We start from the raw sequence: 53,642 nt of genomic DNA on the forward strand, positions 1-53,642 counted from the left end.
TGGTCTGCGATGAGATCTACGAATTCCTGCTGACCCCTGGCCAGCAGCACCACAGCTTCGGGGCGGTGGCGCCGGACTTGCTCGATCGGGTGTTCATCGTCAACGGTTTCGCCAAGGGCTGGGCCATGACGGGGTGGCGGATCGGTTACCTGGCAGGTCCCCAGGCGGTGGTGGCCGCCGCCAGCGCGTTGCAGAGCCAGAGCACCAGCAACGTCTGCAGCTTTGCCCAGTACGGCGCCCTGGCGGCGGTCAGCGGCCCCCGGGATTGCGTCTGGGCCATGGCCGAGCAGTTCAACCAGCGCCGCGCCCTGCTCACAGCCGGCCTGCAGTCGATGGCCGGGCTGACCCTCACCCCCCCCTCGGGCGCCTTCTACGCCTTCCCGGATGTGAGCTCCTACGGGCTCGATTCCATGGCCTTCAGCAATCGTTTGCTGGAGCAGGAGGGTCTGGCGGTGGTGCCAGGGGTGGTCTTTGGCGACGACCGTTGCATCCGCCTCTCCTGCGCCGCTTCCCCTGCCACGATCAGCGATGGCCTCGAGCGGCTCGAGCGTTTTCTGGCCAGCCTCTGACCTCACCCCCCCCCCTTCACCCCAGCCCCGATGCGCATTCGACAACCCCGGGCCCTGGCCTGCGCCAGCTTGAGCCTGGTGTTCACGGCGGCGGCCGCGACAACCGTTTGCGGCGGCCTGATCAGCCGGGCCCAGGCCCAGGTCAAGGCTGTCAATCCCACCCCCGCCACCAACCGGGTTCTGCGCATCGGTGCCATCCCTGACCAGAAGCCGGAGAAGCTGAATCGGCTCTATGGGCTTTTGTCCAATGAGCTAAGTCGCCAGTTGGGTTTCAAGGTCAGATACGTGCCCGTGACCGACTACGCCGCCGCCGTGACAGCGTTTCGCACGGGCGATCTGGACCTGGTCTGGTTCGGTGGCCTCACCGGCGTGCAGGCCCGCCTCCAGAAGCCCGGCGCCCGGGTGCTGGCCCAGCGGGACATCGACGTGCAGTTCCACAGCGTCTTCATCGCCAACGCCCGCAGCGGCCTCAAGCCGGTGCTCAATGTGAAGGGTCTCAGCCAATTGAAGGGCAAGCGCTTCACCTTCGGCTCCGAGAGCTCCACCTCCGGCCGGCTGATGCCCCAGGTGTTTCTGGCGAAGGCGGGTGTGAAGCTCACGGATTTCAGCGGCGGCGCCCCGGGCTTCAGCGGCAGCCATGACGCCACCATCGCCCTGGTGCAGAGCGGCGCCTACGACGCCGGCGCCGTCAATGAACAGGTCTGGAAGAGCAGCCTGCATGACCGCAAGGTCGATCGCAGCAAGGTGATCGCGATCTGGCGCACGCCCGGCTATCCCGACTACCACTGGATTGCCCAGGGTGATCTGGACACGCGTTTCGGGAAGGGGACCACCGATCGGATCACGGCGGCCCTGGTGTCCCTGCGGCGCACCAACCCCAGCCAGGCCCCGATCCTGGAGCTGTTCGGCGCCCAGCAGTTCGTGCCGGCCAAGGCCGATCAGTACGCCACGATCGAGAAGGTGGGCCGGGAGATCGGCAAGATCCGCTGAGCCCCCCCCTGCGATGAACCTGTCCCCTGTTCTGGAACTCACGGGGATCCAGGTGCCCGGCCGGCAGCAGCCCCGCCTCTGTGATGTTTCCCTGCGCCTCGAGGCCGGCGAGCGGGTCGCCCTGCTCGGAGCCAGCGGTGCCGGCAAGAGCACGCTGCTGGCGGTGGCCAATGGTCTCCTGGTGCCTGAGTTCGGCCGGGTGCTCTGGGAGGGCCAACCCCGCTCGCGCTCCCGTCGCCTGAGCCGGCGCCAGCAGGCGCGCATCGGCACCCTCTGGCAGGACCTGCGTCTAATCGAGGAGCTCAGCGTTCAGCAGAACCTCAACGCCGCCCGGCTGGCGGTGTGGGGCTGGCCCCGGGCCCTGCTCAATCTGCTGGTGCCGGTCGAGACGGCCGCCTGTGCCGCCGCCCTGGAGCGGGTTGAACTGGAGCCGGCGCTGCTGGGCCAGCCGGTGACGGCCCTCTCCGGCGGTCAGCGCCAGCGGGTGGCCCTGGCCCGGCTGCTCCGTCAGGAGCCGTTGCTGCTGCTGGCCGATGAACCCCTGGCCAGCCTTGACCCACGGCTGGCCACGGAGTTGCTGGAGTTGCTCCTGCGCCAGGCGGAGGCCCCCCGGGCCCTGCTGCTCAGCCTGCACCGCCCCGACCTGCTGGCCGGTTTCGACCGGGTGATCGGCCTGCGCCAGGGCCGCCTGCTCTTCGATGGTCCCGTCGCTGATCTCCAGGCCGACACCCTCGCCCAGCTCTACGCCGAGGGGCCGTGATCAGCCCCCTGCGGCCGGCCCCGCCGCTGCTGCTGTTGCTGCCGGCCATGGCCCTGGTGCCCGTGCTGGTGGCTCTGCCCTTCCTGGTGCACGGGGGCGGTTGGGACCTGATCGCTCAGTTCCTCCTGGCGGCGTTGCATCCCTCCCTGGATCCGTTGGTGCTGGGATCGGCCCTCTCGGGTCTGGGGGTCACCGTGGCGATCGCCCTGCTGGGTTGGGCCTTGAGCCTCGCCCTCGGGCTGGGGGCGGGCCTGCTCAGCTCCCGCACGCTCTGGGCCACCGCCTGGGGCCTCCGTTGGCCGGCGGAACTGATCCGCCGGCTGCTGGCGCTCCCCCGCTCGATCCATGAACTGCTCTGGGGTCTGCTGCTGCTGCAGCTGCTGGGGCTGCAGCCCGCCGTGGCGGTGCTGGCGATCGCCCTGCCCTTCGGCGCCCTGGTGGCGCGGGTGGTGGCCGACCAGCTCGATGCCCTGCCCGGTGCGCGCCTGGAGGCCCTGCGCGCGGCCGGGGCGCCAGCGGGTCCGGCCCTGCTCACGGCCCTGGGGCCCGCTCTGCTGCCGGGGGTGATCAGCTACGGGGGCTACCGGCTGGAATGCGCCCTACGCAGCGCCACCCTTCTGGGGGTGTTTGGTCTGGGGGGCCTGGGCACCGATCTACGCCTGACCCTGCAGTCGCTCCAGTTCAACGAGCTCTGGAGCGGTCTTTGGCTCCTGCTCGCGACCATGCTGGTGCTGGAGGGTCTGGTGCGCCTGCTGCGCCGCCGTTGGTGCCTCCCCAACCGCTTCGGCGCCGGAGCTTCGGGGGTGGGTCGGCGCGGCCGTGAGATCGCCTTTCTCATCCTGCTGCTGTTGCCCTTGCTGCTGCTGCAGGCCCGGGCCATCGGGGTCGATCCCATGGTTCTGCTGCACTGGAATCCCCTGCCGAATTGGGGCACCAGCCTGCGGCCGGCGGAGGTGCTGGCCCTGCCCTGGGCGAGCCTGGTGGGCCAGACCCTGGGGCTCACCCTGCTGGCCGCGGCCCTGGCGGTGGGCCTGGCGCCGCTGCTGCTGCTGCTGGTGGCCCCCTGGCCCTGGGGACGGGTGCTGCTGCAGCTGGTCTGGGCCCTGGGGCGTCTGTGGCCGCCACCACTCACGGCCCTTTTGTTGCTGTTTGCGCTCAAACCCGGTCTGGTGACGGCCGCCCTGGCCCTGGGCTTCCACAATCTCGGCATCCTGGGACGATTGCTGCTGGAGGCGGCCGAGGCGGCCCCGGAGGGCGCCGAACAGGCGCTCGCGGTGGCCGGCACCGGCCCCAGGCTGGCCTTGCTCCATGGCCGTTACAGCGCCCTGGCCCGCTCCTACCTGGCCTATGGCGCCTACCGCAGTGATGTGATCCTGCGCGAGACAGTGGTGGTCGGGCTGGTGGGAGCCGCCGGGCTGGGCACCGCCCTGTTGGAGGCCCTCAGTTCGTTCGCCTGGGACCAGTTGCTCGCCCTGATGGCGGTCTATGCCCTGCTCACCCTGGTGGGGGAAGATCTCAGCGACCGCGCCCGGAGGCGTCTGCTTCGATGTCCTTGAGCCCCATTCCCCGCAAGCTGGTGGTGCTGGGGGACAGCGGCGTCTACGGCTGGGGGGACCCTGAGGAGGGGGGCTGGTGCGAACGGCTGAGGCGCCACTGGATGGGTCTGCCGGCAGGGCCCGTGCTCTACAACCTGGGGGTGCGCGGCGATGGCCTCGAGCGCCTGGCGGCGAGGCTGGGGGAGGTGGGAAGACGCGGCGAGCTCAGGCGCCAGACCCCCCAGGGGGTGCTGCTCTCGATCGGTCTCAATGACACCGCCCGGGTCGGCCGCGCCGATGGTCGCCACCAACTGGCCCCCGACGCCTTCCTCTTCGGGATGCAGCAATTGCTTCGGGAGGCGACCGCTGGGGCACCGGTGCTGGTGCTCGGTCTCACCCCGGTGGATGGGGCGGTGATGCCCTTCGCCGACTGCCTCTGGTACGACCTGGAGACCGTGCGCCACTACGAGGGCCTGCTGGAGGAGGCCTGCCTGGAAGCGGACGTGCCCTTCCTGCCCCTGCTGGAGAGCTTCACAGGCGAGCGTCAGTGGCTGCAATGGCTCTGCAGCGATGGGGTGCACCTCAACGGCGAGGGCCATCGCCGCGTCTATGAGCGTGTGAAGGCCTGGCCCGCCCTGCTGCGCTGGGCCGATCTCGAACCCCTGCACCTGCGCACGCCGGCGGTCTGAGGGGTTTCCGTCGCTGGTGGCTGGCCGGCACCGTTGGGGCCATTGGCGCTGCCAAGGGTTGGGCGTGCAGCTCGGGCGGGCGTGTGAATCGATCCAGCCCACCCACCGCTCGATCTCCCTTGAACGCCTTGCGCCGCCCCGGGGAGTGGAGCGCTGGATGCCTGGCCTGGCGGTGCTGCGCAGCTACCGCGGCCCTTGGTTGCTCAGGGATGGGCTGGCTGGGCTGGTGCTGGCCGCGATCCTGCTGACGGCGGGCATGGGTTACGCCCAGGCGGCCGGGCTGCCAGCCATCAACGGCCTCTACGCCACCATCCCCGCGCTGGTGGCGTACGCCCTGTTCGGACCGAGCCGCATTCTGGTGCTGGGCCCCGATTCCGCTCTGGCGGCGCTGATCGCCGCCACGGTGTTGCCCCTGGCAGCGGGTGATCCGGCCCATGCCGTGGCCTTGGCTGGAATGCTCGCCTTGCTCTGCGGTGGGCTTTGTCTGATCGCCGGCCTGGCGCGGGTCGGTTTCATCACCGAGCTGATCTCCAAGCCGATCCGCTACGGCTACCTCAATGGCCTTGCCCTCACGGTGCTGGTGGGCCAACTCCCCCAGCTGCTGGGGTTTGCGGTCGGGGGCCACAGCCTGCTGACGGAACTCGTGGGGCTTGGTCGCGGGGGCCTGGAGAAACAGGTGAACACGCCAGCGGCGGCCATCGGGCTGGGCTCCCTGGTGCTGATCCTGGCGCTCAAGCGCTGGCGGCCGGCGGTTCCGGGGGCGTTGGTGGCTGTGGTGCTGGCCGAGGTGGTCCTGGCCCTTCTCCCTCTGGATGTGGGCCGGGGTGTGGCTGTGGTGGGACGGCTGCCCCAGGGGTTACCGCCGTTGGCGTTTCCGGCGGTGACGCTGGCGGAGCTGCGCGCCCTTGCCCCCGGTGCCCTGGCCATCGCCCTGGTGGCCTTCGCCGACACCAGCGTGCTCCCGCGCACCCTGGCCCAGCGCAGCGGTCAGTCGGTCGACAGCAACCAGGAGCTGATCGGCCTGGGGCTGGCCAATGCCGCCGCAGGCATGTTTCAGGGTTTTGCGGTCAGCAGCAGCACCTCCCGCACTCCCGTGGCCGAAGCGGCCGGGGCGCGGAGCCAGGTCACGGGCCTGGTGGGGGCGCCCAATCTGGTGGCCGGTGTGCCCACCGCCGCCCTGGGCGCGGTGGTGATCATCGCCTCCCTGGCCCTGGCGGAGGCGAGGGGCGTTAGGCGTCTTTACCAGCTGCGCAGCAGCGAGTTTCTGCTGTCGATGCTGTGCTTTTTCGGCGTGGCCCTGCTGGGGGTGATCCAGGGAATCTTCGCGGCGATCAGCGTGGCGCTGCTGGCCTTCATCTGGCGCGCCTGGCGCCCCTGCGAGGCGGTGCTGGGGCGGGTGGATGGGCTCAAGGGCTACCACGACGTCAGCCGCCATCCGGAGGGCCGGCGCATCCCGGGTCTGGTGCTTTACCGCTGGGATGCGCCTCTGTTCTTCGCCAATGCCGATCTCTTTCGCGAACGGGTGCTGCAGGCGGTGGCCGAGGCGCCGACGCCCACCCGTTGGGTCGTGGTGGCCGCTGAACCGATCACCGATGTGGACATCACCGCCGCCGACATGCTCTCCGCCCTCGACGGGCAGCTGCACGCGGCGGGGATGGACCTCTGCTTCGCGGAGATGAAGGGTCAGGTGAAGGATCGCCTCAAGCGCTACGGGCTCTTTCAGCGCTTCGGCAGCGAGAACTTCTTTCCCACCCTGGGTCAGGCCGTGGATCGTTATCTGGGGCGACACCGGGTGACCTGGTGCGACTGGGATAAAGGAGGATTTTGAACGTGAACCTTTGGATGCTGCAGATCAGCGCCAAGATCCCTGCGCCCGTCGCGGAAAGAGATCCACAGACTGCAGGGGCGAGGGGAGTGTGTCAGGCCGTTCCTGCGACACATCCATTCCATCGTGACGCGATGAATCTACTTGAGATCAAGGGTGATTGGCATGCCTTCAAGGGCAAGCTACGCCAACGTTTTGCTGAACTCACCGATGACGATGTGGCCTTCGAGGAGGGTCAGCAGGAGGAATGGCTGGGCCATCTGCAAAAGAAGCTCGCCCAGAGCCGATCAGAGCTCGACAAACTCATTTCCAGCTTCTAGGAGGTTCATCGTGCTCCACTATGCCGTCGTCTTTTTCATCATTGCCATCATTGCTGCCGTTCTCGGCTTCGGTGACATTGCGGGTTCGGCTGTGGGCATCGCCCAGCTGCTGTTTCTCGTGTTCCTTGTGCTGGCTTTCATCTCCCTGATCACCGGCCGGCGCGGTGTGATCTGAAGGGCCCTTTCGCACCGTTTGACATGATCAGTTGCTGCGATCAGTTGGATCGGGCGGCGTCAACACTCTCGTCTCGTTCGTGATTCTTTGCCATGGTCACCATGAATCAAAGCATTCGTTTTCTGCGTCAGCTCGCCGCCTTTGGTCTCGGCCTGGTCGTCAGCCTGCTGGCCCTGATCGCCACACCCCTGCTCAACGCTCCTGCCGAGGCTGCTGACAGCACGGGCTCCAGCGCCCCTCACCTTTCCTTTGCTGCTGGCACCGTCAGCTCCGGCCGCGTCAAGGCCGTCACGAAGGATGTCGAGGGCAAGATCCAGGAATCGATCGGCAAGGTCACCGGTGATCGGGGTGATCGCCTGGCTGGAACAGCCAAGCAAGCCGAAGCCCAGGTGCGCCATGCGCTCGAAGATGTCAAGGACACGACCGGCCTCCGTTGAGCTCTCCTGCGCCCCGCCCGGTCCTGATTCCATTGGCCGTCGCCCTTGTTCAGCGGCCATCGCGATGGGGTTGCGGTGGCGGGTGGTTCTCCATCAACGAGTCGGTTCGCCGCTCATGCCGCTGATCGATCCATGTCCTCTGGGGCCGCCAACGCCATGACGTCTGTTCAGCGTCAATCGGTGGCCAGGGCTCGCTCCGAACGAGTGACAGTGGCTGCGGCCCTCCTGTCTTCCCCCGGGTGGTCTTTCGATCCAGCGCGCTCAGCCGGGCAGTCAGGAACCGACCAATCCCATGGGCAACGTCCCTGGCCCGCTGTGGAATCCCCGTCCGCTGCAGATCCAGTCTCAGGGAGTGGACCATGCCCCCAGCGACAGGACCGTGCCCGCCACGCTGGCCCTGAACGGGAGACGATCGTGCGTCCCCTACGGGGCCTGCCAACTGGCCCTTTGTCTGACGTACGCGGCAGCTGACATCACAACACCTGCGTCTGGCGTTGCAGCGATCGCGACGATCCAGCGCCCTGGGGTTGATCAAGGCGCCACCGTGATGATGCACGGGGCAAACAATGAAGCCCATTCATGACAATTCCTGCGGGATGATGGTTGTCGCTTCACTCCTTGCGACCTGGAGCTTGCCCTGGCTTTTGAGCGTCGATGGTGTCGCACCCTGATTGTCCCTGGGACGCTCAATTCCGATCCTTTGGACTTCCCCTGGTCGTTACGACGGGCACTGGCCCAAGATGGCGGGCCCCCGGGTGATCCCAGCGACGGGAAGGGCACCCATGGGGGTTTGGGGTTCCGGGGGGAACCGTGACCATGGGGATCCTCGCGATCTCATCCCTTTGGGGGAGACGAACTCCCTCCCCTGGGTGAGTGCTGTGGAGGTGGGGTCCGACGACCGTGAAACCACGGAACGTCCGGTCCCCCACCGCCAACTCCATGGCCCGTTCACAAGCCCTCCATGAGCTCAACCACACCCTGCTGCTGGCCTACGTCCGCCAGGGAGATCCCGAGGCCCGCAATCGGCTCGTGGTGCTCAATCTGCCGCTGGTGCGCAAGGTGGCCCATCAGGAAAGCCAGCGCACCGATCTTCCTTTTGAGGATTTGGTGCAGCAGGGCTGCCTGGGCCTGATCCGCGCCGTGGAAGCCTTCGATCCCGCGCGCCAGACGGCCCTGAGCAGCTTTGCGGTTCCCTACATCCGCGGCTCCATCCGCCATTACCTGCGCGATCGCCATCCCGCCCTGCGCTGCCCCCGGCGGCTGCGGGACTTGCATGCCCGTGGTCAGGCCCTGCAACAGCAACGCCTGCACCGAGGCGACCCCCCCCTGGGGGAGGCGGAGCTGGCGGAGGCCCTCGGATGCAGCGCGGCGCTGTGGCGCGAGGCGGTGGCGGTGCACCGGGCCCTGCAGGTGCGCAGCCTTGATGCGCCGGTCGGCGGTGAGGGCAGCGGTGGCGGGGGTGGGGACCCAGGGCTCCTGACCCGTCTTGATCAGCTGGCCCAGCCCGGCGATGGCGAGGCTCAGCCGCTCGAGGACGACGACAATGGGCGGCCCTTGAGTCCCTCGCAGACGGCCATGCGCGAGCGTATGGCCAGCCTGGATCCGTTGCTGCGGCAGCTGCTTGAGGGACGCTTGCTCTACGAGGCCAGCTGGCAGGAACTGGGGGACACCCTGGGCCTGCATGCCCGCATGGCCCGCCGCCGCTTCGAAACCCTGATGGAGGAGTTGCATCAGGAGCTCCGCCCCGTCCGCCCCTGACCCCTGGCGGGCACTCAGGCGATCGCCAGGGCCAGGGCCAGGGCCATGGCCAGCACGGAAGCGATCAGGGTCAAGATGGCATTCACCAGCTCGTTGCTGAGCCAGCCCAACCGCGGCTGCAGCGTGGCGCCGATCAGGCTCTCGATCAAAGTGGCCACCAGGGCCACGGCGCTCACCAACGCGAAGGCCGCCGCCCCGTTGAGCAGCCCCAGGCGCTCCATCACCAGGGCCATGAGCAGCGCCCCCGCCAGGCTGGCGACGGTGCCCTCCAGGCTGATCGCCCCCTCGGTGCCGGGGGGCACCGGGCGCAGGGTGGTGATCGCCACGGTGAGGCGTCCCCAGCGCTTGCCGATCTCACTGCCGAAGGTATCGGCGAGTTTGGCGGCAAAGCTGGCGGAAAAACCAAGCAGCAGCAGGGGTACCGGGGCCGACGGCAGCACCGTGAGCAGGGCCAGGCTGGCGCCGGTGGCGGCCGATCCCCAGACGTTCTCCGGCCCGCGCCGGCCACCCCGGGCCTCCGCCAGTCCGGCCGCTTGTTTCTCTTTCAGTCCCAGCCGGGTCACCAGCGAGCCCAGGGACAGATAGAGCACCACCGCCCACCAGCCCGCCCAGCCCAAACTGCCCAGCAGCAGGGTGCCGAGCACCCCGGCATGGACCCAGCCGGCGGGGGTGAGCAGCGGCAGCCGCTGGGCGATGGCGATCAGGGCGCTGTTGAACGCCAGGGCCCAGAACCAGCCCCAGAGACCACCGGGCAGGGTCTGGGGTGGGAGGTCGATCAAGGGGCGGCCGCGGCCTTCCCATGTTGCACGGCCTTAAGGGCGCTGCCGGCTGGGCCCTGGCGCGGCGGATAATCGAGCCATTCGCCTTGCACGGCCGGCGCCATGGTGTTCAAGCTCTTCAAGGGCAATGGTTTCCTGCACATCTTCGATGAAGCCGGTGCCAAGAAGCCTGCCGCCGTAGCCCCAGTGGTGGCACCACCGCCGGTGAAGACGGCCCCTTCCGCGGCGGCTCCAGGCGCCGCGGCTCCCCCGGCTGAACCAGGGGAACCCGCTGCCGGCACCGTGCTCACCACCGCCGAGGCGATGGCCGCCCAACTGGCCGCCGAGCAGGCCAGCCGTCCGGCCCCAAGCCAGGCCACCTTCGCCCCCGCCAACCTCACCCCCGGCGGTGCCCTGCCCCGCCGTCGCAACCGCGGCGGTGCCAACCTGGCCCCCTTCCGCGAGGTCGCCGCCAGTCTCTTCCGCAAGTAGGGCCCGACGGGATCACCGGGGCCGGCCCTGGGGCGACGACTCCGCCTGATCCGACACGAAGGCAGCTCCAGCGGGTCGCCGTGGGCGGCTTCGGCACCGCTCCGGGGCTGCTCATCGGGCCGCACCGGTAGTGGGCAGAACAGCCGAACAACCCTGACTGGCCGGAAAGCGGAGCGTCCGCCAGGCCCGGGCACCGCTGCTGCGATGGCGTTCCTGCGACCCTGTGCCCAGGGCATTCTGCGGTTGGTGGTCGGCTGGTGCCATGCCCCACCTGATCGTTACGAGCCCAGGCTTGAGCCCTTCACGAGCAGGTTGTCAACGGCACGCACCACCCCCCCCCTACCTGGCGTGCGGCCCGCAGCTTCGCCCTGGATGCAGGGCTATGCGCTCCGTTCCCTGGTCTGATCGTGGCTGGTGTTGCCGCAGGCCTGGCTCTCGTGGCATGGCCCACCCCAGTCCGGGCAATCCTTTATGTCGACGGTTTTCAAGGACCGTTTGCCCCGGCGAATTGGATGCAGCAGCCCAATGGTGGATCGATCAACACCGGAGGAGCGCCGAATTCAATCGGATTAACAAGCGCTAACAACAACAGCGGAGCGCGAAACACCAACTTCCTATTCACGTTCTCCACCACGGGGATCCTCTCCTTCAACTGGTCCTACATCACAAGTGATACAGATGGCCCCGTGTGGGATCCGTTTGGCTACTCGATCAATGGCGCTTTCACCCAGCTGACCAACAACGCTGGCCCGAACATCTGGCACGGTTTCCTTCACGGTGAACAGTGGTAATCAGTTTGGCTTCAGTCAGCGCTCAGTTGACTCCTTGTTTGGTTCCGCCACCACCACCATCTCGACCTTCAGGGCGCCTGTGTCGGGCCCCCTCTCCGCCTTGTCGCTGCTCCCACTGGCGGGTGTTGCCGCCTACCGCCGGCGCTTCCTTGGCCTGATCCAGCCCAAGTCCTGAACCAACGGCATCGCTTACGGCGGCCATGGCCCGCTGCGCCCTACCCGGCTCCATTCCTGCCCCGTCCAAGGTTTGAGGCTTCGGAGCTCAAGGGGCGCAGAGAGCGTTGGGATCGATGGCGAGATCCGCTCATCAGAGCTGCCTTGCGGCGATGCGGCCGGGAACCACCGGGAGACCCGCGTCGGGTCCCACCCCCAGCGGCGCCGCCGCCGACTGGCGAGGGGCACTGGCCGGCGGGAGGTGGCGCTCCCGGCCCGTGCCGAAGGCGGGCAGGTGCACTGGAAACTCTTGCGGACATCCGTGCGCAGCTTGAGGATCGTGGCGATGATCCCCACGGCCCCATCCCTTCCCCCCCGGCCGCGGGTGGGGCGCTCCGGATCGGTGAAGTAGCGCCCGCGTGGCGGCCTGAGCATCGCTGGCCTCGCCATCAGCACCGGCAGCCACAGGCGCCGGCGCCGCTTAATGCGCACCCCGGCCAGGACGAGCACCAGCGCCTGGTGGCTTTGCAGCCCGCCACTCCGGCGGCCGCAGCAGGGCCAGGGGATGCAGCCGGGGGGATGGGACGGCTGGGCCACCCCGCCGCTGCTGGGACCTGAGGGCCTGGCGCCAGGGGGCAGTCCCTTGGCTGGGACGGTCCCAGGGGAGCTCTCGATGGGCTGGCGCTGGTGGGTCGCCTGGCCCCGGAGCTGCGGCCGGCGGCACGGATGATTGCCTGGGGTGCGGCCCTGGCCTGGGGGCACGACTGGCGCTGGGGCGAAGGGGTTGATCCCCGGCGGACGGCCTCGAGCGCGGGGCGCCCTTGACTCAGCCTGGAATCGCGAGCGCCTCCGGCGGACCGCTGCCCTGGATGGCCCGTTCCGTGCCTCAGGCGAGCGGCCCCGGGTCCAGATGCGTCACCAGCACCCAAGCCCGCTGGGGTGACGCAGGAACCGCCGTGGCGCAGCAGCTGGTGGGGATCCGTTGAGGGTCGGCCTTGCCCCGGGTGTGGCCCTCCATGGCCCTCGAGGTGATCGACTGGGCCGGGGAAGGCGTTGGGGGCGCTCCCGTCGGCAGGGACGCACGACCTCCTCCAAACGGATCGCGGTGTCCCCTGGGACCTGGGTTGATGGGGTGGGGGCGGCCATGCTTGCGCCACCGGTTTGAGGTTCGCCAGCCGGAGATCGACATCCATGCCGATCCAGGCGGTGAGATCCACGAACACTGACACCACCTCCACTGAAGCGGCTGGGATGACGGTCAGGGCCCCGCTGACCCGCGTGCCTGCCCCCTCGGGCCTGAACGTGAAGCGCAGCTTGTCAGGGCCTTCGCAGGGATGGACGCCGCCGAGAGCGACGTCGATGCGGGGGGTTGGTTGGGGAGGGATGAGCCTGACCGGGCCTTCGCCCATCGCTTTGTTCCCCGTTCAGGCGTGGGTGGTTCCCACCCCGCTGGCGGGGCCCCCGAGGCGCGCAGCGCCTGGATCAGAGGGATGGTCGCCTCTGGGTGCCCAGTCGACACTGATCGAGCGCTCCAGCGGCAGCTGATCGGCCTTGGGCAGGACCAAGAGCAGAACAACGGCGATGGCAGCCAGGTGGAGGCTTGTGAAGAGGGTGAGCCTCGGGCTGGCCATGGCCTACGGGGGCTGGGTCCTCCATGGGGGTCGTTGCTCAGCTGAAGCCAACGCGAGCGGCTGTACAGACAACCCCAGACCTGCCTGTCCGCTCCGGGCCCCAACGCCGTTGCGGACCCAACGCCCCCCCAGTCCCCGTCCCGTCGCGGATGACACCAAACACACTGCTTCTGGTGCCCTGCTTCGCTTGCACCCCCCACCAGTGGCGTTAGGGTGCCGCCACATCCACGCCGCCGCCCGTGACCCTGTCCGCCACGCCCCCCACCACGGCTGAGTTGACCCGCCTGGCGGGCCTGGTGGACCCGGATTTCCCGGTCACCGCCCCGGCGGCGAACCCGGTGTTTTATCGCACCTACAGCCGCAAGACCCCCAGCGGCCGCGAGAGCTGGCACCAGGTGAGCGAGCGCAACCTCGAGGGCCTGCGCAAGCTCGGCGATCTCAACGCCGATGAGGTGGCGTTGCTGCGGCGCATGCAGCAGCGTCAGAAGGCCCTGCCCTCGGGCCGCTGGCTGTGGATCGGCGGCACCGAGTGGATCGAGCAGCCCCACAACTTCTCCGGCGCCTACAACTGCACCTCCACCAACCTGATCGACTGGGAAGCCTTTGCCCTGATGATGGATCTGGCGATGATGGGCTGCGGCACCGGCGCCATCATTGAGCCGCGGCTGATCGAGCGCCTGCCGGCGGTGCGCAACCAGCTGGTGATCACCGGCGTCACCGACATCGGCGCCACTCCGGCGCAGCTGCGCCAGGACGCCACCACCCACCGGATCGACGGCCAGCGCGTCGCCATCAAGGTGGGCGACACCCGCGGTGGCTGGGTGGAGAGCTACCGGCTGCTGCTGGAGCTCTGCAGCGACGAGCGCTTTGACGCCGGCGCGCCGATCGAGGTGAGTGTGGATCTCTCCGATGTGCGCCCGGTGGGGGAAACCCTCAAGGGCTTCGGCGGCATGGCCAACCCGGTGAAACTCAAAGACCTCTACGGCCGCGTCGCCAGCCTGCTCAACAAGGCGATCGGCCGCCAGCTCACCTCCGTGGAGTGCTGCCTGCTGATCGATGAAGCCGCCGTCACGATCGTGGCCGGCAACATCCGCCGCAGCGCCGGCATGCGCCAGTTCGCGGCCGATGACACCGCCGCCTCCAGCGCCAAGGACAACCTCTGGCAGCAGGACAGCGAGGGCAACTGGCGCATTGACCCGGAGCGCGATGCGTTGCGCATGGCCAACCACACCAGGGTGTTCCACACCCGCCCGGACCGCGAGACGGTGCTCCAGGCGGTGATCAAGCAGTTCCAGTCGGGGGAAGGGGCGATTCAGTTCGCCCCCGAGGCGATCGCCCGCTCCAACGCCGATCTGCTCTCCACCGCCGAGCTGCGCAGTGAATTCATCGACCTCTATGTGGACCAGGGGCGCGAGGAGGCCGGCCGCTGGTTGCAGCTCAACCATCCAGAGATCACCGATGCCGAGCTGGAGCACCGGCTCAACCGCTACGGCCTCAACCCCTGCGGCGAGATCCTCGGCGCCGACTTCCACTGCAACCTGGCTGAGATCCACCTCAACCAGATCGATCCTGCCGATCTGCAGGCCCAGGAGGATGCCTTCCGCGCCGCCGGTCTGGCGGTGGCCTGCCTGCTCAACCACCGCTTCGAGGTGGAGCGCTACCGCCAGAGCCGCGCCTGGGATCCGATCGTGGGGGTGAGCTTCACCGGCCTGTTCGACTTCTTCGTGCACGCCTTCGGTACCCCCTGGCTGAAGTGGTGGGAGGCGGGTCGTCCAGGTACCCCTGAGGGCGAATCGTTCAAGGCACGCGAGGCTGCCTTCCTCTCGCGCTGGAAGACCTTCGTGAACGAGGCGGTGTGGGACTACTGCGACCGCCACGGCCTGCGCCGTCCCAACCGCTGCACCACCGTGCAGCCCGCCGGCACCAAGAGCCTGCTCACCGGTGCCTCCCCCGGCTGGCACCCCCCCAAGGCCCAGCGCTTCATTCGCCGCATCACCTTCCGCAAGAACGATCCGGTGGCCCTGGCCTGCCTCGACTACGGCTATTCGATCGTGCCCTCGCAATCCGACAAAGATGAGAACGGCCGGCTGCTGGATGATCCCTTCGATCCCCGCTGCACCGAGTGGCTGGTGGAGATCCCCACTGAGGTGAGCTGGGCCAACATCCCCGGCGCCGATGCGGTGGAGATCAACAACTTCTCGGCCCTGGCCCAGTTCGACTTCTACATGCAGGTGCAGAAGCACTACACCGCCCACAACACCTCCGCCACCGTGGAGTTTCGCGAGAGCGAGATCGAGCCTTTGGCCGACGCCATCCACAGGGCGATCGATGACGGCGAGGGCTACATCTCCGCCGCCCTGCTGGCGCGCTTCGATGCCAACGCCACCTTCCCGCGCCTGCCGTTTGAGCCGATCGATCACAGCACTTACCTGCGCCTGCTGGAGGAGGTCAAGGACCGCCGCCAGGGCGACGACTTCTTCGAAGCCCTGCAGCGCTACGACGGCGCCGAGCTGATGGAGGCCGGTCCCGCCGGCTGTGACTCCGACAAGTGCCTGTTGCCCCTGGCCAAGCCCTGACGGGCCAGGGGGCTCGCCAGAAGGGGTTCCGTGGGACCATGGTGAAGGCCCCCCAGGGGCACCAGGGAGAGGTGGTCGAGTGGTTGATGGCTCTGGTCTTGAAAACCAGCGAAGCGAAAGCTTCCGTGGGTTCGAATCCCACCCTCTCCGTTTCCGCTTCCGCTCCAAACCCCAGGCCCAGCCTGGGTTTTTTATGGCATGGCTTCTGTTCGTTCCCCTGGGCTCTAGGCGCCTTCCGCCCTTTTGGGCATGATTTAAGTCCAAATCAGGCCATGGATCAGGTCTTGGGTCAGGCCATCTCAGCGGCTAAGGAACTTCTGAAAGCCCACCTCGCTCTGAGCAGCTTGAGCACCGAAGTCAGCCAGAATTCAGCCCAGGGCTTGGGTCCACGTCGGGCAGGCAAGGTGGTTTTTGGCAAACTCTTCCTACACTTCTTCAAGCACAGTCCTCTGTGGCTCACTCCTCAATCGAGATCAACCTGCGGATCTCCTCGCTGAGGAAGCCCACCAGGCTGGGGTTGCGGGCGCGGGGGAGGGTGATCACGTCGTAAAGCTCATCGACGAGGCCCTCAAAACGCACCCAGTGGACGGCATCACCGGAGCGCAGGTCAACGACCTGGATGCCGCAGCGGGCCTCCACGTCGCGCTGGGCCAGGGCGTCATCGAGGGGCAGGCCGGAGAAGGTTTTGTTGTGGCGGGGCTTGGAGGTGCCGAGCAGGGCGTAATCACCGTGGAAGGCCACGCCGCGCAGGTAGCCGGCGCAGAAGGTGAGCGGCTGAAAGCTCCCCGTTGAGAGATCGATATGGCCGAATTCGCCGGTGCCCGAATTGCAGAGCCACAGCCGCCCTTGATACCAGCGGGGTGAATGGGGCATCGAGAGGCCGGTGGCGATGGTCTCGTTGCTGGCCACATCGATCAGCACCCCGCCAGCCGAGCGGCGCTCGCGCCAGCCATCGGCCGCATCGGAGCTGCTCACGGCGGTGACATAGGCGGGCTGGCCGTCGCGCATGGCCAGGCCATTGAGATGGCAGCGGTCTTCTGCGGCGAGGCGGGAGATGAACGGTGGCTGCCAGAGGGGGCGGAAGCTATGGGTGTCGCTGGTGGTGGCGAGGCAGGAGAACAGCGTGTTCACAAACACCAGATGACCAGCCGCGTCCACGGCCATGTCGTGGATGTCGCAGTCGCCGGTGGTGATGCCGAGCTGGGGCACATAGAGACGGTCATAGCCGTCTTGGAGTTGACCGGGGCCGAGGATATTTTCAAAGCGCCAGATCTGGTAAAGGCTGCTGAGGAAGAAGCCGTTGCCATCGGCGCTGGGGCAGAGGCCCATGCAGCGGTTGAAGGTGCGCTCAAAGACCGATAGTTCGCCGTTGGCCTTGAGCCCGAGGCTGAACAGCTTGCCGATCTGGTAGGTGGAGAAGGCGATCGAGAGCTTTTGATCGGCGAGCCAGGAGAGGAACTGCCGGGAGGTGGTGATCTCAAAGGCCGGTTGGGCGGCGGTCATGGCTTGATGTGGGGAGGAGCTGGCAGCTGGGGATTGGTTTGAGTTTCAGGCCAGCAACAGGCGGCAGCGATCGCTGTTGCAGTGGCTCTGCCACATGCGTCGCAGCCCATTCTGAAAGCCAGCGGTGTAGCGCTCGGGATCAGAAAGGCCTGAGGCTGCCATCTGCTGGCGCAGCTCAGTGCGGCCCTGACGCAGGGTGGAGAGCTGCTCGGCTAGCTCGCGGGCGATGACGCGGTAGTGCTCATCGCTGGCGGCAAGCCACTCGGGTTTGCCCAGGGCGGTGAGAAAGCTGGCGCCCATGCGCGAAACAAAATTGCCGCCGGCAAGGGTGATCACGGGCACACCCATCCAGAGGGCCTGGAGGGTGGTGGTGCCTCCGTTGTAGGGGGTGGGATCAAGGGCGATGTCGATGGCGCCGTAGCGCTGCATCATCAGTTCAAGCCCCTCTGGCCCCTCGAAGCGCAGCCGATCGGAGCTGATGCCCTGCTCGGCAAACAGCCCTTGAAAGCGCTCGATCACGGAGGCTTCTGCGAGGGAGGGTGCCTTGAGCAACAGCAGGGCGCCTGGCAGATCACGCAGCACGGATGCCCAGAGGGCAATGGTGCGGGGCGAGAGCTTCATGATGTTGTTGAACGACCCAAAGACCAAAGGCGCATCGGCAGGACGTGGCGGCGGCAAGGGGTAGTCATCGACAGGGCACCAGCAGAAAACGCTGCCCGGCAGCTGGGCGATGCCTTCTGAAAACAGATGGGCGTGTTCGGCCGGCGAAACGACGGCATCGCCGATCAGCCAGTCGATGCGCGCGAGCCCAGTGGAGTGGGGGTAGCCAAGGAAGCTGGCCTGCACCGGCGCGGCGCGCAGGGCGAAGACACCGAGGCGATGGCTGGAGGTGTGGCCGGCCAGATCAATCAGCACATCGATCTGTTGATCAGCGATGCGCTGCTGCAGGGCCTGATCATCGAGCTGGCCGGCCTCGATCCAGTGGGCTGAGGCGTTACGGGCCCGCACGGTGTATTCGTCGTGCATGCTGCCGGTGTGGAACACCGTGACCGGGAACTGCTGCGGGTCGAGCCGCTCCAGCAGGGGAAGCATGAACAGGTTCACCGGGTGCTGGCGGTGGAAATCACCTGACACCAGGCCGATGCGCAGGGGCCGCTCGGGATCGCGCTCGTTCGGGAAGCTGGTGGTGGGGATCACGGCCGCCTCGATCGGTGCGCAGAGCTGGCGGTGCAGATCAGTGATCTGCTCGGGGCTGCGGTCGTCGACATAGAGCGACGCCATGGCGATCGAGGAGGCCAGCCGCGAGCCCGGATCATTCAGCTCGGCGTAGTGGGCCTCCACAGCGGCCAGGTGGGCACGGGCATCCCCCCGGCGGCCGGGCAGGGCGTTCAGCAGATAGCGGACGTCGCCGTTGGCTGGATCCAACTCCAGGATCCGGTTGCAGAGGGTCTCGGATTCGCTGAGGTTGTAGACCTCCCAGTGCAGGCGGGCGAGGGCCTCGAGGGTGGGGATCTCAGCGGGTGCGAGTTCTCGGGCGCGCTGCAGCACGGCGATCGCTTCTTGCCAATAGTTGTGCTGGTAGACGCGCTGGGCGAGCAGGCGCAAAAAGGCCGTGTTGCTGGAGCTCGACGCCCGCGTGAAGGCCAGCTCAGCGGCGGGACGGTTGCCGGCGCGTAGCAGGGCTTCTCCGAGGTAGAGCATCGAACCGTGGCGCATCGGCCGCAGATCAACAAGCTGGGCGAGAACGACGGTGGCGCCCTGGTGATCGCCTCCTTGCAGGCGCCAGAAGCCGAGCCAGTGGAGCGATTCACCGGCGATCGGTTCGAGCTGCCGGGCCTGGTTGATGGGGCTCTCTGCCTGGCCGTTGAGGGTCTCAGCGTCGCGTAGGCGTGCCAGATACAGCCAACTGAGCCAGTCGCCCTGGCCCTCATCCAGCCAGCTCTGCAGTTGGTGGGCCCACAGGTTGGCAGCGTTGCTGGAGGGGTGGAGCAGCAGGGCCTCGCTGGCGGCATCGCCCTGGGGCGTTGCATCCACAGGCACCAATGTCGTTGTGTTCGGGAGTTGAGCGGCGAGATCAGGTCGCAGCCGCCGCAGTTGCCGGGCGGCATAGGCCTGTTGGGGGAGCAGGTCAGCACTGGCGTAGTGCTGAGCCAGCTGAAGCCAGAGCGCGGCATCAGCAGGTGTCTTCTGCAGCTCTCGCCAGAGTGCCGAGATGGCCTGTGCCGCAGGGTTGCTCACCTCTGGATCAACGCCCAACGGCCATCAGGAGACCAACGCCCACTCAGAGATAGTCATAGGCCCGGCAATACACCAAAACGGCTGATGTCAGAGTCAATGATGAGCTGGTAGAGGCCATTGCTGCTGTTGAAGACGTTGTAGGCACCGCCGATTCCATTAATACTGCCTGCGTTCGTCCAGCTGCCGTCACCCATGGTGAGGCTGTCGCCGGTATTGCCGGTGATCAGCAGCTGATGGCGCTGCTCGGTGGCGTTGAGGCTGTAGGTGCCGTTCGAGAAGCCCAGGCCTGATGCCGTGCTGGTGTTGAGCCAGTTGAAGCCCGTGAGATCGCGGATGTCGGCAAGCCCCAGGGAGAGGGAATGATTGCCGCTGCCGGTGAGATCAAAGGCCTCGATCGAGCTGAGGCGCGAGGAGTTGTTGGTGTTGGAGGCCGATTGATTGGCGACGGCAGCGAGGTTGAAGGCGAGGCCCGAGCCATCGAAGGCGATGGTGTCGAAGCCAGTGCCGCCATCGACGCGGGCGAGCTGGCTGGTGTTGCCGCCTAAGCCGAAGGGATTGCTTAGGGCGGTGAGGTTGGAGGCATTCAGGATGAAGCGATCATTGCCGCTGCCGCCATAAAGCACATCAGCGCCGCCAGCGCCGGTAATGCTGTCGTTGCCGGCATTACCAACAAAGGTTTCAGCGTCGGTGGTGCCAAGCTTGGCGTCGTCGCCGGTGGTGCCCACCCAGTCGACGGCGGTCTGCGAGAAGACACCGGTGGTGGAGCCAAAGATCACATAGCTGCGGCCGGCGTTGGCGCCAGCGGCTGGATCACTGAAGTTGGCGCCAACGATGAGATCAGCGAGGCCATCGCCGTTGACATCGCCGGCACTGGCCACGCTCCTGCCGCTGTAGTCAGAAGCGCACTGGCCATTGATGACGAAGCCGCCAGTGCCTGCGGCGATGGCGGAGAGATCAATGGCTGAGGTGCCGGTTTTTCCAAAGACCACATAGCTGCGGCCGGCGTCGCTGCCAGCGGCTGGATCACTGCTGAAGGCGCCAACGATGAGATCAGCGAGGCCATCGCCGTTGACATCGCCGGCACTGGCCACACTGAAGCCGCTTTGGTCGTAAGCGCACTGGCCATTGATGACGAAGCCGCCGGACCCTGCGGCGATGGCGGAGAGATCAATGGCTGAGGTGCCGGTTTTTCCAAAGACCACATAGCTGAGACCGGCGTCGGTGCCAGCGGCCCGATCACTGAAGTTGGCGCCAACGATGAGATCAGCGAGGCCATCGCCGTTGACATCGCCGGCACTGGCCACGCTGCGGCCGCTGTAGTCGTAAGCGCACTGTCCATGGATGACGAAGCCGCCTGCGCCTGCGGCGATGGCGGAGAGATCAATGGCTGAGGTGCCGGTTTTTCCAAAGACCACATAGCTGCGGCCGGCGTCGCTGCCAGCGGCCGGATCGCCGCGGTAGGCGCCAACGATGAGATCAGCGAGGCCATCGCCGTTGACATCGCCGGCAGTGGCCACACTGATGCCACTGCGGTCGTCAGCGACTTGGCCATTGATGACAAAGCCGCCAGTGCCTGCGGCAATGGCGGAGAGATTGATGGCTGTGGTGCCGGTTTTGCCAAAGACCACATAGCTGCGGCCGGTGTTGTAGCTAGCTGCCGAACCGCGGTCGGTACCAACGATGAGATCAGCGAGGCCATCGCCGTTGACATCGCCGGCACTGGCCACACTGTCGCCGCTTAAGTCGCCACCACATTGCCCATTGATGACGAAGCCACCGCTGCCTGCGGCGATGGCGGAGAGATCAATCGCTGAGGTGCCGGTTTTTCCAAAGACCACATAGCTGCGGCCGGCGTAGTTGCCAGCGGCCGGATCGCTGAAGCTGGCGCCAACGATGAGATCAGCGAGGCCATCGCCGTTGACATCGCCGGCACTGGCCACACTGCTGCCGCTGAAGTCACTAGCGCCCTGGCCATTGATGACGAAGCCACCGCTGCCTGCGGCGATGGCGGAGAGATCAATGTGTAATGGTGAGGTATCAAGCGTGAACGTGCGGCTGGCGGAGGCCGGCCCGAGGTTTCCGGCGGCATCAGCGACGCGGGCGGTGATCGAATAGCTCGTGGCTGCTGTGGCCGGCAGCGTGGGTGTGTAGGACCAAGTGAGCAAGGTGTTGTTTACCGTGGCGCTGCCCAGCAGCGTGGAGCGATTGAAAATCCGCAGGGTTTCACCACTCACCAGCGCGGCAGAAAGGGTGCCAGTGATGGTGGGGGTAAGGTCATCGGTGCGGCCGCCGGGGGACACGCTGCCCACAAGGAGCCCGACGTTGTCGGCCACATCGGTGATCGCTGCGGTGGTGAGCGGCGCCGTGTTATCAAGCGTGAACGTGCGGCTGGCGGAGGCCGGCCCGAGGTTTCCGGCGGCATCAGCGACGCGGGCGGTGATCAAATAGCTCGTGGCTGCTGTGGCGGGCAGCGTGGGTGTGTAGGACCAAGTGAGCAAGGTGTTGTTCACCGTGGCGCTGCCCAGCAGCGTGGAGCGATTGAAAATCCGCAGGGATTCGCCACTCACCAGCGCGGTAGAGAGGGTGCCAATGATGGTGGGGGTGAGGTCATCGGTGCGGCCGCCGGGGGACACGCTGCCCACAAGGAGTCCGACGGTGTCGGCCACATCGGTGATCGCTGCGGTGGTGACGGGCGCCGTGGTATCGAGCGTGAACGTGCGGCTGGCGGAGGCCGGCCCGAGGTTTCCGGCGGCATCAGCGACGCGGGCGTTGATCGAATAGCTCGTGGCTGCTGTGGCGGGCAGCGTGGGTGTGTAGGACCAAGTGAGCAAGGTGTTGTTCACCGTGGCGCTGCCCAGCAGCGTGGAGCGATTGAAAATCCGCAGGGTTTCACCACTCACCAGCGCGGCAGACAGGGTGCCAGTGATGGTGGGTGTGAGGTCATCGGTGCGGCCGCCGGGGGCCACGCTGCCCACAAGGAGCCCGACGTTGTCGGCCACATCGGTGATCGCTGCGGTGGTGAGCGGCGCCGTGGTATCGAGCGTGAACGTGCGGCTGGCGGAGGCCGGCCCGAGATTACCGGCGGCATCAGCGACGCGGGCGGTGATCGAATAGCTCGTGCCTGCTGTGGCCGGCAATGTGGGTGTGTAGCTCCAAGTGAGCGCGGCGTTGTTCACCGTGGCGCTGCCCAGCAGCGTGGAGCGATTGAAAATCCGCAGGGTTTCACCACTCACCAGCGCGGCAGAGAGGCTGCCAGTGATGGTGGGGGTGAGGTCATCGGTGCGGCCGCCTGGGGCAACCGTGCCCTGCCGCAGACCGATGTTGTCAGTGACATCGGTGATCGCTGTTGTAGTTAACAGGGAGAATTCAACGGCAACTTGAGTGCCATTGATGGTGAGCAAACCGCTGTCATCCTCTCTCTGGATTTCAATCAGCTCTTCTGGAGTCAGTTGGCGGTTAAAAAGGATTTTTGAATAGCGATCTCCCTCGTCTCCAGGAGTGTCATTCGCATTGATCAGGCCATCGAGGTAATGCCCGTGTTCTTCCGTGAGAACTTCGTAAACCCGTTGTGGTTCCTTGGTTAGCAGCTCTGCATTGATATAGATCTTGCCAGTCGAGATCGCAAAGGCGCCCATGGCACCGTTCATGTCACTTGATGGCAAAACAACGATCTCAGGCAAGCTGCGGAAGTCGCCAGCAGCCCATTGCTTGATTAGGTCGTTGAGTTGATCGGAAACAACAACAAGGTTCAGGGCTTCTTGAGCGGCTTTTTGTAGGGAGCCATCCTGTGACCACTGCGCAAGCAATTGGAACTATCCGTCAAGGATGGATTCCCAGCTGCCGGGTGCGCTCGTTGTTGTTAAGGAGGATTCCGGCGTTGATGATGTGGATGGAAGGGTGTTGGTGGAGGTTGTCTGATGAACTGGATTCCGTGCCTGCTCAGCAGCTGCCAGGGGAAGCACAGCTCCTGTTATCGCAGGAGCTTGGCCGGGTGGCTGGGCCTCGCCTGCGCCAAAGAGCCTTTGCGGAAGATCTGGTGTGAACGGAGTGGGCCTGGTGGATTCCGAAAGAGGGGCGGACAGATCGCTTTGAGTCCCGCTCTGGGCGAGTGGTAGACCCGTGAGGGGATCCAGGCTGTGTCTTGGGATCTCAGGAGGCACCTCTGAGGTGTTGCTCGGCGTGGGGGTCTCGGAGATCTGCCGGCGCCCTTCCTGTTTGGTTGGTCCGTCAATGTTCTGCCATGGCCAATTCCAAGGCTGGGTCCTGGGAGTGGCAGAGGCAGTCATTGGAAGAGATTTCAAGGACTACAGCCTTTGCGAAGGCTGGGCGCAAGAGTAGTTTTCATATTAGCCTAGAATTGTTTTCCAACTCGTAGGCACCTCAAAAATCTGCACCACTCCTGGCAAGCTGTGAAATTTGCAATATGATTTAATCGGCTTGTCACCTCTTGATGGGACAGCGTAGCTTTCGGTAAGAGGGCATGCAGATGCAAGGCTTTAATAGAAGAAGCTCACTTATTCCAACCATGAGACAATCACTTGAGAATCTTTTAATCCGCTGCTGGAGCGGGGTTCAGTCATGAACGCAAAAGGGACGCTTGTAGGAAGCGGACTGATCCTCTGATCTTCTTCAAAAATGCTGGTGCTGCAGCAGCTGTTCAATCTCAGTGATAAAGTCCTGGAACTCCAGGTCAACGACAGACGCTCCTTTGTGGGGTTTGTTTGTCTAGGTATGATGAATTCTATTCCCGATGCCACAACCGTCGCATTCTTCCGGGTTGGCTCTGTGAGGCTGGTATCATCGATAACTAATTCGAACGGTTTGAGGAGTACCCCTGCGCTCAGGGGCTTGAGACACGCGGTGAGCAGATGGTTGAGCCACGCTCATGCCTGTGCCCTGGCCGCAAGGCTTTTGCGAAGCAGTAACATCGAAAATCAAGGCAAAACTACGCATCCATCAACAGCGGTAAGGTCCCAAACCGATGGGCTGAAAAGCTAGAGCGGGTATGGCAGGAAGACCCTGTCGCTCGCTGGGTCGCACCGAACGTCGGCATCCATTTTTTCTACAAGATCAGGTTCTTCATTGACGTCGAACATGGCTTCATTCGCAGTTTTTCGATTATCAAAACTAATGCACACAACGGCCAGATACTCAAGAGGTTCTTTGTATAACGAAAAGTGACGATTTTGCGTGGGCTGATTCCAGATTGGCTGCCGCGGGGTAAGCCTGTTCGCTCGAGCTGGCTGGTTTACGGAACCAGCGAAGCGAAAGCTTCCGTGGGTTCGAATCCCACCCTCTCCGTTCCCTTCTTTTGCCACGGGGTTGTTGAAGCGTGAGTCGCTTGTCCTGGCGTGCGCGGCTGACTCTGGCCCTCGCCGCTGTCGTTGTGCTCGGGATTGCCCTTGTGGTGATCAAGTCCAAACTCGACGGCCGGGAACAGGAGCGACAACGCAGCGCCTGCCGCGCCCTGGGGGAGGAGGTCCTCACCCACAAGCGACAGGTGTTCGATCCCAGCCTTGAGGAGATGCGCCAGATTCGCCTCAACGAAGCCCAGGCACGCACCCTCAAGGAAACCGACGCCAACGCCTTCATTCGCTACTCCGCTCGCGTGAACCAGTCCGTGGAGAAGGTGGCCCAGGCCGGGGAACGCCTGGGGGCGTACGCCAAGCAGATCAAGGCCGCCGGGTGCCTCAACCTGCCCTGACCACACCGCTCCTTTGAACAACCCACCGCAGGACCTGCCTGGGAGTGTGGGTTCTCAAGACTCCCCCAGGAGCTCCGTGGTGCCAGGGGCCCCTGGGGGTTCGGCCGACGCCGTCAACTCCCCCACCAGGGCCGCATCAATGGAGAAGCGTCCTGGCCCCGTGGCCAGCAGGGCGAGGCTGCCGCCCAGATACAGCACCACAAGTTCCAGCACGTAGATGTTCAGTCCGCCGGCGAGGATGTGGCTGGTGGCGGCCACGGCCATGGTCGAGGAGAGCGCCAAGGCTCCCAACGGTGTAAGGAAGCCGAGGATCAGACACCAGGATCCGAGGATCTCAGAGAACCCCGCCAGCTCAGCAAAGACCAGCGGGAAGGGCAGGTGCAGGGGCACCACGTAGTCGCGGGCGAAGGTGTGGGGATCGGCCAGCTTCTCCTGCCCGTGGTGAATCATCATCAGCCCGATCGCGAGCCGTAGGACGAGCAGGCCCAGGCTCGGCAACCAGCCTTTGTTCAGGTAGGCGAAAACGAGTGCCTGGGCCCTGGGGAGGGTGAGGCCGGGGGAGGGCGCACCCCAGTTGAGGTCGCTGGTGAGCAGCCATCGGCCGGTGATCAGAGCCGCCAGGAAAGCCAGAAAAAGTTCGATGAAAAGGGGGTTGCCCATGCCTGTGGAGGAACTCCTTTCACTCTTGCGCGCCCTGTTAAGAAGTGTGAGGTACGTCCCTCGGTTTCCTGCCGGCCCGGGGCGTCACTCAGCTTGGTCCTCCGCGGGCCGTTGGGGAAAGGATCTGTGGCGCCAAGGCCGGTCGCTCTGGCGCTTCGCGCCGTAGTTCCCTTTCCAGGGCGGTGATGCGCATTTCCTTCAGGCAATACTTGCAGCCACCGGTGGTCTGGAGGTGTTTTTCAGGGGTGATCGTGATCGCCTTGACGGGGTGCTTGCGGCAGCGGATGTTGATCGGAGACTTGTAGCTGCGGTAGAGGATGCCGTCGTAGTCATAGAGCTCCCCGAAGCGAATCTGCGCCCGAGCCAGGAAGACCTCATGGCTGATCGGATTGCCCATGGGTCGGCGCCGCCCCTACCGCTTTTGTGTGGATCCTAAGAAATGCCTGAGGGCCACGGGCCCCCGTGGCTTCTCCTAGCGGAAGCCGCCGCCGGCCTTCCCCAAGCTAGCGAGCGCCTGCCAGAGCGGGCAGAGCGGTGCTGCGGGGGCTGGCAGGGGGGTGAGAAGAGGCTACGAACGGCATCAATCCAGATCAACTTCTTAAGGATTGCTTTAGAAAAGGGCTTCCTCGGAGGTCTTCCGTGTTTCGTTCCTCCTCCCTCCTCACTGTGGTGGCCCTGGTGGGTCTGGCCTTGGTGAGTGTGGTGGTGTCGTTCATCCCCTGAGCTCACGACGCACCGTTCCATTCAGTGGCTTTGTCCATTGCCGGGTTGGACCCCCAGGGTTCGGCGGAACTCGGGCAGAGGCACCGCCCCTTGGCCATCGCTGCCCACCAACGTCGTCGCATTACGGTAGAAGCGCGGTGTGGCCATGAGCAACGACCAGGCGCGCTGACCTTCCACTAGCTGGTAGCGCTCGCCGTACTGCTCGATCAGCAGTTTCCGCACCAGTGGGTAGTGGCTGGAGTTGAGATCAGGGAAAAGGTGATGTTCCGTGTGGTGGGAGAAATTCAGGTGCAGCAGGTCGATGAACCACGGCATTTTGAGTGAGAGGCTATTGCTCAGCGGATCGTTCACCTCTGAGAGCGGGCACAGCATGTGGTTGGTGAAGATGTAGGCGATCGCGATTCCATAGCCGATCCAGATTGGTAAGAAGTAGCCCAGCAGCACTTTGATCGGATCCAGATCCAGCCACAGCACCACCCCCAGATGGAGGGCGGCGATCAAGGCCAGCTCCAGGGCGATGGCGCGACGTTCCGTTCGGCTGACCCGGAACCCCGCCGGCCCCTGGCTGCTGCCGTCATTGCGAACCAGGACGGAGAGCAGCAAGCGCAGGTTGTGCACGCCCCAGGAACTCGAAAGCCCCACCAGCAGCCACGGCTTGCGCACCTGAGTGGAGGGCACGAACAGATGCTGGATGGCCTTGCCCCAGCCCCGGGGCTGTTGCTCCAGGTAGCCCCGGTCCGGGTCGGCAAGGGCGTTGGTGTGACCGTGGTGCTCCCGGTTATGGACCGCCTGCCAGAGCGTGGGAGGCATCCAGAGCACGGCCAGTCCCGCCAACCCCACCAGCCTGCGCCAGCTGCGTCCTTTGAGGCTGCGGCCATGGAGCAGGTCGTGGGTGGCAAACAGCAGCACGACCACGGCGTTACCCATGATCATGGCGAAGGGAAGAAAGGCTGGCCAGGCGAAGGCCGGCCATTGATTGAGGCCATCAGCCATCTGCCATCCGAGGGCGAGGATCGCCAAATTGATGGCCACCAGGCCCAGACGATCGGGGCTGGTGCGGAAGGCGCCGGCGGGGAGTTGCGATCGCAGGGCCCGGGCCACGGCTGCCTGGTCAGAGAGGCGCTCAGGCGAAGGCGTTGAGCTCGGAGGCCCCATGGGGGAGGGGCCCTGGAGGGCCGGGGACGAAGTGGTGATCAGGGTGCTGCCGTGCCAATCCACTGCAGCACGGCAGCCCGATTCCCAGGGGCGGCCGGGGGACGCCGCGCCAACTGCTTCAAAATGCTTTACAATCCGACCAGATCCTTCACAAACACCCCCATGACCTCCTCCACCGAATCCCGCTTCGGCTTTGTGGCCTTCGCTGAAACCTGGAACGGCCGTCTGGCCATGCTCGGTTTCGTGATCGGCCTGGGCACCGAGCTGCTCACAGGCCAGGGCATCCTGTCCCAGATCGGCCTCGGCTGATCCCTCGTCATAAGCCATTGGTCCCTGGCCTGGCCAGGGACCAATGGCTTGATCCATCAAGACCCGGCCGGTTTACCCAGCCGGGTTTTTTGATGGAACCGCCTCAGGCCCCAAGGCGGTGGCTGCTTCAGCCTTGGTTGCCTCAGCTGTGTCTGGCCATGTGCTGGATCAGGTCCAGGCACTTGCTGGAGTAGCCCCACTCGTTGTCGTACCAGGACACCACCTTCACGAAGGTGTCGGTGAGGGCGATGCCGGCCTTGGCATCGAACACCGAGGTGCGCGGATCACCGAGGAAATCGGTGGAGACCACTTCGTCCTCGGTGTAGCCCAGCACTCCTTTCATCGGGCCCTCGGAAGCGGCCTTCATCGCCGCCTTGATCTGCTCGTAGCTGGCGGGTCGCTCCAGGTTCACGGTCAGATCCACCACCGAGACGGTGGGGGTGGGCACGCGGAAGGCCATCCCGGTGAGCTTGCCGTTGAGCTCGGGGATCACCTTGCCCACCGCCTTGGCCGCTCCGGTGGAGGAGGGAATGATGTTCTGGGCGGCGCCGCGGCCGCCGCGCCAGTCCTTCACCGAAGGACTATCGACGGTCTTCTGGGTGGCGGTGGTGGCATGCACGGTGGTCATCAGGCCGTCGCGGATGCCGAAGCTGTCGTTGAGCACCTTGGCGATCGGCGCCAGGCAGTTGGTGGTGCAGGAGGCGTTGGAAACGATGTCCTGGCCGGCGTAGCTGCTGTGGTTGACCCCAACCACGAACATCGGGGTGTCGTCCTTGGAGGGAGCGGAGATCACCACGCGACGGGCGCCGGCTTCGATGTGGGCCCGGGCCTTGTCGTCGGTGAGGAAAAGCCCGGTGGATTCGAGCACGTACTCGGCGCCGATCGCCCCCCAGTTGAGCTGGCGGGGGTCGCGCTCGGAGCTCAGGCGGATCGTGCGGCCGTTCACCACCAGGTGGCCGTTCTCAACGCTCACCTCACCCTGGAAGCGCCCATGGGTGGAGTCGTGGAGCAGCAGGTAGGCGATGTAATCGGGTTCGATCAGATCGTTGATGCCCACCACCTCTAGGCCCTCCAGCTGGCTGGCGCAGCGGAACACCAGGCGGCCGATGCGCCCAAATCCGTTGATGCCGATCTTGATGGTCAAGGCCGCCGCTCCCGTTCATGCAGGCATCGGGCGAACTTAGGACGGAGGCCCTGGGACGCGTTCAATGGCCTGGGGCTGGGTGGCACTTTCGTTGGACGCTCCCAGGGGTAGCTTCAATCTCCATTTGATTCAGTCCAGTGGCCATGCGCAACCTGCTCAGCGTCTCCCTGGCGTTGCTGGTGATGGTCCAGGCCGGTGCCGCCTTCTCCTGTGAGAAGCACCTGCATGGTCACCAGAACAACTCAGACACCAACAGCGAAGCCAGCCAGCGCTGAAGCGCGGGCTCAGGCCCCGGCGGCGCCGGCGAGCAGACCCAGGGGGCCGAAGGCCAGCACGGCACCGATCAACAGGAGGGCCACCGCGGCCCAGCGGGTCCAGGCCAGGGGAAGGCTGCGCAGGATCAGATAGCTGGCACCAGTCACCAGCACCGAGCTCACCAGGGCCCCCGTCCACCAGAGCAGGCTGCTGCCATCCCTCGGTGATTCGCTGCCATGGAGCAGGCCGTGGATGCCGACCGCAGCGGCCACCACCCCCCCCACCCACGGGCTGGTGGGATCGATCAGACGACCGGTGGCGAGGATCAGAAGCCCCACCGAGGAGATCGCCAGAGCCGCCAGCAGCTCGCCGGCGGGCAGCACCACCCCGGCCGCGCCCAGGATCGCCCCCAGCACCGCGCCCCCCAGGGCCCAGATCAGCAGGCGCGCGGAGATGAACGAAGCGGCGGATCCTACCGAAATCAACAGGAAAAGGTGGTCGAGGCCGAACAGAGGGTGGCCCAGGCCGGCCAGCACACCGCCGTGGACGCCACCGTGGGCCTGGGCCGGCAGGCTGCCCAGAAGAACCACCGAAGCCGCTGCCACCGAGGCAAGTACCGCTGCACTGCGTTTCATCGGGGGAAGCCTTTTGACAATCGTGTTGCATCCTGCCATCGCCCCACCGCTCTGGCGCCGTTCGGGGTGAACTCCTGCGGCCGGGTCTTGCCCCTCTATCAACCGATCAGTTGTCTTGGCCCTGGGCGCCCTCAGCTCTCCAGCAGGCAGTTCACGGCCAGCTCAAAGGGCACCGCCTCCTTGCGCAGGGTCAACAGGGTGCTCACCAGGACCGCCAGGTCTTCGCTCTGGGTCATCGCCCCGGGGGGGATGCTCTGCACGCCGGCAGCCATGGCGGTGTTCACCCAGCCTGGACAGAGGGCCGTGACCCTGATGCCCAGGGGCCAGCCCACGTTGCGCATCGTCTGACAGAGGCCCAGCAGCGCGAACTTGCTGACGGGGTAGGCGGCCAGGGGCCCCTTCACCCTCCGCCCACTCATGGAGACCAGGGTGATCACCCGACCATCGCCCGAGGCCACCAGGTGGGGCCAGATCGCCCGGGTGAGCCACCAGGGGCCCATCAGGTTCACCTGCAGCACCTGATCGATCTCCGCGGTCTCGGCGGCATCGAACAGCAGCCCGGCGCGAGAGAAGATTCCGGCGCAGTGGATCACCCCATCGAGGGCGCTGAAGCGGGCGGCGCTGGCCTCCACCCAGGCGTTGGCACTGGCAGGATCGCTGGCCTCGTAGGGATGCACCAGGACACGGCTGCTCGTGGCCAGGGCGCTGCCTTCGAGATCGACGGGGTGGCGGACGCCAAGGCTGAGACGGTGGCCGTCAGCCAGGGCTCGCTCGGCGATCGCCCGGCCGATGCCGCGGCTGGCGCCGCTGATCAGGAGGGTGCGGCTCACGGCGAGGGCACGGTGAACCTTCTATTTTCCCAGGCCGTTGACGGCCTCGGGCAGCGCAGCGCCCAAGGCGGAGATCAGCGCCAGGGGATGTTCCACACCAGGCCATGTTCCCCTCCTGGTTGCCTTGAGCATCAAGGGTCCACCGCGCCAAGACGCCATCCCAGGCGGGTAGCTCCCATCAGCAGGGGGGTTTGCCCCTGGCGTTGCCGTGGGAGATCCCGTGCGCGCCCATGGGGCCCTCGACATCGGGGTCGACGGCGGACGCGCCGAGGGGCAGCAGGCGTATCTGTTGTGGGCCGAGCTTGATTTCGAAATCATCACCGGGCCTGAGACCCAGCAGAGCGGTGTAGGCCTTGCCCACCATCAGGTTTCCATTGAATTGAACCTTTGTGTGAAAGGTGAGCCTGCGCTTCCCACCTCTGCGCGCTCCCCTGCGACCGCTGATGTCGAGGCCCTTGGCTGCCAACAAGGCTTCATAGAAGGCGGTGAAATTGAGACGTTCGCTCCCATCTTTCTGTCGCGTCACATAGCCGGTAGCGCGCACGAGTTCCGGCTTGCTGGCCTCACTCAGCTCCTTGACGGCACTTAAGAGTTCTTCTCCCGACAACATGGTCCTTGAGCGCAACCGATGTCTTCAATCTATTGATCGAGCGGCATTTGAAGTCCATCGCTTGCCGCACATGTGCCGCAGAATGTCCCGATGGGTTGTGTCTTGATCACGATGTCTGCAGGCGATGACCAGTTCATTCCCGCTGCGATGACTGATACCAACGAGCAGGAGATGGAGCCTCGATGGTCCGCTCCATGGCTCCATCCGCCGCCCGCTGTTTGGCGTGATTCAGCAGCTTTGCCTTGGCCGTCCCCCTTGAGCTGGGACGATGCCGGCGCCAGCCGGGCCAGTTCCTTCACCTGGGGGCCATGGGTGGTCAGGGCCTGCCGCGCCCTGGCCCCATCGGAGCAGGGGCACTTGCAGGAGCGCATCCCCGGTGCCTGATGGGTGGTGGCCCTGATGAGGGAACGCATCACCAGTTCGGAGCCGCCAGGTCCGCCGTTGGTGGCCACCTCCAGGCCCGTACCGAGGCCCCATTCCATTGGGGTGGGCAGGGCGACACGAGGGCTTGAGCGGAGCCATCGGAGCCCGCCACCATGCTCATGGCGGGCCTCGGCAAGGCCGACCATGCGATTGCCATTGCATGGATCAGGCAAAGGCTCGCCGGACGTCACCCGGGCAATCGCCTGATCGACGAGCAGGTGGCTGCTGGGCTTGAGGTCATCACCTGCGGTCGCAGGGTCTCTGCGAGTTCTCTCCAGTGGCAGGCGAGGGCGGTGTTGGCTGTTGTGTGGTGACGGCTGGTGGAGTTCTGAAGTCTGTTGGGCCGCCGGTCCCCTCCCGGCAAGGGGCCTGAGCCAGGTGTTGGGCAGGGTCCCATCGGCGTACGCCTCCGTGGGGTCGTTGCTGAGGTTGGAGCGCCTGGTGAGGGCGAGCTTCAAGGGCGTGCCGAACCAGTCGTGGGTTTCCTTCTCGAACGGTATGGCCATGGCACCACTGCCCTGCCTCCTGTCATTCGGCTACGAAGGCGAGCCCGCCTTCGCGGATCGAGGGGCTCTGCTGAGCGTGCAGAACGAGGCTCCGACCAAAACCCCGGGGGCCGATCCCGATGGTCTGGCCAGCCGCCGGGCGTTGGTCCGCAGACGGGAGCCGTTGCTGGCTTCGGCGGCGGCCAGGAAGGGACCCCAGGCCACCCGGACAACCACGTCCTTGGGCTCGAAGGCGGCGCGGGGGGCGGAGCGTTTGGGAGCTCGATCTCGCCACCGCTGGGTTCGGGGTCCACCGAGGCCCGGTCAATCGCACCGGCGCGGGGGGCTTCCACCATCGGCAGCCCAGTCGTGATCGCTGACCACAGCACCCCACCAGCGCGGGATTCGATCAGTCTCGCCAGGGTGCCTCTGGCCTGGCGAGAAGCCTGCACGGGAGCCGCCTTCTGCTGGCCGCTGCGAATGACCCCGAACGTGGGGGTGGGAGGGGCTGCGGGGCTGGGGGCGCCCAGCGCAGCGGTCGGTGCTCCACCGGGGCCCGGCGACTGCACGGGAGAAGTCCGTGGGATGAACGTCTTTGGCGACAGGGTTGAGGCAACCATAAGGTTAAGGAACCCTCTTTTCTTGATGCTCCCCCATCCCGATGGGGGGCGTTTCTGAAGCATCCATGCCGTAGTGGTTTGAACGACCACCCGATCGAGACGTCTGCCTCGTGAATGGGCGCGACCTGAAGACGCTCGCGCCCATTCAGGCCCCGGGGTGAAGGGCGACCAGGCCGTCAAGGCCCCAGGTACGCGGGCCACCCCTGTCGAGAGTTAGGCCAAGCCCATGCCTCCAAAGAGACCCGTGAACTCTTCAGCTTCGATCCTGGTCCTGGGCGCTTCTGATGCACCAGCGCTCCGCAGGATGCTCAGTCTCTTCAGCGAGCGCCTTTCACGATCGGAGACGTACCTCAACGAACAACAGGCCAGGTCGTTGGCGGCCTGGCCGGCTATGTCCTTCCCAAGTTCAAGCAGGAGAGCATCTAGTTCTACATCTACGACGTGGCGGTCGCGGAGGATTTTCGGCGCCAGGGCATCGCCACCGCACTCATCAACACCATCATGCTCATCGCCCACCAGCGCGGCATCCATGTGATCTTTGTACAGGCCGACTATGGCGACGATTCGACAGTGGCGCTGTACACCAAGCTCGGCACACGGGAAGACGTCATGCACTACGACATTCTTCCGATCGAGTAGTTGACGTGATCGAATTCCGCCAGGAAACCCGCCGCCGTGGGACTGCAGGCATACAGGCCGATCGCTGCCGTGCCCGTTTCGTCCAGCTCCTGCAGCCGGGCCATCCGCAGTTGCTGCCAGTGCTCCCCATCCAGGCTGGCGTCGGCGATCACGTCCCGGCCTTTACGGCGCAGCCGGAACCACACCGTGGTGATCTCCCGGGCCAGGGGCTGGGTCGACCAGTCGGAGGCCTGGGCGTTGGTCACTACCGCGCCGAGCCGGTTGGGGCCGTCCGGTTCGAATTCCACCGAGGTCTTGATCCAGCAGGCCGGTGACAGCCGCAGCAGCAGCCCGGCCTGGTCATGGCGGTGCCGCGGATGGGCCGTCACCCGGCTGGTCAGCACGACATCACCGTCCACCTCCGCCAGCAGGGCGTGGCCGTCGTCGGCCTCAAAGCCGTAGTGGGTGCGCTGCCAGAAGTCAGTGCGGCCGGCTGGCCAGAGCCGCAGGCGGCCTGCGGCGGCATCGCGCTCCCATCGCGGCGGCTCGTTCAGCCAGAGCAGGTCTGCGTCGTGGTTCATGGCGTCATCGGGGTGGAGACCAGGCCGATCTCCTGGCCGTAGGAGAGCTCCAGGGTGTGGCCGTCGGGATCGCGCAGGAAGGCCCAGATCCCCACGGGCGGGCCATCGTCCCGCGGGTCTGCTAGCAGCACCCCCTCGGCGCGGGCCACTGCGCAGAGCTCCAGCAGACGCTCTGGCGTGGCGCACCCCACCCCGAGATGGCCCATGGGCCGCAGGGGCGCGTCGACCACCGCGGTCTCGATCAGCACCACGACGAAGGCTCGGGTGCCGTCGCCGATCCAGGCGGCGCGCGGCCCCGTCTGGCTGTCTCGCTGGTGGACCAGTCGCAGGTCGGTGTAGGTGGCATAGAAGGCCAGGCTCCGCTCCAGATCCGAGACGGGCAGGGCCACATGGGTCAGTCCGATGTCAACCATGAGGTGTGAGGGGCAAGGAGTTCGTTGCGGGGTAGGGAGCCTGGAGGAGCAGGCCATAAAGGCCAGCCAGGCCCAGTACCACGGGCACCAGCAGGGCGGGCTCGCCGGCCAATCCCATCCAAGCGGCGCTCCAGCCCTGCGACGTGGGCACCAGCACGCCCAGGGCCGCCTCCACCGCCCCGATGACCCCAAAGGCGGAGCAGGCCACCCCCATTCGCAGCTCGCCCACTGCCTCAGCCATCGGAGTGGGAGCGGTGGGAGGAGGTGGCGTCACTGCGGCGCAAGGCCACGGCACAGAGCAGCAGCACCAGCCAGTGGACGGGCCCGTTCGGGCGCTGGGGGACCCCAGCCAGCCCCAGTGGTCGATCAGCAGCGAGCCGATCAACTGGCTGAAGACCACCGTCATGGTGGTGGCGGTGAGTCCGAGCCTGGGAATCACCAGGGTGGACAGGCTCACGTAGAGGGCGCCGAGCATGCCGCCGCCCAGGGCCCAGGGCGGGACAGCGGCGAGCTGCTCCAAGGGGCCAGCACGGAAACCTCCCAGGGCCAGCAGCAGGCTGAGGGCGGCGGCACCCACCAGGAAATTGATCGTGGCGGCGGCCACCGCGGAGCGCAGGCTGCCGCCCAGACGCGCATTGGCGGCCCCACCCAACGAGAGAAGACTGCCTGCCGAGAAGGCACAGAGCACGGCCGAAAGGGGGTTCATTGCGCACCCCCCGGCTGGGTGAGCAGGGCCATGGCTGCCAGGAACAGCGCCATGGCCGCGTAGCCCCGGGCGCCGAGACGCTGGCGCCGCACCCCCAGCCAGCCGTGGTGATCCATCACGAGGCCGGCGAGGCCTGGCCGGCCACCACCAGCCCGAGGGTGAGGGTGGCACCGAGACGCGGGATCACCAGGGTGCTGGAGCTGACATACCAGGCGCCAAGCACCCCGGCCAGCAGGCTCAAGCGCGGCGCCGTGCCGATGCCCGCCAGTCGGGGCCGGCATGAGGCCACTGAGCAGCAGGCCGACCAGGGTGAGCGAACCCAGCAGGTAGGAGTGGAAGGCGGCGAGGGCAACGGACTAGAGCGATTAGGCCAGCTGGGCGTTCATGGCCGCCTGCACCGGCAGCAGGGCGCCGGCCAGCAGGGCCATGGCGATCGCTACGGCCGAGGAGACGGGCACAACGGGCGCCGGCGAGCGGGGCAGAGACAGGCAAGATATCTCGATGCCAAGAGACTTGATCCGAAGCTAGGCGCAGGATGTCTCGACGTCAAGCTATTCTCGGGCCATGGCCTCCGACCGCATCGACCAGAGCCTGAGCCAGTGGCAACAGGCGTCCCCGGCGCTGGATGTCTCCGCCCTGGCCGTGGTGGGGCGGATCCTGCGCCTCGCCCGGCGGCTGGAGCGCCAGCGCGAAGCCTTGCTGGCCCCCCATGGGCTCAGCCTCTGGTCGTTCGATGTGCTGGCCGCCCTCCGGCGCCAGCCTCCACCGCACCAGCTCACCCCCACCGAGCTTTACGGAGCGTTGATGCTGTCCTCGGGGGCGATGACCAACCGGATCGACCGTCTGGAGGGCGACGGTCTGGTCGAGCGGCACCGCGAAACCACGGACCGGCGCAGCGTCCTGGTGCGGCTCACGGCCAGGGGCGCCCAGCTGGTGGAGACGGTGCTGCCTGTGATCGTTGGCAGCGAGCGGGAGCGGCTGGAGCAGTGCACCACCTCCGAGGAGCGTGAGCTCCTGGCCGGGCTGCTGCGCCGCCAGCTCCTGGCCCTGGATGCCGGCGACTGAATCCCTCTCGCGCACCCCAAGGGGTCCGCCGCCATGTCGTCCGCGCTTTCCTTGAGGCCCCTGACGCTGGCCGACCGCCAACGCCTCGAGCACCTGTGGATCGCCTGCACCGACTTCTTTCAGTGCATCGAGGGCAGCCCGATGGTAGCGAGACGGCGGCCGAGCTTCTCGGACTCCTTGCGCCGGAGGTGAGCAGCGGAGAGAAAAGCCTCGTCGTCGTGGAGATCGGCGCTGAACTGGTCGGGGTGGTGGAGCTGGTGGCGGGATTCCCACGGCCGGACCAGTGGTACGTCGGTCTGCTGCTGCTGCATCCCGATCAGCGCGGTGCCGGAGCGGGAACCGCCATCTGGGAACACCTGCGGCAACGGATGATCCAGGAGGGGGCCAGCACCGTGCGACTCCTCGTTCAGAAACAGAATCCCCGGGCGCGCCGGTTCTGGGAGCGGCAGGGATTCGCCGTGGAAAAAGAGATGGTGGCCAGAACCGGCAGGCAGGAGAGCCCCGTCTGGCTGCTGCATCGTTCGCTGCAGGCGGAACAGCAGGCGTCTGACACGTTCATGAAGATCAAGCTCGAACCCTGGAATCCCGCCTGGCTGGATGCATTCGAACGCACCAAGGCACGACTCCTTGCCGCCCTGCCGGTCCCCGGGCTCTTGATCGACCCTATCGGCAGCACGTCGCTCGGCGACATCAGCGCCAAGCCGATCATCGACATCCTGGTCGGCCTGCAACACGCAACCCAACTGGATGAGGTGATCCATCCCCTGCTGGCCGCAGGGTTCACCTATGTGGAGGCGTTCACAGGCGCCATGCCGTACAGGCGCTTCTTCGTCACCCTCAAGGCTCTGTCGGACCAGCCGCTGCCCCGTGTCATCGGCCCAACGGATGCTCTGGCCTTCGGACGTGTGTACGACTCCATCGCCAACATTCATGTGATGAAGCGAGGGACGTTCACTGGAGGCGTCATATCGCCTTTCGTGACTACCTGCGGACGCATCCGGAGGTCAGGACTGTCCATGAAGCGTTGAAGCTCAAGAGCGCAGAAATGGATTTCAAAGACCCTCTCGATGACAACAGCTTCAAGGAGGAATTCATCCAGGAGCATCAGGAGAAGGCGATGCTATGGTTCCAGCAAAAGGGGCTCTCGATCACGACCTTGGATGGGATCTCTGACTGATTTCAGTCTTTTCCTCTGGTGAGAGAGCCTCTTTCATCGATTGATCCCTGAGCCAGTTGATCCATGAAGGTCATCATTCTTGGCAACGCCGGGGCAGGCAAAAGCACGCTGGCAAAGAAGCTGATCGCCCGGCAGCCTGCCGCCCGGCTATCGCTCGATGAAGTCGCGTTCGAGGGCGGAACCGAACGACGCCCCCTTCAAGGCAGTGTCGATGCTGTCAGGCGTTGGATTTCGCAGCAGGACAGCTGGATCATTGAAGGCTGTTATGCGGACATTCTGGAGCCCGTCCTGGCCAACGCCGATGAGCTCATCTTTCTCAATCCTGGGGTTGATGCCTGCCTTTCCCACTGCCGCTCAAGACCCTGGGAGCCCGAGAAGTTCAGCTCTCGCCAGGAGCAGGACGAGAACCTCGACAACCTCCTTTAGTGGGTTCGCTCCTATGAAAGCCGTGCCGACGAATACGGTCTTTCCAGGCACCGAGAACTGTATCAATCCTTTCAAGGCAAGAAGCGGGAACTCTGCGATCCAGCAGCGTATGAATCTGTCGCTTGAATGAATCAAGTCAGGTGCTCTGTCTTTATCGCCACCAGTCTGGATGGCTGCATCGCGCGCAACGACGGTAGTATCGATTGGCTCGAGCGCATCAATGCAAACGTGCCGGCTGGGGAAGACTGCGGCTACGCCGAGTTCATGCAGACGGTCGATGCGATCGTCATGGGTCGTGCCACCTTTGAAAAGGTCCTCAGCTTTCCCGCTTGGCCCTACGCCAACACGACGGTCTATGTGCTCAGCTCCACCATCAGCCGTCTTCCTGCCGACCTGCCGAACACCGTCCACCTGCTCAACGCCACGCCCCATGATGTCGTGGCCGTCACTACGGATGAAGGCCATCGTCATCTCTATATCGATGGTGGGCGAACCATTCAGGCCTTCCTGAGAGCTGGGCTGATCACCGAACTCACGATCACCTCCATTCCGATGTTGCTGGGCTCAGGGATCAAGCTCTTCGGTGATCTGCAGGTCGAGGCAGAGCTACGCCTGTTGTCATCCAAAGCGTTTCCGTTCGGATTCGTTCAGAGTCACTATTCAGTATGGAAATAGCCTAATTTCCAGATGCAGAAGTCAGGAGCGAGAAGTTTGTGTCATGGCTTTGCAATCCTGCCCGCATCTGATCAGAAGCGTTATCCCATACGCCCCCCCCCCTCCTGGGGCCTGAGTCGCTGGGATTAAGCGGCAGCCCCAACCTCCCCAGGGGGCATGCCAGGCCCCGATGGGTTGATGGAGCTGGGTCGGTCTGCGGCCGGTGTCGTGGATCCGTTCAGGCCCCACCTAAAATTGGTGGCCTGCTTTTCGTGCCTTGCCCTTGCTTTGCCTGCGCCAGTTCCACCTCCTGGGGCTGTTGCCATGGCTGATGGTGTTGCCGCTGCTGCTGACGCCCCGACGGGCCAGCGCGGTGACGCCCATCCCCGCGCTTCCCACCCCAGCGCGGTTCCCGACGGCGGATACTGACCCCCAGCCCGTGACCTACAGCGGCATCGTGCTCAAGGTGGAGAACGGCCAGGTGCTGCGGGTCCGGATCGGCAACCAGGAACGCCGGGTGCGTCTGGCCTGCGTTCAGGCTCCCCGCCCTGCGCAGGAACCCTGGTCCTGGCAGGCCAGCGAGGCACTCCAACGCAGCGTTCCCCTCGGAAGCCCAGTGGAGATCGACCTGCGCGCGCGCGATGTGTTCGGCCGCCTGGTGGCCGTGGTGCGGCTGAACGGCCGCGATGTGGCGTCGCCGTCGCTGCGACAGGGGGTGCTGTTCGCCTACGACGGCTACCTGGGCCAGTGCGGCGACCTCGCCTACCCCCGCCTTGAGGGGGAGGCGCGTCAGTGGAAACGTGGGGTCTGGAGCGTGGAGGGGGGAATCGAGCGACCCTGGAACCTGCTCGCCCGCCAGGCCTCCGTCGAGGAGCCTTGACTTGCGCAGGCTGACCACAAACCGCAACAGATCGGACAGATCCCCGGTAGCGTTGACAGTTGGATGACTCCTCCTTCAGGGCAGGCCATGGGCTACGAACCGGGTACGAGCGAGTGTCGGCTGCTGATCGACACCAAGGAGCAGATCGAGGTGGCCTTGATGAACCTGGCCCGGCTCGATGACACCGAAACGATCCGCCAGCAGCTGGTGGCGATCTACAACGAGCTTGAAGCGCTCCATGACCTGCGCCGCACCAAGGCTCAGCAGCTCAGCGTCTGAACCTGCTCTCCGCCTCTGGCGGTCGCGTCCGCTGGTCGCCGTTGGAGTTGGAAGCGGGCGATGAACCGCTCCAGTTCCATGGGGCCCCAGCGCCGCTGCCAGGCGGGAGGATCGCCGCAGCAGCGCCAGGCCGTGATGCGGAGGGGCCAGCGGGCCCCCTGGCGATGGACCACCAGGTAGCGGTAGTCGGCCTGGTGACAGGCCTGCGGTGCCACCAGCGGATCGGCCCGATGTTCGTCCCGCAGCAACTCGCTCAGCAGAGCGGCTGCGGGGAACCCCGCCTCCTGGGCCCTGCGACTGGCCCGCTCAAGCCGCATTGCTGTGCCGGCGGGACTCCCCTGGTGGGGCACCACCAGATGCACAGGTCCCCATCCAGGAAAGCCAAGGAACGAATAGACGGCGGAGCTGAACACGGGCCGGAGGACATGGGCCCCTTAGCAGTGCCCCTCCCGTATCAAAGGCAACGAACGCAGGGGCGCTTGCTTCCCCGGGAGCAGCGGCTCAAGGAGGCGGCTCGCTGGCTGCGGTGCCCCTGGTCGAGACACGCCTGGGGCGGCTGCGGCCTGTTCGGTTGCTCACCTCGCGGCTGTTGGCCTGGTAACGGTGCACCACCGGCAGGCGCTCAGCTTCAAAGGCCGAAAGGGCGCCACGCCAATCGCCGGGGTGGGCCTCCAGCTGCCGTGCCAAGGCTTCGGCATCTTCAAAGCCGGCGGTCATTCCCCTGGCCTGGGAGGAGCTCATCGCGTGGGCCGCGTCTCCGATCAGCGCCACCCTCTCCACCACCAGGTGGGGCAACGGATCGATGTCATGGGTGTAGCCCGCCACCACGGCCTCCGGTGCTGTGGTGGCGATGACCCCAGCGGCATCGGCCGGCAACTTGGCCAGGGCTTCAGCCGGAATCGGTTCCTCCAGCAGACGCCGGCGCTCACCTCGATCGCTGGGCAGGGGCTCCTCGTTGAAAAAGCCCCAGTGGGTGCGCGAGCGGCCCCTGGCGTCGGGGCCGAGATCGAAGAAGTTGGCGTAGATGCCCCTTCCCCGGGCGTAGACGAAGAAATCCCCGTCGGTGCAGAAGTGCTCGTCGTGGAGCACCCCGCGCCAGACCCGATCGCCGAGGTAGTTGAGCCGCCGCTGGGGCTGCACCAGCGGCGCCAGACGGGAGTAGAGCCCATCGGCGCTCACCAGCAGATCGCCATTCCAGTGGCGGCCATCTGCGAACCGGGCCCTGACCCCATCGGCCTGTTGCTCAAGGTCCACCAGCTCGCAGAGGGGTTGGAAATCAGCCGGATCGAACACGTTCCAGAGCGCTTCGAGGATGGCGCTGCGGTGAATCAGCAGCGCCGGCCATTCATCGGGTTCCCGTTCCACCGCATGGCGTTCGATTTCACCCCCCTTGAGGTTGCGGAACACATAGCGCTGGACCGGCTGGCCCGCTGCCACCAGGGCCTCCACCAGGTGCGGAAGGCCACTGGCCGCGATGGCCTCCACCCCCGCCTTCACCAGCAGAATGCCGCACCCTGCGCTGCGGGCGCTGGGCGCCTTTTCGAACAGCGACACCCGATGGCCGGCGCGCTGCAGCAGCACCGCCAGGTACAGACCGGCGGTGCCGGCCCCGACGATGCCGATCCGAAGCGCTGCGGCCATCAGGGGTGCCCAGGGCCCTTCAATCTGAACCAGCCTTAGCGCCCTCGAGGTGCGAACCGACACGCCCCCCTGGCGCCTCTGGCCGCTGGGGCTGGCCCTGCTGCGTCAGCTGGTGGGCTGGATTTAGGCTTCTGCTCGCCAGCTTTCAACCACGATGCGTTTCGACAACGATCAGCGTCCCGCCTGGTTGAACTGGGTCATCCTCGGCATTTTTCTCTGGTCGTCCTGGCAGCTGGCGGGTTTCTGGTATCTGAAGTTCCACTGAGCCAGGCCGGCTGAACGAGCCACCGCTTGCCGCTCATGGCCTGGGGGTCACGTTGAGGTTGGAGGGGGGGACCGGGGCCGGGGCACTCATCCGGTTGCGGGAAGCCATTTTCCAGGTCATGGCGATGAAGGGCGACCAAACGAAGGCCGCCACCAGCACTCCGAAGAGCACTTTCGCCACCAAGCGGCCATCAATCCGTTGGCGCGCATGCTCAACCATGGCGCCCACGGTCAGGGCTGTCTTCGCTCTGGCGTTTGAGGCGCTCGATCACCAGGGCCAGGGCCAGTTCCCGCTGGAGGCCGCAGCGTTCGGCCACCTCGATCCAGCGCTCGGCGGCCCGTTCCACCTCCTTCAATTCGGGAGCGCCGGCCCGCAGGGCCTGGAAAGCCTCGAGCAGTTCCGGTCGACGGGCCAGGGAGGGGTCATCGCAGACGATCACCTGACGGCCATCACTGGTGGTGTAGATCAAGGCTCCGTTGGGCCCCAGCAGCGGCGCCGTGGCTGGCAGGGGAAGCTGGCCATCATGCTCACCGCCGCCACCTGAAGCGCCCATGAGGTCGCCGTTGTCGTCGCTGGGGTGGACCATGGCGCGCGCTCGGGGCAGGCAGATTCAGGATTCGGGCAGGTCAGGGATAGGCGTTGGGAACGTAGAACTGCTCGTTCATCGGTGGACGCTGGTAATCGCCACCACTTTTGCGTGGGGGAAGCTCGATTGCCGCCGGTGTCATGTCTTCGTAAGGAACCTTACTGAGGAGGTGGCGGATGCAATTGAGCCTTGCCCGTCGTTTGTCATCCGCTTCGACGGTGAACCAAGGGGCTTCGGGGATGTTGGTGTGGGCGAACATCTGATCCTTGGCTTTGGAAAACTCCAACCAGCGATCCCTTGACTCCAGATCCATGGGGCTGAGCTTCCAGCGGCGGGCGGGATCGTCAATGCGCGATTGAAAGCGGAGCTCCTGCTCCTCATCACTAACGGAAAACCAGTACTTGAGTAAAACGATACCTGAATTGACAAGCATACGTTCGAATTCAGGACAGGACTTCATGAATTGATCAACCTGCTCCTCAGTGCAGAAGCCCATGACCCGCTCAACACCGGCTCGGTTGTACCAGCTGCGGTCAAACAGCACCAGCTCACCAGCGGAAGGAAAATTCTCTACGTAGCGCTGAAAATACCATTGGGACTTCTGCTGGTCCGAAGGTGTGCCCAGGGCCACCACCTTGCACCCGCGTGGGTTCATTGGCTCGGTGATGCGCTTGATCGTGCCTCCTTTCCCCGCCGCATCACGGCCTTCGAAAAGAAGAATCATCCGGAAGCCGGTGTGTTTGATCCAGTACTGCATCTTGACAAGCTCGACCTGAAGTCGCTCCAGTTCAGTTTCGTAGAACTTCTTGCCGAGTCGCTTCTGACTGCCTTCCGCCAGGACTCCGGCTCCCTCCTCTACATCATCAAGGAGGGCCGTGGGGTGATACCGGTCATGCAGACCTTGGGCACTTGAGACCTCTTTGGATTTGGAGTGACTCTTCAAACCAGACTTGGCTTTCTTGCCCTCCTTGGCCTTTCTGCCCTCCTTTCCTTTCCCCATTTTCTCAGAGCCATTTACCTTGGTTGAAACTACCCTTAATCGGATTCAGGTCGCTCGACGGCTTCGTTGATACAGATTTCGAGACCACCGGTTCCTCCAGGCCAGAGCCCATCGCCATCGAGTCGCCGCTGAGGCTGACGCAGAAGCCCCCGCCCTCGAGCACGTCCCCATGGCGAAAGCGCAAGACGCCGCCATGGGCCTGGGCCACCCTGGCGGCGATCGCCAGCCCCAGGCCGCAGTGTCCCTGGCCCCCCCGGGCCCGATCGAGGCGGGTGAAGGGCAGGAGCGCCTGCTCTCGAAGGGATTCGGGTATGCCCGCCCCCTGGTCCCAGACCTGCAGCTCGAAGCCGGTGCCGGCGACCGCGATCAACTTGAGACGCACGGGCGGCTGGCCGTAGCTGAAGGCGTTGTCGATCAGGTTGGCCAAGGCGCGGCTGAGGGCCGTGGGCTGCACCGTCGCCCGCAGAGGAGTCAGCGCCAGCAACAGGGGTGGATCCTCGTACTGGGCCGCCAGTTCGGCTAGCAGTTGATCGAGGGGCAGGTCCACGGGAACCTCGCTGTTGCCACCGCCTGCGAAGAGCAGGAACTGGCGGGTGATGCGCTCAAGCGAATCCAGATCAGCTTCCGCCTTCTGCCGCCCAGGGCCCTCCAGGGACGTCCCCCCCACCGAGAGCCGCAGGCGCAGGCGCGTCAGTGGTGTCTTGAGGTCGTGGGCGATGCCGGCGAGCATCGTGGACCGCTCACGTTCGCTCAGTTCGAGGCGCTCGAGCATGGCGTTGAAGTGCTGGGCCAGCCGGCGCACCTCCCAGGCGCCGCTCTGGGGCAGCGGCGGTGGCTGCCGGTCCACCCCCACCCGGGCCAGGGCCCGCTCCAGTTGCTGCAGGGGTTGTTGCACATCGAGCAGCAGGAACAGACCCCCCGCCAGCAGGCTGCCGCTCACCAGCGAAAGGCTCAGCAGCAGCGGGTCGGGTGGGAAGTTCAGGGGTGGACGGATCGCGGCGAACAGCCAGACGGGCTCCAGGGGAGTGACCAGTTCGATCCAGGCCCCGGGGTCTCGCCCGCCCCCGGCCACCACCCGTGGGCAGTGGGGCAGGCGCTGGCAGAGTTCCCGGCGCAGCCGTTGGGAGCGATCGATCTGCAGGCCGTCTGTGCTGAGCTCCACCCCATCGGGAACCGGTGCCGTGAGGGAGCCCAGGGCCAGCTCCAGCCCACTGAGCTGGGCGACGATCGCCGGGGGGAATCGCTCCAGCGCCAGCTCGCTCAATCGGATGCTCTGGGCCACGTCCGGACCCATCTCGATGATCTGGGCCCGTTCCAACTGGCTGCCAAGCAGGCCCTGCAACATCAGCAGCGAAGCTCCCCACCCACCGACGAAGTAGGCCGCGAATCGCAGCGGCAGGGCTCCCGCCAGCTTCCAGCCCGCCATGCTCAATGACTGCGGGGGGTGCCGTCGGGCACGAACACGTAGCCATAGCCCCAGACCGTCTGCAGGTAGCGGGGGCGGCTGGGATCGGGTTCGATCAGTTTGCGCACCCTGGACACCTGCACATCCATGCTGCGGCTGTCCGTGTCGCTGGAGGGGCCCCGGGCCAGTTCGATCAGGCGCTCGCGCGAGAGGGGCCGCTGGGGGTGCTGCACGAAGGCGGCCAGCAGGCTGAATTCACCGCTGGTGATCGTCACGGGCGCTCCGCCGGATTCCAGGGTGCGGGCGGCCAGGTCGAGGCGGTTCTCCCCGAAGCTCACCACTTCGCCCCCAGCCACCGGCGCCCCGGCGGGCACCGTTCCGCGGCGGCGCATCACCGCTTCGATGCGGGCGGTCAGTTCGCGGGGCAGGAAGGGTTTGGCCAGGTAGTCGTCGGCGCCCTGTTCAAGGCCAATGATCCGGTCCACCGCTTCTCCTTTGGCGGTGAGCATCACCACCGGCAGGTCGTCGGCGTTGTCGCGGAGGCGACGCAGCACCGTGAGGCCGTCGTCGCCCGGCATCATCAGATCGAGCACCACCAGGTCGGGACGCTGGAAGTCGAGTCGGGCCAGCAGCTGGGCCCCGTCGCTGAGGCAGCGCACCTCGTACCCCTGGTCGCCCAGGTAGGTGGCCAGCAGTTGGCGGAGGTCGGGGTCGTCATCCACCACCCAGATCGTGTGGGGTCGGCTCATGGGGTGCCGGCAGAGGCAGTAGAGCGAACTGTATGGAGCCCAGGGGCTCCCACCAGCCCCAGTCGAATCCGGTCACAGATGCGGGGCCCGGAGAGCGCCCCTGGCCAGGGACAATTCGACCAGTGGTCCATAGGCTGATCCGATGCCGCAGGGGGATCAGGGCGTGAGTGGGGCAGCGGGACGCAGACGGGCGATCGGTCGCGCCGCCGCCCTGGGTCTTGCCGCGCTGGTGCTGGGGGCTCCGTGGCCACCGCTGGCCCAGGCCCAGGAGATGGGTGATTTGCAGCGCTACCAGAAGCGGATCGAGAAGCTCTTCCGCAACCTCGACTCCAACGGTGATGGTCGGCTCAGTCCAGATGAGATTCGCGGGCATCTGTTTCTGGAGACGAACTTCCAGCGCTTTGACACGCGGGGCAAGGGCTACCTCAAGCAGATGGACTTGACTCCGCCCGCCGGCAAGCGGCATTTCCTTGGCGAGCGCTTGCGCCAGGCATTCGAGAGGGCCGACCGTAACGGCGATGGACTTCTCTGTGGTGCCGAGCTGGCGACGTTCCCCTGGCTGCTGGCGAATGTTGTCCAGGCCGACCGCAACGGGGACGGATGCGTGAGCCTGGCGGAGCTCTGGGCTCTCCGTCGCTCCCTCTCGCCCCGGCCTCAGCGGGAGGACTGAGCTTTGCGCCTGGGCCAGAGGGCGCGCGCGATCCGGACCAGGCCACTCACCAGCAGGGTCAGGGCCGTCAACGCCAGGGCCACCAGCACCAGCACAGCGAGCAGCTGCAGCAGGCCACTGCCCAGCAGGGTGAGCCCGCTGATCAAGTGGCCGATCGCCTTGCTCACCAGCAGCACGGTGTCGAGCCGCTCCGGCAGCTGCAGCAAAGCCACAAGCAGTCCCGCGCCGACGGCGGCCAGCAGCAGACCCAGTCCGAACTGCTTCAGGCGGGTGGGGGGGCGCTTGCGCTTGCGGTAGACGTCGCGGGAGGGTTGCCCGGAGTGGGCCAGGCGCAGGTGCCGCTTGGGGTCGTCCATCACTCCAAGGCGAATCCCGCGCCGCGCATCCAGCGCTCGAACTCGATCAGCACCAGTTCGTTGGGGCAGTCCACGAGGCTCAGATTCCCCACGGTGCAGTCCCCCTGGCCGCCGTGGTGCAGGGAGAGGTGAAAGTTTTTGCCGCTGAGCCCGCAGACCTCCGGATCACTGCGCACCACCACGTCCAGGGCGGCCCCGAGCCGAGTGACCCGGCGCCTGAGTTCCGACCAGCTCATGGTCATGGGCGCGTGGCCTGGGCAGAGGGCACATCGCCCATCAGTTTGACGCCCCCCCTGCCGGCGTCAACGGTGGCCACTAACGGGGACCATTGGCGGGGGGCTCAGCTGGGGTGGTGGGTGCGGTGCTGGCGCCTGGCGGTGGGGTGGGGCGCGGCGGCGGCACCATCAGGGCCAACGAGGCGGTGAGGGCCACGGCGGCGGCACCGACGATCGGGGCCGCCAGCCGTTGGGCGAGGGGGACCCGCACCAGCAGCTCCCGGCGCTTGAGGGGCTGGGCCTCGGGCAGGGCCAGGGGCAGCTGCACCCGCCAGTCCAGGCGCGCTTGATCCAGGCAGCGCACCAGGTCAGCCAGTTCGGCGTCATCCAGCTGAAGATCGAGGGGCTCGGTGTCCGGCTGACTGCTGCGCAGCAGCAGCCGGTGGCCTGGGCCCTTCGGCTCGATGGCGACGGGGCTGGTGGCGGATCCGAAGGCCCTGGGCACGTCGCTGACCAGGTGCCGGGCATAGGGCAGCACCACCTGAATCAGGGCCAGCAGGTGTTCCCGCTTCCCCTCGAGCTCCGGCCGGCCCGCCAAGGTGAGCTGCCAGCTGGTGAGGATGCCCAGCACCTGTTCGCCCTGGCCGATGGACACATCAGGCAGGCCCTCCAGTTGCAGCCGGGCGCTGGTCTGTTCGTAGCGGTAGGAGAGCTTCATGCTGACGCTCAGGCGGGGGCATCGAGGAGGCTGGCCCGGAGCCGCTCGAACCCTCCCACACCGGCGGACAGCGAGAGGGCGCGCACCAGCTGGCGCGCCAGCTGGTGCCCCTGTTCGGCATGGAGCAGTCGCTGCACGCCGCCGCGGCGGAGGTTGAGCCGCTCGGCCACCAGATCCGCCAGCCGGGCCTGGAACAGTCCCCAGCGCTCGGCGGTGACGGATTCAGGTTCGTTGCTGGAGAGCAGCTGGCGCAGGAGTGGGTAGAGGCGCTCGGCCATGGCGCAGAGGATGCGGATCAGGGCGTCGCTTTCCAGGGGCTCCAGCTGACCGCGGCGGGTGGCCCGGCGCAGGGGATTGGTGCAGCGCCGCTTCCAGAGCTCGACGCGGTTGGGGAACAGGGTGGCGAAGCCCAGTTGCTCGCTCATCCAGATCATTGCCTCGCCGCCGTTGAGATCCAGCGCCTCGACGCAGAGCAGCAGCAGATCGAGGCGCTCCAGCCCCCGGCGGGGCAGGGGCATGGCGTGGGCGCTCGCGGGCCCGCTGGTGGGGCGGCTCGCGGCGGGGAGGGTGGAGGTGGTGTCTTCGGGCATGGCTGCGATGATGCCAGCGCTCCAGGCCATCCGTCAGTGCCTCCTGTAGATCTGCGTCAGCTGGTCCGCGAGATTCCAGACTTTCCCAAGCCCGGGATCCTCTTCCGCGACCTCACCCCCTTGATGCGCGACCCGGTCGGTTGGCAGGAGGTGGTGCGTCAGCTCGGGGCGATCTGCGAGCGCCTGCAACCGGATCTGATCGTCGGGATTGAATCGCGCGGCTTCATCGTCGGGACGGCCCTGGCCACGGCCGTGCGCCTGGGCTTCGTGCCCGTGCGCAAGCCCGGCAAGCTGCCCGGCCGGGTGGTCGGCATCGACTACGCCCTGGAATACGGCACCGACCGCCTGGAGATTCAGCACGACGCCCTCCCCGCCGGTTCCAGGGTGCTGATCGTCGATGACCTGCTGGCCACCGGCGGCACCGCCGGTGCCTGTGCCCAGCTGGTGGAGGAGGCGGGCGGGGCCCTGGTGGGCTTCGGCTTCGTCGCTGAGCTGGCCGCCCTGCAGGGTCGCCTGCGCCTCCCGGATCAGCAACCCGTTGAATCGCTGATCATCTACGGCTGAGCTCAGATCTGGGTGTCCTGCCAGGTGAGCACCTGATCGAGTTGATCCAGGTTGATCAGCCCGAAGCGCCAGAGCACCACCGGCAGCGGAGCCTGCTCCAACTGGGCCTGCTTCACCCCCAGGGCGAGGGCGTTTTCGCTCAGGCCCAGCTCCCGGCTGAGATAGCGCACCAGCTCTGAGGAGGGAAACGGCTGGGGGGCGGTGCTCAGGACCACAGCGGAGCCCGGTTCATGGGTTCACTCTGACCAAGGGAACAGTCGGCGGCAAGGGCCGAAGGTCATCAGGGCCAGGGCCAGGGCGCGCAGGGGAGCCCAGCGCTTCAGGGCCGTAAGGGCCGTGCCCCGCAGCAGCCTGGCGGGGGGGAAGCGGTTGGAGAACAACCGCACCAGGACATCGGTGGCCAGCAGGGTGAGCAGCACATCGCCCCAGCGCCGCCAGGCATAGGCGGCGCCGAGGCGCTGGGGCGCCAGGCGACCACGGCTGACCCGCCCCGCCTGGCGCCGCAGCTCGGCCACATCCCGCCAGCAGAGGTTGAGCCCCTGGCCGCCCACGGGATGGCAGCGGTGGGCCGTTTCGCCCACCAGGAGGGCGTTGCCCCGGTGCAGGCGTCGGGCCAGCTCCAGGGCCACCGGGTAGGCCCGGGGTTGATCAAGCAGGGCATCCACCTGGATTGCCTGGGGCAGCACGCCGGAGAGGGCCTCCAGGAAGGCCACAGGATCGAGTCCCTCCAGCCGGCGCAGGCGCTCGGCCGGGGCACTCCAGACCAGCTGGAAGCGGTCGCCCCCCAGGGGCAACACGGCAAAGGGCCCCTCGGGGCGGAACAGCTCCCAGGCCTGATCGGGGGCGGAGCCACGCAGGCGCACCTTCACGGTCAGACAGCCCTGGCGGTAGGGGAGGCTCCAGTGGCCGATGCCGAGGGCGGCCCGGGTGCTGGAGCGGCCGCCATCGGCCACGACGGTCCAGTCAGGCGGACCGCCGCGATCGGCCGACGGGCTCGAATCGCTCCCGCCGCCGAGCTGCAGCTCCACGGCGGGATGGGCCCCCAGGCGATCGAGCAGCAGGGTCATCAGAGGGCTGTGGTCCAGGATCCAGCCCACCGCCTCACTGGGATGCTGGGCCCGCTCCCCGCCCAGATCATCTGTGGAGAACGGTACCCGCTGAGCGAGTGAGAGGTCGCAGAGTTCGAGCTGGCGGAACGGCACAAGATCGGCTTCCAGAGCGTCCCAGAGCTGGACCGCTTCCAGCAGTTCCTGGCTGGAATGGCTGAGGGCGTAGGCGCGGCTGCGGGCCTTGAGCGGCTCCGGGCCCAGGGGATCGAGCAGCTGGACCCGCCAGCCCGCCTGGGCCAGCACCAGGGCAGCGAGGGCGCCGGTGGGCCCGGCGCCGACCACCCGGGCCAGCAAGGGAGTGCGCATGGGGATCGGGGCTGGCCAGGGAATTCAGTGGCCACAAAAAAGCCGCAACAGAAGTCTGCTGCGGCAAGGGAACAGGAGGGGGCAGGGATCAGCCCAGGCCGAGCAGTCCGCGAGTAAAGGCCTCGCCTCCGAGGGCGAATTCGGTCGCCAGCAGGGCGATGAAGCCGAGCATGGCCATGCGGCCGTTGAGCTTTTCGGCGCGCTCGTGGAAGCCCCAGCCGCTCTCGACTGAGACGACTTCCATGCGGGGCTCGGTGGCGAAAGCGTTCAGGCGGCCACCGTCTTCGGTGGTGACGGTGGCGCCGCGGATGGTGGCGCGCTCAGTGGCGGTGGGGGCGAGGGTGGCGGTGGCGGTCATGGGGCAGCTCCGAGTGGATGAGCGAATTGTAACGCATTGTTTCGCCAAGTAACGGGGTGTGAAAACCGACCGGTGGCCCGGGCTGCTCTCAGGGGGCCTGGATCGCCTTCAGCGCAGGCGGCGCAGGCAAAGTTCTTCGAAGGCCGGTCGCAGCAGGAAGGGGTACTCACCCACCCACAGCTTCAATTGGGGGATCCAGGCATCGGTGAGGGCACCAACGCGGGAGAAATCCTTGCGTTCGCTCAGCACCAGGCAGCGAATCGCCATGCCCCGCCGCAGCGCCTTGTGCTTTTTGTCCATCGGGAAGCGCAGCTGGCCCAGGTAGCCGTCCTCGTCCTGCAGCTCCAGGCAGAGCCAGGTGCGCCGGTTCTCCACCAGCTCCAGGCGCCCGCGGGCATCGGCGCGCTCACTGCGCGCCTCGACGCGCTCTTTGGTGTATAGATCAGCGATCTCGCCAGAGAAGATCGCCGCCGCCGGGTAGCGCCGCAGGGTGGCGTTGCGCTGGCCGGCCTCCAGGATCGGGCCCCAGAGCACATAGAGCAAAAAGACGAAGCCCACCACCAGCCAGACCGGGCCCCAGGTGCTGGAGAACTGGCCCTGGGCAAAGAGCAGCGCCAGCACCCCACCGATCACGGCGATCAGCACCCGCTGCAGGATTTTGCGCGGGTCGCCGGTGCAGGCATTGAACTGGGGGCCGGTGGCGATCGCGGGGATCAGCCGCTGCAGTTCACCGGTCTTGAGCGGAAGAAGCATCGGTAGGGGCGCGCAGGCCCATGCTGGCGGGTTTCAGAGCAGGCGCTCCAGGCCATAGACCAGCCCCGGCAGTTGCCGCACCTTGCGCACGCTGAGCAGCACCCCGGGCATGTAGGCAGAACGTTCAATCGTGTCGTGGCGCAGGGTGTAGGTCTCCCCCGGAGCGCCGAACATCACCTCCTGGTGGGCCACCAGCCCAGGCAGGCGAACCGAGTGCAGGCGCAGGCCGCTGGCGCGCAGGCCGCCACGCACGCCGGCGAGGGTTTCGTGCTCCTCCACCTGCGGTTCGTTGAAGCTCTTGCCCAGTTCTTCGATCAGCTCGGCGGTCTTGAGGCAGGTGCCGCTGGGGGCATCGGCCTTGCGGTTGTGGTGCAGCTCGGTGAGCTCGGCGAAGTCGTAGAAGCGGGCGGCGGCGGCGGCGGCCTGCTGCAGCAGCACCATGCCCACCGAGAAGTTGGGGATCACCGCAGCCCCTACCGAGGCCTTGCCCGCGAAGACGGCCAGGTCGGAGAGCTGCTGGGGCGAGAGGCCCGTGGTGCCGATCACCGGATGCACCCCGTAGGCGATGGCGGCCCTGGTGTGCTCATAGACCACCTTCGGGTGGGTGAAATCCACCAGCACGGCGCCACCCCCCGGCCCCGACTGGCGCACGGCCTGGCTGGCGGCGCAGAGGCTGCCCTCGAAATCTGCGGTGATCGCCACCTCCAGCTCCCCCAGGCCCAGCTCCAGGCCCACGTCGGCCCCTTCCTTCCCGGGCGTGGTGTCGATCGCCCCCACCAGCTCGAGGCCCGGGGCGCCGCTGACGGCCTTGACCACCTCGGCCCCCATGCGCCCCAGGGCACCGGCCACCACGACGGGGATCGGGCCGGAGCTGGGCTCAGGGCTCGGGGTCGTCATCACGGCGCGCACGAATGGGGGGGAGCCTATGGCCCCCGAGCCGGGGGATTCCCCTGTAACGCCTGGACGCTGCGGTGCGCAGGCGCCGGATGCCGTCCGTAGGCTGCTTCACATTGCTCAATCGATCGCCGATGTTCACGCAGGTCCGCTCCGCCTCCCGCCGGGTCAGTCCTGCCCTGACGGCCGATGGACGGCCGGACGGCCGCACCTTGATGCGCGTGGTCTACGTGGTGCTGGAGCCCCAGTACCAGAACGCCCTGACGGTGGCGGCCACCAGCTTGAACGAGCAGAACAACGCCCTGGCGGTGGATCTGAGCGGCTATTTGATCGAGGAGCTCCGTGATCCGCAGAACTTCGCCGATTTCTGCGCCGATGTGGCCCAGGCGGATGTGTTCATCGCCTCGCTGATCTTCATCGAGGATCTGGCCCAGAAAGTGGTGGAGGCGGTGGCGCCCCACCGCGACCGGCTCAAGGCCGCCGTGGTGTTCCCCTCCATGCCGGAGGTGATGCGGCTCAACAAGCTCGGCACCTTCTCCATGGCCCAGCTGGGCCAGAGCAAGAGCGCCATCGCCAGCTTCATGAAAAAGCGCAAGGAGGCCGGCGGCGCCGGTTTCCAGGACGCGATGCTCAAACTGCTGAACACGCTCCCCACCGTTCTCAAGTACCTGCCGGTGGAGAAGGCGCAGGATGCGCGCTCGTTCATGCTCAGTTTTCAGTACTGGCTGGGGGGAACGCCGGACAACCTGCGCAATTTCCTGCTGATGCTCGCGGACAAGTACGTCTTCCCCAGGGGGGAGACGGAGCGTCCCGAACTGGCGGTGGCCGATCCGGTGGTGTTCCCTGACCTGGGCCTCTGGCATCCCCTGGCGCCGGGGATGTTTGAAGACCTCAAGGAGTATCTGAACTGGACCGCGAGCCGCTCCGATCGTTCCGAAGCGGCGCGCCAGGGCCCGGTGATCGGCCTGGTGCTGCAGCGCAGCCACATCGTCACCGGCGATGACGCCCACTATGTGGCCGTCATCCAGGAGCTCGAATACCGGGGCGCCACCGTGATTCCAGTGTTCTGCGGCGGCCTCGATTTCTCCAAGCCCCTCAATGCCTATTTCTTTGACCCGCTCGATCCCGAGCGGCCGATCGTCGATGGGGCGGTGAGCCTCACCGGATTCGCCCTGGTGGGGGGGCCGGCCCGCCAGGACCACCCCAAGGCGATCGAAGCGCTCAAGCGTCTGAACCGCCCCTACATGGTGGCGCTGCCGCTGGTGTTCCAGACCACCCAGGAATGGGAGGAGAGTGACTTGGGACTGCACCCGGTGCAGGTGGCGTTGCAGATCGCCATCCCCGAACTCGATGGCGCGATCGAGCCGATCGTGCTCTCAGGCCGCGATGACGCCACCGGCAAGGCCCACACCCTCCAGGACCGGGTGGAGGCGATCGCCGAGCGCTCGATCCGCTGGGCCCAGCTGCGGCGCAAGCCCCGCAGCGAGAAGAAGCTGGCGATCACCGTGTTCAGCTTCCCCCCCGACAAGGGCAACGTCGGCACGGCGGCCTACCTCGATGTGTTCGGCTCGATCCACCGGGTGCTCCAGGAGATGGACGCCAAGGGCTACGACGTGCGGGGCCTGCCCCGCGATGGCAAGGCGCTGATGGAACTGGTGATCAACGATCCCGAGGCCCTGCAGGGAGCCCCGGAACTGGCGATCGCCCACCGCATGGGCGTGGCCGAGTACGAGCGGCTCACCCCCTACTCCGAACGGCTGGAGGAGAACTGGGGCAAACCCCCGGGCAACCTGAACAGCGATGGCACCAACCTGCTGATCTACGGCCGCCATTTCGGCAATGTGTTCATCGGCGTGCAGCCCACCTTCGGCTACGAAGGCGATCCCATGCGGTTGCTGTATTCGCGCAGCG

At 66.3% G+C, this 53,642-nt stretch carries 62 protein-coding genes, 2 tRNA genes and 1 pseudogene (2 of these 65 running past the window's edge); 32 read left to right on the forward strand and 33 right to left on the reverse strand.

Features of this window, described 5'->3' with window-relative positions; genetic code table 11:
• From KBY88_RS02605 to KBY88_RS02650, 10 genes are all read left to right on the forward strand, one after another.
• On the forward strand, positions 1-569 hold the end of the coding sequence (locus KBY88_RS02605) for a pyridoxal phosphate-dependent aminotransferase (protein ID WP_254938318.1). It extends 610 nt beyond the left edge of the window; only the last 569 of its 1,179 coding nucleotides appear in the window; the start codon falls outside the window, past its left edge; its stop codon occupies positions 567-569.
• A gap of 30 nt (positions 570-599) precedes the next feature.
• A complete protein-coding gene (locus KBY88_RS02610) occupies positions 600-1,559 on the forward strand; it encodes a putative selenate ABC transporter substrate-binding protein (protein ID WP_254938319.1) in 960 nt (319 codons plus the stop codon).
• A 13-nt stretch (positions 1,560-1,572) separates the two neighbouring features.
• Positions 1,573-2,319, forward strand: coding sequence for an ATP-binding cassette domain-containing protein (locus KBY88_RS02615; RefSeq protein ID WP_254938320.1), 747 nt, complete (start codon positions 1,573-1,575; stop codon positions 2,317-2,319).
• Positions 2,320-2,366: 47 nt separating this feature from the next.
• Positions 2,367-3,875: a PhnE/PtxC family ABC transporter permease gene (locus tag KBY88_RS02620; protein WP_254938509.1), complete on the forward strand. Its 1,509-nt coding sequence runs from the start codon at positions 2,367-2,369 to the stop codon at positions 3,873-3,875.
• On the forward strand, positions 3,866-4,543 hold the full coding sequence (locus tag KBY88_RS02625) for a GDSL-type esterase/lipase family protein (RefSeq protein ID WP_254938321.1): 678 nt from the start codon (positions 3,866-3,868) through the stop codon (positions 4,541-4,543). Before KBY88_RS02620 ends, KBY88_RS02625 begins: the two co-directional genes overlap by 10 nt.
• Before the next feature lie 64 nt (positions 4,544-4,607).
• Positions 4,608-6,371, forward strand: coding sequence for a SulP family inorganic anion transporter (locus KBY88_RS02630; RefSeq protein ID WP_254938510.1), 1,764 nt, complete (start codon positions 4,608-4,610; stop codon positions 6,369-6,371).
• A 14-nt stretch (positions 6,372-6,385) separates the two neighbouring features.
• The gene (locus KBY88_RS02635) at positions 6,386-6,688 is read left to right on the forward strand and encodes a CsbD family protein (protein WP_254938322.1); all 303 of its coding nucleotides are present in this window, start codon (positions 6,386-6,388) and stop codon (positions 6,686-6,688) included.
• A gap of 10 nt (positions 6,689-6,698) precedes the next feature.
• Complete coding sequence (locus tag KBY88_RS16085; RefSeq protein WP_254938323.1) at positions 6,699-6,863, forward strand: DUF1328 domain-containing protein; 165 nt, start codon at positions 6,699-6,701, stop codon at positions 6,861-6,863.
• A 101-nt stretch (positions 6,864-6,964) separates the two neighbouring features.
• Positions 6,965-7,300 (forward strand): CsbD family protein, encoded by a 336-nt coding sequence (locus tag KBY88_RS16090; protein ID WP_315858083.1) that lies wholly within the window; start codon positions 6,965-6,967, stop codon positions 7,298-7,300.
• Positions 7,301-8,239: 939 nt separating this feature from the next.
• The gene (locus KBY88_RS02650) at positions 8,240-9,058 is read left to right on the forward strand and encodes a sigma-70 family RNA polymerase sigma factor (protein ID WP_254938324.1); all 819 of its coding nucleotides are present in this window, start codon (positions 8,240-8,242) and stop codon (positions 9,056-9,058) included.
• 14 nt (positions 9,059-9,072) lie between these two features.
• Here KBY88_RS02650 and KBY88_RS02655 read toward each other — a convergent pair whose 3' ends face one another.
• Complete coding sequence (locus tag KBY88_RS02655; protein ID WP_396102377.1) at positions 9,073-9,837, reverse strand: DUF92 domain-containing protein; 765 nt, start codon at positions 9,835-9,837, stop codon at positions 9,073-9,075.
• Between the two features lie 102 nt (positions 9,838-9,939).
• Here KBY88_RS02655 and KBY88_RS02660 point away from each other — a divergent pair, with 102 nt between their 5' ends.
• Positions 9,940-10,308: a hypothetical protein gene (locus tag KBY88_RS02660; RefSeq protein WP_254938325.1), complete on the forward strand. Its 369-nt coding sequence runs from the start codon at positions 9,940-9,942 to the stop codon at positions 10,306-10,308.
• Positions 10,309-10,715: 407 nt separating this feature from the next.
• Positions 10,716-11,099, forward strand: coding sequence for a hypothetical protein (locus KBY88_RS02665; RefSeq protein WP_254938326.1), 384 nt, complete (start codon positions 10,716-10,718; stop codon positions 11,097-11,099).
• A 307-nt stretch (positions 11,100-11,406) separates the two neighbouring features.
• Here the strand turns inward: KBY88_RS02665 and KBY88_RS02670 are convergent, their stop codons facing one another.
• Together KBY88_RS02670 and KBY88_RS02675 are read right to left on the reverse strand one after the other, a co-directional pair.
• Entirely contained in the window at positions 11,407-11,553 is a 147-nt protein-coding gene (locus tag KBY88_RS02670) for a hypothetical protein (RefSeq protein ID WP_254938327.1), read from the reverse strand.
• Positions 11,554-12,676: 1,123 nt separating this feature from the next.
• Positions 12,677-12,883: a hypothetical protein gene (locus tag KBY88_RS02675; RefSeq protein ID WP_254938328.1), complete on the reverse strand. Its 207-nt coding sequence runs from the start codon at positions 12,881-12,883 to the stop codon at positions 12,677-12,679.
• A gap of 245 nt (positions 12,884-13,128) precedes the next feature.
• On the opposite strand from KBY88_RS02675, the gene nrdJ reads away from it, so the two are divergent.
• Together nrdJ and KBY88_RS02685 are read left to right on the forward strand one after the other, a co-directional pair.
• Positions 13,129-15,459: a ribonucleoside-triphosphate reductase, adenosylcobalamin-dependent gene (gene nrdJ, locus KBY88_RS02680; protein ID WP_254938512.1), complete on the forward strand. Its 2,331-nt coding sequence runs from the start codon at positions 13,129-13,131 to the stop codon at positions 15,457-15,459.
• A 65-nt stretch (positions 15,460-15,524) separates the two neighbouring features.
• Positions 15,525-15,609: transfer RNA gene (locus tag KBY88_RS02685), tRNA-Ser, on the forward strand.
• Positions 15,610-15,915: 306 nt separating this feature from the next.
• Here KBY88_RS02685 and KBY88_RS02690 read toward each other — a convergent pair.
• Genes KBY88_RS02690 through KBY88_RS02700 form a run of 3 tightly spaced genes read right to left on the reverse strand, consistent with a single transcriptional unit; the run spans position 15,916 to position 22,835 of the window.
• The gene (locus KBY88_RS02690) at positions 15,916-16,962 is read right to left on the reverse strand and encodes a TIGR03032 family protein (RefSeq protein ID WP_254938329.1); all 1,047 of its coding nucleotides are present in this window, start codon (positions 16,960-16,962) and stop codon (positions 15,916-15,918) included.
• Positions 16,963-17,007: 45 nt separating this feature from the next.
• Positions 17,008-19,200: an O-linked N-acetylglucosamine transferase, SPINDLY family protein gene (locus KBY88_RS16095; protein ID WP_254938330.1), complete on the reverse strand. Its 2,193-nt coding sequence runs from the start codon at positions 19,198-19,200 to the stop codon at positions 17,008-17,010.
• A 53-nt stretch (positions 19,201-19,253) separates the two neighbouring features.
• The gene (locus tag KBY88_RS02700) at positions 19,254-22,835 is read right to left on the reverse strand and encodes a beta strand repeat-containing protein (protein WP_254938331.1); all 3,582 of its coding nucleotides are present in this window, start codon (positions 22,833-22,835) and stop codon (positions 19,254-19,256) included.
• Positions 22,836-23,835: 1,000 nt separating this feature from the next.
• Between KBY88_RS02700 and KBY88_RS16205 the strand changes: the two genes are divergently transcribed.
• The 3 genes from KBY88_RS16205 (at position 23,836) to KBY88_RS02710 (ending at position 24,904) form a co-directional block, all read left to right on the forward strand.
• Positions 23,836-24,198, forward strand: coding sequence for a transposase (locus tag KBY88_RS16205; protein ID WP_396102381.1), 363 nt, complete (start codon positions 23,836-23,838; stop codon positions 24,196-24,198).
• A gap of 219 nt (positions 24,199-24,417) precedes the next feature.
• Positions 24,418-24,501, forward strand: a tRNA-Val gene (locus tag KBY88_RS02705).
• 31 nt (positions 24,502-24,532) lie between these two features.
• Positions 24,533-24,904 carry a hypothetical protein gene (locus KBY88_RS02710; RefSeq protein ID WP_254938332.1) on the forward strand — a complete coding sequence of 124 codons (372 nt, stop codon included), beginning with the start codon at positions 24,533-24,535 and terminating at the stop codon, positions 24,902-24,904.
• 54 nt (positions 24,905-24,958) lie between these two features.
• Here KBY88_RS02710 and KBY88_RS02715 read toward each other — a convergent pair whose 3' ends face one another.
• The 3 genes from KBY88_RS02715 to KBY88_RS02725 form a co-directional block, all read right to left on the reverse strand.
• Positions 24,959-25,564 (reverse strand): DoxX family protein, encoded by a 606-nt coding sequence (locus tag KBY88_RS02715; protein ID WP_254938333.1) that lies wholly within the window; start codon positions 25,562-25,564, stop codon positions 24,959-24,961.
• A gap of 88 nt (positions 25,565-25,652) precedes the next feature.
• Positions 25,653-25,961 carry a DUF723 domain-containing protein gene (locus tag KBY88_RS02720; protein WP_254938334.1) on the reverse strand — a complete coding sequence of 103 codons (309 nt, stop codon included), beginning with the start codon at positions 25,959-25,961 and terminating at the stop codon, positions 25,653-25,655.
• Positions 25,962-26,308: 347 nt separating this feature from the next.
• On the reverse strand, positions 26,309-27,388 hold the full coding sequence (locus KBY88_RS02725) for a fatty acid desaturase family protein (RefSeq protein ID WP_254938335.1): 1,080 nt from the start codon (positions 27,386-27,388) through the stop codon (positions 26,309-26,311).
• 216 nt (positions 27,389-27,604) lie between these two features.
• Here KBY88_RS02725 and KBY88_RS02730 point away from each other — a divergent pair, with 216 nt between their 5' ends.
• Positions 27,605-27,751 (forward strand): CAB/ELIP/HLIP family chlorophyll-binding protein, encoded by a 147-nt coding sequence (locus tag KBY88_RS02730; protein WP_254938336.1) that lies wholly within the window; start codon positions 27,605-27,607, stop codon positions 27,749-27,751.
• Between the two features lie 142 nt (positions 27,752-27,893).
• On the opposite strand, the gene gap is transcribed toward KBY88_RS02730, so the two are convergent.
• Positions 27,894-28,895 (reverse strand): type I glyceraldehyde-3-phosphate dehydrogenase, encoded by a 1,002-nt coding sequence (gene gap / locus KBY88_RS02735; RefSeq protein ID WP_254938337.1) that lies wholly within the window; start codon positions 28,893-28,895, stop codon positions 27,894-27,896.
• 143 nt (positions 28,896-29,038) lie between these two features.
• Here gap and KBY88_RS02740 point away from each other — a divergent pair, with 143 nt between their 5' ends.
• On the forward strand, positions 29,039-29,170 hold the full coding sequence (locus KBY88_RS02740) for a hypothetical protein (protein WP_254938338.1): 132 nt from the start codon (positions 29,039-29,041) through the stop codon (positions 29,168-29,170).
• 9 nt (positions 29,171-29,179) lie between these two features.
• Here the strand turns inward: KBY88_RS02740 and KBY88_RS02745 are convergent, their stop codons facing one another.
• The 3 genes from KBY88_RS02745 to KBY88_RS02755 all read right to left on the reverse strand — a co-directional run bounded on the left by KBY88_RS02745 (position 29,180) and on the right by KBY88_RS02755 (position 31,225).
• Positions 29,180-29,785 carry a HupE/UreJ family protein gene (locus KBY88_RS02745; RefSeq protein ID WP_254938339.1) on the reverse strand — a complete coding sequence of 202 codons (606 nt, stop codon included), beginning with the start codon at positions 29,783-29,785 and terminating at the stop codon, positions 29,180-29,182.
• A 131-nt stretch (positions 29,786-29,916) separates the two neighbouring features.
• On the reverse strand, positions 29,917-30,615 hold the full coding sequence (locus KBY88_RS02750; RefSeq protein WP_254938340.1) for an SDR family NAD(P)-dependent oxidoreductase: 699 nt from the start codon (positions 30,613-30,615) through the stop codon (positions 29,917-29,919).
• Positions 30,616-30,793: 178 nt separating this feature from the next.
• Complete coding sequence (locus KBY88_RS02755) at positions 30,794-31,225, reverse strand: AbrB-like transcriptional regulator (RefSeq protein WP_254938341.1); 432 nt, start codon at positions 31,223-31,225, stop codon at positions 30,794-30,796.
• 255 nt (positions 31,226-31,480) lie between these two features.
• Between KBY88_RS02755 and KBY88_RS02760 the strand changes: the two genes are divergently transcribed.
• The 3 genes and pseudogenes from KBY88_RS02760 to KBY88_RS16100 all read left to right on the forward strand — a co-directional run.
• Positions 31,481-31,609, forward strand: coding sequence for a hypothetical protein (locus KBY88_RS02760; protein WP_254938342.1), 129 nt, complete (start codon positions 31,481-31,483; stop codon positions 31,607-31,609).
• Between the two features lie 152 nt (positions 31,610-31,761).
• Positions 31,762-31,962, forward strand: coding sequence for a hypothetical protein (locus KBY88_RS02765; protein ID WP_254938343.1), 201 nt, complete (start codon positions 31,762-31,764; stop codon positions 31,960-31,962).
• A gap of 1,160 nt (positions 31,963-33,122) precedes the next feature.
• Positions 33,123-33,392, forward strand: a pseudogene (locus KBY88_RS16100) (GNAT family N-acetyltransferase); the annotation flags it as partial.
• Here KBY88_RS16100 and KBY88_RS02775 read toward each other — a convergent pair.
• From KBY88_RS02775 to KBY88_RS02790, 4 genes are all read right to left on the reverse strand, one after another.
• Positions 33,368-33,952 (reverse strand): DUF1349 domain-containing protein, encoded by a 585-nt coding sequence (locus KBY88_RS02775; RefSeq protein ID WP_254938344.1) that lies wholly within the window; start codon positions 33,950-33,952, stop codon positions 33,368-33,370. The pseudogene KBY88_RS16100 and the gene KBY88_RS02775 sit on opposite strands and share 25 nt — an antisense overlap.
• On the reverse strand, positions 33,949-34,365 hold the full coding sequence (locus tag KBY88_RS02780; RefSeq protein WP_254938345.1) for a VOC family protein: 417 nt from the start codon (positions 34,363-34,365) through the stop codon (positions 33,949-33,951). Before KBY88_RS02780 ends, KBY88_RS02775 begins: the two co-directional genes overlap by 4 nt.
• Positions 34,358-35,071, reverse strand: a complete 714-nt coding sequence (locus KBY88_RS02785) for a DMT family transporter (protein ID WP_254938346.1) — start codon at positions 35,069-35,071, stop codon at positions 34,358-34,360. The genes KBY88_RS02780 and KBY88_RS02785 overlap by 8 nt, the downstream gene beginning before the upstream one ends.
• A gap of 115 nt (positions 35,072-35,186) precedes the next feature.
• On the reverse strand, positions 35,187-35,360 hold the full coding sequence (locus tag KBY88_RS02790; protein ID WP_254938347.1) for a DMT family transporter: 174 nt from the start codon (positions 35,358-35,360) through the stop codon (positions 35,187-35,189).
• Positions 35,361-35,635: 275 nt separating this feature from the next.
• On the opposite strand from KBY88_RS02790, the gene KBY88_RS02795 reads away from it, so the two are divergent.
• From KBY88_RS02795 to KBY88_RS02820, 7 genes are all read left to right on the forward strand, one after another.
• Positions 35,636-36,136 (forward strand): MarR family winged helix-turn-helix transcriptional regulator, encoded by a 501-nt coding sequence (locus KBY88_RS02795; protein ID WP_254938348.1) that lies wholly within the window; start codon positions 35,636-35,638, stop codon positions 36,134-36,136.
• A gap of 95 nt (positions 36,137-36,231) precedes the next feature.
• On the forward strand, positions 36,232-37,164 hold the full coding sequence (locus KBY88_RS02800) for a GNAT family N-acetyltransferase (RefSeq protein WP_396102388.1): 933 nt from the start codon (positions 36,232-36,234) through the stop codon (positions 37,162-37,164).
• Entirely contained in the window at positions 37,104-37,313 is a 210-nt protein-coding gene (locus tag KBY88_RS16210) for a GrpB family protein (RefSeq protein WP_396102451.1), read from the forward strand. The genes KBY88_RS02800 and KBY88_RS16210 overlap by 61 nt, the downstream gene beginning before the upstream one ends.
• A 63-nt stretch (positions 37,314-37,376) precedes the next feature.
• Complete coding sequence (locus KBY88_RS02805) at positions 37,377-37,739, forward strand: AAA family ATPase (protein WP_254938349.1); 363 nt, start codon at positions 37,377-37,379, stop codon at positions 37,737-37,739.
• 126 nt (positions 37,740-37,865) lie between these two features.
• Complete coding sequence (locus KBY88_RS02810) at positions 37,866-38,414, forward strand: dihydrofolate reductase family protein (RefSeq protein ID WP_254938350.1); 549 nt, start codon at positions 37,866-37,868, stop codon at positions 38,412-38,414.
• A 256-nt stretch (positions 38,415-38,670) separates the two neighbouring features.
• On the forward strand, positions 38,671-39,273 hold the full coding sequence (locus KBY88_RS02815) for a thermonuclease family protein (protein ID WP_254938351.1): 603 nt from the start codon (positions 38,671-38,673) through the stop codon (positions 39,271-39,273).
• 87 nt (positions 39,274-39,360) lie between these two features.
• Positions 39,361-39,552 (forward strand): hypothetical protein, encoded by a 192-nt coding sequence (locus tag KBY88_RS02820; RefSeq protein WP_254938352.1) that lies wholly within the window; start codon positions 39,361-39,363, stop codon positions 39,550-39,552.
• On the opposite strand, the gene KBY88_RS02825 is transcribed toward KBY88_RS02820, so the two are convergent.
• The 7 genes from KBY88_RS02825 to KBY88_RS02855 all read right to left on the reverse strand — a co-directional run bounded on the left by KBY88_RS02825 (position 39,534) and on the right by KBY88_RS02855 (position 45,198).
• Complete coding sequence (locus tag KBY88_RS02825) at positions 39,534-39,965, reverse strand: hypothetical protein (RefSeq protein ID WP_254938353.1); 432 nt, start codon at positions 39,963-39,965, stop codon at positions 39,534-39,536. The two genes, KBY88_RS02820 and KBY88_RS02825, sit on opposite strands and share 19 nt — an antisense overlap.
• Before the next feature lie 88 nt (positions 39,966-40,053).
• Entirely contained in the window at positions 40,054-41,193 is a 1,140-nt protein-coding gene (locus KBY88_RS02830; RefSeq protein WP_254938354.1) for an FAD-dependent oxidoreductase, read from the reverse strand.
• Between the two features lie 298 nt (positions 41,194-41,491).
• On the reverse strand, positions 41,492-41,677 hold the full coding sequence (locus KBY88_RS02835; protein WP_254938355.1) for a hypothetical protein: 186 nt from the start codon (positions 41,675-41,677) through the stop codon (positions 41,492-41,494).
• Positions 41,670-42,044 (reverse strand): hypothetical protein, encoded by a 375-nt coding sequence (locus KBY88_RS02840; protein ID WP_254938356.1) that lies wholly within the window; start codon positions 42,042-42,044, stop codon positions 41,670-41,672. The genes KBY88_RS02835 and KBY88_RS02840 overlap by 8 nt, the downstream gene beginning before the upstream one ends.
• Positions 42,045-42,084: 40 nt before the next feature.
• A complete protein-coding gene (ppk2, locus tag KBY88_RS02845) occupies positions 42,085-43,044 on the reverse strand; it encodes a polyphosphate kinase 2 (RefSeq protein ID WP_254938357.1) in 960 nt (319 codons plus the stop codon).
• Between the two features lie 4 nt (positions 43,045-43,048).
• Positions 43,049-44,470: an ATP-binding protein gene (locus KBY88_RS02850; RefSeq protein ID WP_254938358.1), complete on the reverse strand. Its 1,422-nt coding sequence runs from the start codon at positions 44,468-44,470 to the stop codon at positions 43,049-43,051.
• A gap of 2 nt (positions 44,471-44,472) precedes the next feature.
• Complete coding sequence (locus KBY88_RS02855) at positions 44,473-45,198, reverse strand: response regulator (RefSeq protein ID WP_254938359.1); 726 nt, start codon at positions 45,196-45,198, stop codon at positions 44,473-44,475.
• A 142-nt stretch (positions 45,199-45,340) separates the two neighbouring features.
• Here KBY88_RS02855 and KBY88_RS02860 point away from each other — a divergent pair, with 142 nt between their 5' ends.
• Positions 45,341-45,868: an EF-hand domain-containing protein gene (locus KBY88_RS02860; RefSeq protein ID WP_254938360.1), complete on the forward strand. Its 528-nt coding sequence runs from the start codon at positions 45,341-45,343 to the stop codon at positions 45,866-45,868.
• On the opposite strand, the gene KBY88_RS02865 is transcribed toward KBY88_RS02860, so the two are convergent.
• From KBY88_RS02865 to KBY88_RS02880, 4 genes are all read right to left on the reverse strand, one after another.
• The gene (locus KBY88_RS02865) at positions 45,853-46,224 is read right to left on the reverse strand and encodes a hypothetical protein (RefSeq protein ID WP_254938361.1); all 372 of its coding nucleotides are present in this window, start codon (positions 46,222-46,224) and stop codon (positions 45,853-45,855) included. The two genes, KBY88_RS02860 and KBY88_RS02865, sit on opposite strands and share 16 nt — an antisense overlap.
• Positions 46,224-46,466 (reverse strand): hypothetical protein, encoded by a 243-nt coding sequence (locus KBY88_RS02870; RefSeq protein WP_254938362.1) that lies wholly within the window; start codon positions 46,464-46,466, stop codon positions 46,224-46,226. Before KBY88_RS02870 ends, KBY88_RS02865 begins: the two co-directional genes overlap by 1 nt.
• 73 nt (positions 46,467-46,539) lie before the next feature.
• Complete coding sequence (locus KBY88_RS02875) at positions 46,540-47,157, reverse strand: DUF4335 domain-containing protein (RefSeq protein WP_254938363.1); 618 nt, start codon at positions 47,155-47,157, stop codon at positions 46,540-46,542.
• An 8-nt stretch (positions 47,158-47,165) separates the two neighbouring features.
• Positions 47,166-47,747: a DUF3038 domain-containing protein gene (locus KBY88_RS02880; protein WP_396102394.1), complete on the reverse strand. Its 582-nt coding sequence runs from the start codon at positions 47,745-47,747 to the stop codon at positions 47,166-47,168.
• A 36-nt stretch (positions 47,748-47,783) separates the two neighbouring features.
• Here KBY88_RS02880 and KBY88_RS02885 point away from each other — a divergent pair, with 36 nt between their 5' ends.
• On the forward strand, positions 47,784-48,311 hold the full coding sequence (locus KBY88_RS02885; protein ID WP_254938364.1) for an adenine phosphoribosyltransferase: 528 nt from the start codon (positions 47,784-47,786) through the stop codon (positions 48,309-48,311).
• Positions 48,312-48,313: 2 nt separating this feature from the next.
• On the opposite strand, the gene KBY88_RS02890 is transcribed toward KBY88_RS02885, so the two are convergent.
• The 5 genes from KBY88_RS02890 to dapB all read right to left on the reverse strand — a co-directional run bounded on the left by KBY88_RS02890 (position 48,314) and on the right by dapB (position 51,734).
• Positions 48,314-48,526: a DUF2949 domain-containing protein gene (locus KBY88_RS02890; protein WP_254938365.1), complete on the reverse strand. Its 213-nt coding sequence runs from the start codon at positions 48,524-48,526 to the stop codon at positions 48,314-48,316.
• 21 nt (positions 48,527-48,547) lie between these two features.
• Positions 48,548-49,726, reverse strand: a complete 1,179-nt coding sequence (locus tag KBY88_RS02895) for an FAD-dependent monooxygenase (RefSeq protein ID WP_254938366.1) — start codon at positions 49,724-49,726, stop codon at positions 48,548-48,550.
• Positions 49,727-49,814: 88 nt separating this feature from the next.
• On the reverse strand, positions 49,815-50,084 hold the full coding sequence (locus KBY88_RS02900) for a CAB/ELIP/HLIP family chlorophyll-binding protein (protein WP_254938367.1): 270 nt from the start codon (positions 50,082-50,084) through the stop codon (positions 49,815-49,817).
• Between the two features lie 108 nt (positions 50,085-50,192).
• The gene (locus tag KBY88_RS02905; protein ID WP_254938368.1) at positions 50,193-50,837 is read right to left on the reverse strand and encodes a DUF8619 family protein; all 645 of its coding nucleotides are present in this window, start codon (positions 50,835-50,837) and stop codon (positions 50,193-50,195) included.
• A gap of 33 nt (positions 50,838-50,870) precedes the next feature.
• Complete coding sequence (gene dapB, locus KBY88_RS02910) at positions 50,871-51,734, reverse strand: 4-hydroxy-tetrahydrodipicolinate reductase (protein ID WP_254938369.1); 864 nt, start codon at positions 51,732-51,734, stop codon at positions 50,871-50,873.
• 131 nt (positions 51,735-51,865) lie between these two features.
• Between dapB and KBY88_RS02915 the strand changes: the two genes are divergently transcribed.
• Positions 51,866-53,642, forward strand: partial view of a magnesium chelatase subunit H gene (locus tag KBY88_RS02915; RefSeq protein ID WP_254938370.1) — the 5' portion only. The gene runs 2,237 nt beyond the window's last position; 1,777 of the gene's 4,014 nt are visible here — the first part of the coding sequence; its start codon is at positions 51,866-51,868; its stop codon lies off the right edge, out of view.

Source organism: Cyanobium sp. Morenito 9A2 (genome assembly GCF_024345575.1).
Classification (GTDB): domain Bacteria; phylum Cyanobacteriota; class Cyanobacteriia; order PCC-6307; family Cyanobiaceae; genus ATX-6F1.

Bases quoted from the DNA above. Each gene is read 5' to 3' on its own strand.
- KBY88_RS02610 (WP_254938319.1), top strand. From the start codon at position 600: ATGCGCATTCGACAACCCCGGGCCCTGGCCTGCGCCAGCTTGAGCCTG.
- KBY88_RS02615 (WP_254938320.1), top strand. From the start codon at position 1,573: ATGAACCTGTCCCCTGTTCTGGAACTCACGGGGATCCAGGTGCCCGGC.
- KBY88_RS02620 (WP_254938509.1), top strand. From the start codon at position 2,367: ATGGCCCTGGTGCCCGTGCTGGTGGCTCTGCCCTTCCTGGTGCACGGG.
- KBY88_RS02625 (WP_254938321.1), top strand. From the start codon at position 3,866: ATGTCCTTGAGCCCCATTCCCCGCAAGCTGGTGGTGCTGGGGGACAGC.
- KBY88_RS02635 (WP_254938322.1), top strand. From the start codon at position 6,386: ATGCTGCAGATCAGCGCCAAGATCCCTGCGCCCGTCGCGGAAAGAGAT.
- KBY88_RS16090 (WP_315858083.1), top strand. From the start codon at position 6,965: ATGAATCAAAGCATTCGTTTTCTGCGTCAGCTCGCCGCCTTTGGTCTC.
- KBY88_RS02650 (WP_254938324.1), top strand. From the start codon at position 8,240: ATGGCCCGTTCACAAGCCCTCCATGAGCTCAACCACACCCTGCTGCTG.
- KBY88_RS02660 (WP_254938325.1), top strand. From the start codon at position 9,940: ATGGTGTTCAAGCTCTTCAAGGGCAATGGTTTCCTGCACATCTTCGAT.
- KBY88_RS02675 (WP_254938328.1), bottom strand. From the start codon at position 12,883: ATGGCCAGCCCGAGGCTCACCCTCTTCACAAGCCTCCACCTGGCTGCC.
- KBY88_RS02690 (WP_254938329.1), bottom strand. From the start codon at position 16,962: ATGACCGCCGCCCAACCGGCCTTTGAGATCACCACCTCCCGGCAGTTC.
- KBY88_RS02700 (WP_254938331.1), bottom strand. From the start codon at position 22,835: ATGGGCGCCTTTGCGATCTCGACTGGCAAGATCTATATCAATGCAGAG.
- KBY88_RS16205 (WP_396102381.1), top strand. From the start codon at position 23,836: ATGCTGGTGCTGCAGCAGCTGTTCAATCTCAGTGATAAAGTCCTGGAA.
- KBY88_RS02715 (WP_254938333.1), bottom strand. From the start codon at position 25,564: ATGGGCAACCCCCTTTTCATCGAACTTTTTCTGGCTTTCCTGGCGGCT.
- KBY88_RS02720 (WP_254938334.1), bottom strand. From the start codon at position 25,961: ATGGGCAATCCGATCAGCCATGAGGTCTTCCTGGCTCGGGCGCAGATT.
- KBY88_RS02730 (WP_254938336.1), top strand. From the start codon at position 27,605: ATGACCTCCTCCACCGAATCCCGCTTCGGCTTTGTGGCCTTCGCTGAA.
- KBY88_RS02740 (WP_254938338.1), top strand. From the start codon at position 29,039: ATGCGCAACCTGCTCAGCGTCTCCCTGGCGTTGCTGGTGATGGTCCAG.
- KBY88_RS02745 (WP_254938339.1), bottom strand. From the start codon at position 29,785: ATGAAACGCAGTGCAGCGGTACTTGCCTCGGTGGCAGCGGCTTCGGTG.
- KBY88_RS02755 (WP_254938341.1), bottom strand. From the start codon at position 31,225: ATGTTGTCGGGAGAAGAACTCTTAAGTGCCGTCAAGGAGCTGAGTGAG.
- KBY88_RS02765 (WP_254938343.1), top strand. From the start codon at position 31,762: ATGCTCATGGCGGGCCTCGGCAAGGCCGACCATGCGATTGCCATTGCA.
- KBY88_RS02775 (WP_254938344.1), bottom strand. From the start codon at position 33,952: ATGAACCACGACGCAGACCTGCTCTGGCTGAACGAGCCGCCGCGATGG.
- KBY88_RS02780 (WP_254938345.1), bottom strand. From the start codon at position 34,365: ATGGTTGACATCGGACTGACCCATGTGGCCCTGCCCGTCTCGGATCTG.
- KBY88_RS02785 (WP_254938346.1), bottom strand. From the start codon at position 35,071: ATGAACCCCCTTTCGGCCGTGCTCTGTGCCTTCTCGGCAGGCAGTCTT.
- KBY88_RS02795 (WP_254938348.1), top strand. From the start codon at position 35,636: ATGGCCTCCGACCGCATCGACCAGAGCCTGAGCCAGTGGCAACAGGCG.
- KBY88_RS02805 (WP_254938349.1), top strand. From the start codon at position 37,377: ATGAAGGTCATCATTCTTGGCAACGCCGGGGCAGGCAAAAGCACGCTG.
- KBY88_RS02810 (WP_254938350.1), top strand. From the start codon at position 37,866: ATGAATCAAGTCAGGTGCTCTGTCTTTATCGCCACCAGTCTGGATGGC.
- KBY88_RS02820 (WP_254938352.1), top strand. From the start codon at position 39,361: ATGGGCTACGAACCGGGTACGAGCGAGTGTCGGCTGCTGATCGACACC.
- KBY88_RS02830 (WP_254938354.1), bottom strand. From the start codon at position 41,193: ATGGCCGCAGCGCTTCGGATCGGCATCGTCGGGGCCGGCACCGCCGGT.
- KBY88_RS02835 (WP_254938355.1), bottom strand. From the start codon at position 41,677: ATGGTTGAGCATGCGCGCCAACGGATTGATGGCCGCTTGGTGGCGAAA.
- KBY88_RS02840 (WP_254938356.1), bottom strand. From the start codon at position 42,044: ATGGTCCACCCCAGCGACGACAACGGCGACCTCATGGGCGCTTCAGGT.
- ppk2 (WP_254938357.1), bottom strand. From the start codon at position 43,044: ATGGGGAAAGGAAAGGAGGGCAGAAAGGCCAAGGAGGGCAAGAAAGCC.
- KBY88_RS02850 (WP_254938358.1), bottom strand. From the start codon at position 44,470: ATGGCGGGCTGGAAGCTGGCGGGAGCCCTGCCGCTGCGATTCGCGGCC.
- KBY88_RS02855 (WP_254938359.1), bottom strand. From the start codon at position 45,198: ATGAGCCGACCCCACACGATCTGGGTGGTGGATGACGACCCCGACCTC.
- KBY88_RS02860 (WP_254938360.1), top strand. From the start codon at position 45,341: ATGCCGCAGGGGGATCAGGGCGTGAGTGGGGCAGCGGGACGCAGACGG.
- KBY88_RS02865 (WP_254938361.1), bottom strand. From the start codon at position 46,224: ATGGACGACCCCAAGCGGCACCTGCGCCTGGCCCACTCCGGGCAACCC.
- KBY88_RS02870 (WP_254938362.1), bottom strand. From the start codon at position 46,466: ATGACCATGAGCTGGTCGGAACTCAGGCGCCGGGTCACTCGGCTCGGG.
- KBY88_RS02875 (WP_254938363.1), bottom strand. From the start codon at position 47,157: ATGAAGCTCTCCTACCGCTACGAACAGACCAGCGCCCGGCTGCAACTG.
- KBY88_RS02880 (WP_396102394.1), bottom strand. From the start codon at position 47,747: ATGCCCGAAGACACCACCTCCACCCTCCCCGCCGCGAGCCGCCCCACC.
- KBY88_RS02895 (WP_254938366.1), bottom strand. From the start codon at position 49,726: ATGCGCACTCCCTTGCTGGCCCGGGTGGTCGGCGCCGGGCCCACCGGC.
- KBY88_RS02900 (WP_254938367.1), bottom strand. From the start codon at position 50,084: ATGACCGCCACCGCCACCCTCGCCCCCACCGCCACTGAGCGCGCCACC.
- KBY88_RS02905 (WP_254938368.1), bottom strand. From the start codon at position 50,837: ATGCTTCTTCCGCTCAAGACCGGTGAACTGCAGCGGCTGATCCCCGCG.
- dapB (WP_254938369.1), bottom strand. From the start codon at position 51,734: ATGACGACCCCGAGCCCTGAGCCCAGCTCCGGCCCGATCCCCGTCGTG.